Below are 56,803 nucleotides of genomic sequence, written 5' to 3' on the forward strand. Positions count from 1 at the left end.
GACGGCGGCCACCTGGACGCCGAAGGACAGGTCCATGATCTCGATCGGGTTCCCCTCACCGGCGGTGCAGTTGATGCAGCCGCCGTCGTCGAGCACGACGATCGAACGGCCGTTGGGCAGCGTGAAGCTCTCCAGCGCGTGGCCGATGCTCCGCCGGGTCGCGCCCGCGGCGAGCGCCGTGTCGATCGCGATCTCCTGCGCGACGCCGCCCGAGACGGCCACGGCCGCCCCCTCCGGCAGGGCGAGCAGGTGCTCCACGTCGATGGTGTGCGCGATGCCCGTCGCCGAGATCAGCAGGTCGGCGCTGCCGGCCGCCGACTCCAGCGCGTCGACGTCGTAGCCGGCGAAGACCGCCTCGAGCGCGCGGACCGGGTCGACCTCCGCGATCGTCACGCGGGCGCCGAGCGCGCGGGCGTGCTGGGCGACCCCGCGGCCGACCGGCCCGAAGCCGGCGACGACGACGTGCGCGCGGTCGAGCGGAGTCGCGAGCAGGTCGAGCATGGTCAGCAGCGTCGACTGCCCGGTACCGTGCCGGTTGTCGAAGAGCGTCTTGCAGCGCGCGTCGTTGACGGCGAGCACCGGGATCCGCAGCGCGCCCTCGCGCTCCATCACCCGGAGCGGGCGCAGGCCGCTCGTGGTCTCCTCCGTCGCGCCGCGCAAGGTCTCGAAGACCGCGGGCCGGTCGGTGTGCGCGAGCCGGGTGACCGACGAGCCGTCGTCGACCAGGATGTCCGGCCGCCGGTCGAGCAGTCCGAGCGCGAACGCGCGGTCGTCGGCGGCGCTCGCGTCCGAGCGGGCGAAGACCGCGATCCCCGCGTGCTGCAGGGCGGCCGCGGTGTCGTCGTGGGTGTTGGAGGCGCCGCACATCACGCTGACGTCGGCGCCGGCCGCCGCCAGCTCGAGCGCCAGGGTCGCCGTCTTGGGCTCGAGCACGAGCACCAGCCCGATCCGCAGGCCCCGCACGGTGCCGCTCTCGCGGAGCTGTCCGGCGATCCCGCGGGTCACCGGCATGAAGCGCGCGGCCCAGTCGATCTTGTCCTGCCCCTGCCGCCAGAGCGAGGCGTCCCGGATCGACGCGGTCATCGGAGCAGCTCCAGCGCGAGGGCACGGTCGGCGCGCTCGTGGAGATCGCCGGGCGACGGGTCCTGCTTCCGGGCGGCCTCGACCGCGGCCGCGAAGCGCGCGGACAGCTGCTCGCGCGTGCGGCGGGTCGAGCCGTCGGCGACGTCGCGCGCCACGAGGAGGAAGAGCTCGCGCTCGGCGTCCGCGATCCGGTCGATCCCGGGGCGGCCGGAGGAGGGGTCGGTGACCGCGGTCACGGCCGGCCGCTCCTCCCCCGCGTCGACCAGGAGCAGCGGACCGCCGGTGCCGAGCAGCGCCGCGGCGACCGGCGCGCGGAGCTCGCCCGTTGCGAACGCGATCGTCGCATCCCGCAGGTCCGCCGAGTCCGCCGTCTGCACCGTCAGCCCGAGCTGGGTGATCTCGACCAGCGCGACCGGGTCGTCGCCGACGACGATCACGCGAGCACCCGTCGCGGCGGTCCTGGTCGCCAGCTCGACGGCGAGCGGCCCGGTCCCGAGCACGGCGACCCGGGTGTGCGCGAACGAGAGGTTCGAGGCCGCGGCGACCGCGCGGAGCACGGCCTGCGCCCACGCGGTGCGGGTCAGCGCTCGGACGACCCGGGAGTCACCGGACGCGTCGGCCGCCGTAGCGGGCAGCGCGGCGCGGCGCAACGGGGTGAGGGTGGCGTGCATGACGCTCCAGGGGAGTCGACGGTTCTAAGCGGTTAGCGTGACCATAGTCGCGCCCTGTTTCCCCCACCCGCCCGTTTATTACGCCCGTGTGAAACATTCCAGGCCGCCCCGCCCGCTCCTCGCCATCGAGCACCCGCGCAGCGGGCGCCCCCACCGATTGAGCACCCGCGCAGCGGGCGCCCCTCCCCTGCCGATCGCGCCACCCGCCCAGCGGCCCCCTTCATGCTGATCGAGTAGCCCGCGCAGCGGGCGTATCGAGATCCCCCCACCCCCCTCCCTTAAGCTGACCGGATGTCAGCCCGCCCCCGGCGCCCCACCCTCGCCGATGTGGCCCGCTCGGCCGGCACCTCCGCCACCGTCGTCAGCTACGTCGTCAACAACGGCCCGCGCCCCGTCTCCCCCGAGCTCCGCGCCCGCGTCGAGACCGCCATCACCGAGCTCGGCTTCCGCCGCAACACCCTCGCCGAGGCGCTCAGCGTCGGCCGCTCGAATCTGGTCGGCCTGCTCGTCCCCGACTCCTCCAACGCCTTCTTCGGCGAGCTGGCGCGCGAGATCGAGCACGAGGCCCGCCGCCGCTCGCTGCTGACCCTCCTCGGCAACACCGAGTACGACCCGGAGGTGGAGCGCGGCTACGAGCGCACCTTCGCCGACCTGCGCACCGCCGGCATCCTCCTGATCACCATCGATCCCGCCAGCACCGCCGACACCGCCCCGCGCGTCTTCCTGCACTCCGCGGCTCCCACCGACACCGAGCCGAGCGTCGTCTTCGACGACGAGCAGGGCGTGCGAGCCGCGGTCGAGCACCTGCTCTCCCACGGCCACGCGGACGTGCACTGCGTCACCGGCCCCGACGACTTCGGCCCCTCGGGCCTCCGCGCCCGCTTCTGGGCAGAGGCGAGGGGAGGCGCCGCAGGCCGCCTGCACCGCGTGCCGATGGACCGCGTCTCGGCCGAGGCCGCCCTCCGCACGATCCTGCGCACCGAACGCCCGCGCGCCGTCTTCGCCACCACCGACGAGCACGCCCTCGCCCTCCTCCGAGCCGCGTCGCAGGAGGGGATCCGCGTCCCGGCCGAGCTCGCGATCGTCGGCTTCGACGGCATCCGCGAGGCACTGCTCGGCGGCGTCCGCGTCACCACCGTCGCCGTCCCCGTCCGCGAGATGGCCCGCATCGCCTTCGAGCTCCTCGACGAGACCCTGGCCGACGCCCCCGTGCGCCACGTCCTCCTGCCGACCACCCTCGTCCTCGGCGAGACCTGCGGCTGCACCCCCGCCCCCTGACGCCGGATCCACTGGGAAGAGTCGCCCGCAGACCTGCTGGTCGGGCAGCCGCACAGCGGCCCTCCATGCTGGTCGAGCAGCCGCGCAGCGGCCCCTTCATGCTGGTCGAGTAGCCGCGCAGCGGCGTATCGAGACCCACCGTCCAATGAAGGCCAGGTCTGCAGACTCGTCCTTCTGGCGCTGCCGGCTCTCGATACGCCCGCTCCACGGGCTACTCGATCAGCATGGGGCGCGCCCGACAGTTCGGACCTGCAGACCATGCACCCGATCCGGACGCAGAACATCAGCCGGGAGTAACTCTCAGCGCCCCTCGGCGACGACGCACGTCCTCGGCTGACGTTCTGCCGCCGCCGACGCGCACAACATCAGCTGAGACAGGGGTCCCTCCGCTGACAGCGGAGGCCGGGTGCTCTCAGCTGATGTTGTGCGAGCAGCTCCCCTCCCTGCCGGTCGACCAACCGCGCAGCGCCCCTTTCATGCCGGTCGACCAGCCGCGCGGCGCCCCTTCATGCTGGTCGAGTAGCCGCGCAGCGGCGTATCGAGACCGCGCCCTCAGCCGATCGCCGCCAGCCGCCCCACGACGCCCTCGCCCAGCCGCGCCACGTACGCCTCCGGGTCCGGCCCCTGCGGCGCGAGCTCGACTAGCGAGATCCCGAGCGCCGCGTACTCCTCCATCGCCCGCACGAACCCGTCCGGGTCGCCGACCGGGTCGCCGCCGCCGATGATCGTCTTCGTGATCGAGTCGTAGTTGCGCCCCAGCTCGTCGCAGTGGCGACGCAGCACGTCGAGCTTGTGCGCGATCCCCTCCGCCCCGATCGCGAACAGGTTGCAGGCGTCGCCGTACTCCGCGACCAGCCGCAGCGTCTTCTTCTCTCCGCTGCCCCCGATCAGGATCGGCGGCCCCGGCCGCTGGATCGGCTCCGGGTGGTTCAGCGTCTCGGCCAGCTGGAAGTGCTTCCCCGTGTACGGCCCGTCGTTCTCGCTCCACATCTGCTTGCAGATCTGCAGCGTCTCCTCGAGCCGCTCGAACCGCTCCTTCAGCGCCGGATACGGCACGCCCAGCCCGAGGTGCTCCCGCTCATACCAGGCCGCACCGATACCGAGCATCGCCCGCCCGCCCGACAGCACGTCGAGCGTCGTCACGATCTTCGCCAGCAGCCCCGGGTGCCGGTAGGTCACCCCGGTCACCAGCAGTCCCAGCCGCAGCCGCTCCGTCCGCCCCGCGACGAACCCGAGCGAGGTGTACCCCTCGAGCATCGGATCCTCGCTCGTCGCGAACTGCTCCATCTGGAAGTAGTGGTCCATCAGCGTGAACCACTCGCAGCCGACGTCCTCCGCCGTCCGCGCCGTGGCCCCGAGGATCGGCGCGATCCCGGCACTGCCCCCCGGCAGCGTGAAGTTCATGAAATGAACTCCCACCTTCATGCGAGCCCCTCCGTCCCGTCGCGAGGCGACCTTTGAACCGACTCGACGTGCGTTCCGACCTGCATGCGCGCGCTCCTGACTCCTCGGAGGCGGGTGGCGTCCGGCGGGACTCCGCCGTCTCCACGCCCGCTCCCCTGCTGATGACTCGATCCGAGCCTCCCACGCGCCGCCGCCGGTCCGGCCCGCACTCCGCGGACTCCCATCCACGCAGTGGCCGGAACGCGCCACCCGATGGTGACGGTCGCCCCGGCGGAGCACTGCGCGCCTACCGTGGTGAAACGTTCCACGGGACGGCCGCTCCGCACCCGCAGACGCAAGGCCCGGCCGCCGCCCGCCCGTCCGTTCCACGTCGACCACAGGAGTTCGCACCATGTCCGCAGAGCGCGCGCGAGTCGCAGAGCTGCTTCCCGAGACCGTCCGTCGGCAGACCCGCGTCGGACTCGTCGCCGGCGGGCTGGGGGCCTACTGGCCCCAGTTCCCCGCCCTCCTGCCTCAGCTGCAGGAGTCGGCCCGCTACGTCTCCGACCGCCTGGCGGAGCTCGACGTCGAGGTGACCGACGCCGGCTTCATCAGCGACGCCCACGGCGCGGCCTCGGCGGCGGAGGCGCTGCGCCGGGCCGATCCCGATCTCCTCGTGGTCTTCCTCACCACCTACCTCACCGCGTCGATGGTCCTGCCGATCGCGCAGCGGTCGGGCGCTCCCGTCCTGATCATCGACCTCCAGCCCACGGCGGCGATGGACCACGAGAGCTTCGGCACCAGGGAGTGGCTCGCCTACTGCGGGCAGTGCTCCGTACCCGAGATGGGCAACGTGTTCCGCCGCGCCGGCATCCCGTTCCGCTCCGTCTCCGGCCACCTGCGCGACGAGAGCGCGTGGGAGCGCATCGGCCGCTGGATCGGCGCCGCTCACGTGCGCGCCGCGCTGCGCCACGGCAGGCACGGCCTCATGGGGCACCTCTATCCCGGGATGCTCGACGTCTCGACCGACCTCACCACGGTCTCGACGACCTTCGGCTCGCACGTCGAGGTCCTCGAGTTCGACGACCTGCGCGTCCGTGTCGAAGCGGTGACCGACACCGAGGTGGAGGAGCGCCTGCAGCTGGCACAGCGCGTCTTCACGGTCGACGACACCGTCGACGAGGAGGACTTCTCCTGGGCCGCGAAGGTCTCAGTGGGCCTCGACCGGCTGATCGAGGACTTCCGGCTCGACTCGCTCGCCTACTATCACCGCGGCCTGAACGGCGAGCAGCACGAGCGACTCGGCGCCGGCATGATCCTGGGCGCATCGCTGCTCACGGCCCGCGGTGTCCCGGTCGCGGGCGAGTACGAGCTCCGCGCGTCGCTCGCGATGCTGATCGCCCAGCGCCTCGGAGCCGGCGGCTCCTTCACCGAGATCCAGGGCCTGAACTTCCTCGACGGCGTGGTCGAGATGGGCCACGACGGACCCGCGCACCTCGCGATCTCGTCCGGCGAACCGCTGCTGCGCGGCCTCGGCGTCTTCCACGGCAAGCGCGGCTGGGGCGTCTCGGTCGAGCTCGACGTCCGCCCCGGCCCGGTGACCGTCTTCGGCCTCGGTCAGGAGCGCGACGGCTCGTACGTCTTCGTCGCCTCCGAGGGCACCGTGGTGCCCGGCCCCCTGCTGCGGATCGGCAACACCACGTCCCGCGTCGACTTCGGCGGCGATCCGGGGCTCTGGGTCGACGAGTGGAGCGCTTCGGGCGTCGACCACCACTGGGCGCTGTGCATCGGCCACCGCGCACGCGACCTCCAGGCCGCCGCCGACATCCTCGGCGTGGCCTTCCGCCGGGTCCGGCTCTGACCTCGGAGTCCATCCACACCGCACGACCACCTCGTTCAAGGGAGAACAGTCCAATGGCACGTCTCGGAGCGACCTCCACCACCGGCTGGAAGGCCACCGTCTCGGTGGCGATGTCGAACTACATCGAGGCCGGCTCGATCATCGCGATCGCCACCAGCCTCGGTTTCTGGCAGGCGGAGTTCGGCATCGACGACACGGCCGTCGGCCTGCTCGCGGCCGTCAGCGCGAACGCGTTCGGAGCCGCGGTCGGCGCTCTGATCGGCGGACCGCTCTGCGACCGCTACGGTCGCAAGTTCATCTACACCTACGACCTGATCCTCTACATGGTCGGGATCCTGCTGGCGGCGTTCGCCTTCGACGTCTGGATGCTGGGGGCCGCCTTCGTCCTCACGGGGATCGCGGTCGGCGCCGGCGTCCCGGCGTCCTGGACGTACATCGCTGAGGAGGCACCGGCCGGCCGGCGCGCGAAGCACGTCGGCACGGCGCAGCTGGCCTGGTCGATGGGTCCGGTCGTCGGCTTCACGCTGGCGACCGTGCTCGCCCCCCTGGGCCTGCTGGGCAGTCGACTCGTCTTCGTCCACCTGTTCCTTGTCGCGTTCGTCGTCTGGTGGATCCGCCAGGGACTCCACGAGTCGGTCCTCTGGAAGGAGTCGAACAGCCGCGCACTGCGGACCCGCGCACCGCGTCGCGGCCTCCGGGAGCTTCTCTCGAGGCCGACGAACGTCAGGGCCCTGGTCTTCCTCTTCGGGATCTACGGTTTCTGGGGGGTGTGCGCGGGTCAGATGGGGATCTTCATGCCTCGGGTCTACGCCACGGCCGGAGTCGCCGACCCCGTCGCGCAGAATCTGCTCCAGGTGCTGCTCTGGAGCTGCACCGTTCTGGCGACCTGGCTGGGCTTCATGCGGTTCGGCGACCGGGTGAGCCGCAGGCTGCTGTACACCGCCGGTGCGGCACTGGGGATCGTCGCCTGGGTGCTGCTCGTGTTCGCCGAGGTCACGCTCCCGGTCCTCCTGCTGTTCGCGGTCTGCTGGGGAGTCTCCGCGGGCATCGGCGCGCAGGCGTTCTACAGCCTGTGGGCGAGCGAGCTGTTCGCCACCCCGTACCGCGCGAGCGCGCAGGGAGTCCTGTTCTTCGCCGCCCGCGTCGCAGTCGGGGTGCTCAGCTCCTACTTCCCGACGGTGCTCGCCGCCCGCGGCGTCCCGGTGGTCGGTCTCGTCATGATCGCGCTGCTGCTGATCGCCCTCGCCGTCGGTGCGATCTGGGCCCCGCAGACCCGGGGGAAGACCCTGCAGCAGATCGAGCTCGAGCGCTACGGAGAGCTGATCGACGCGGACCCCCGCGCCGGCGAGACCGCACGTCCGACCCTCGGCTAGACGCCGTGTCTTCCGACGGGCCATCGGCGCTGCGCTTCGACCCGTCTCCTCAGGGGATGTGGTCGTGCTGATCGTGAGTGGTCTGCGGCGCGCGGAGTCCCCGCCAGAAGGGCTCGTGTGGTGAGTGCTCGACGAAGAGCGACGGAAGGATGGCTACGGCGCCTGCACCTCGAAGGAGGATGTCATCAAGCGACGCGACGACGTCGAGCACGGATCTCGGATCGAACTGCCCGGCCAGACGCTTCGCCTTCGTCCGGACGTTGTTCGGCGTCGGTCCGGCGTCGATGATCGAGTGGTTCCACAGCCGACTGTGGTGAGCACACCTGTTGCGGAGATACACGAGCGCCCGCACTCGGTACGCGAATCCCGCCTGAGCGACGCCGAGGCTCGAGGCGACTGCGCCGGCCAACGACCCGGAATCACCGCGTTCGATGCATTTCGACAGCGTGCCGAACGACCAAGCGTCGACTGCGGACCAGATCGGCAGCGCATCGAAGCGTGCAGTCCCCACCTCGCGAGTGTTCGCTGTGAACCGCAGAATGTGCCTCTCCCGACTGCGTTCGATGTCTCGGAGGCACGCCTCCGCGGTCGGCTCCACAGAGGGAGCCTCCGAGTAGAAGGCGCCCGAGAGATACGACCTGTAGGGGCCGTGTCGATCGGCGATGACATGAGCGGTGTGGCTGCGGAGGAGGATCTCGGCGCGCGCGAGCTGCGCGCTGAGCGACTGCCTCAGCTCTTCGTCTGCGTCGTAGATCCTCCGGATCCCTTCGAAGGAGGTGTCCTGGACGAACATGTCGTCGCCGTCCTGTGGGGCGCGCTGAAAATACCTTGCATAGCCGGAGAACCGGTAGTAGTTCTGCGCCGCTAGGAATCTCTCGCAGGCCGCTGGGTCACCGATGGCGAGGTCGCGCTGGCGAAGCAACTGAACCTGCTGCGCCCACGAAAGGCTCGGCTTCAGAGCCACTGCAGTACCCCGATACCCATAAAAAAGGCCCCTCCCATTTGAGCTTCAAGGAGAGGCTTGGGAGGGGGTCGATTGGTTCGACTTTACCAGGTGCCCACGCGGCGCGGACTGTCGGACCGGTACCGGCGCGGAACGTCGAGTCCTTGGCGTCCGACGCAGCAAGATGCTGCCGCTGCCCGCTCACCGCGGCGCGTACCGCGTCAGCACCGCGCCCTCCGGCAGCGGCTCGCTGCCGAGGAAGCGCAGCTCCGGTCGGAACCCCGCAGCGAAGTACGGCGTCCCGCCGCCCAGCACGAACGGCTGCGTGTAGAGCCGGTACTCGTCGATCAGCCCGGCCGCCCCGAGCGACGCGGCCAGAGTCGGCCCGCTCACCTCGATCGCACCCTCGGTCTCGGACTTGATCCGCCGGAACGCGTCGACCGCATCGGACGCGATCAGCCTCACACCCTCGGGCACCTCGGTCACCGTCGACGAGAAGACGACCTTCGGAGTCTCGACCCACGCCTGCGCGAAGTCCTCGGCGACCTCGTCCCACTCGGGATCCGGCCGGCCCCAGTACGCCATCATCCGCCACATCCGGCTGCCGTAGACCGACAGCGCGGCGGCCCGCTGCCCCTCGTTGAACACCCGGTGCAGCGCGGGCCCGGGCGCGGGGAGACCGGAGATGTCGCCGTCCGCCGCCGCGACGAACCCGTCGATCGACACGAGCATCCCGTAGCTGACGAACCCCATCGGAGCCTCCTGACCGGTGCGACCCCGGCGTCGCACGCCCCGATGCTAGCCACGCACCCGCTGCGCCCGGAAGAGGAGACGTCCGAACGAGTCCTACGCCCCGACGCGGAACCGGCGCCCGCCGAACTCCACGACGTCGCCGACCGCCAGCTGCCGCCCGCGCCGCCGGTCCACCTCGCCGTTCACGCTGACGAAGCCGTCCGCGACGGCCTCCTTCACCTCGCCGCCGGAGTCGAGGATCCCCGCGAACTTCAGGAACTGCCCGAGCCGGATGCTCTCCCCGTCGAGCGCGACCTCCTCGACCGGATCCTGTGCAGCCACGAGCGTCAGACCGCCGGGATGTCCGCGAAGCGGGAGAAGTGGCCGTGGAAGCCCACGGTCACCGTCCGGGTCGGACCGTTGCGGTGCTTGGCGACGATGAGATCGGCCTCGCCCGCGCGCGGGTTGTCCTTCTCGTAGGCGCTCTCGCGGTGCAGCAGGATCACCATGTCGGCGTCCTGCTCGATCGAGCCGGACTCGCGGAGGTCGGAGATGGCGGGCAGCTTGTCGGCGCGCTGCTCCGGTCCACGGTTCAGCTGCGACAGCGCGATGACCGGCACCTGCAGCTCCTTCGCGAGCAGCTTCAGTGCACGCGAGAACTCGGAGACCTCCTGCTGGCGGCTCTCGACCTTCTTGCCCGAGGTCATCAGCTGGAGGTAGTCGATGACGACCATCTTCAGGCCGATGCGCTGCTTGAGCCGCCGGCACTTCGCGCGGATCTCGACGAGCGTGAGGTTCGGCGAGTCGTCGATGTAGAGCGGAGCGTCGTTGATGCGGCCACGGGTGGAGGCGATGGTCGTCCAATCGCGCTGGTCGACCGTGCCCTTGCGCATGTGCTGCAGCGGAACGGACGCCTCGGCCGAGAGCAGGCGCATCGCGATCTCGCTGCGCCCCATCTCGAGCGAGAAGAAGATGGTCGCCATGTTGTGCTTGATCGCGGCGGCGCGGGCGAAGTCGAGCGCGAGCGTCGACTTGCCCAGCGCCGGTCGCGCCGCGACGATGATCATCTGGCCGGGGTGGAAGCCGTTGGTGAGGTCGTCCAGGTCGGCGAAGCCGGTCGGCACACCGGTGAAGGCGCCGTCCTTGTGCGCCGCGGCCTCGATCTCGTCGATGGCGACGGTCACCGCGTCGGTCAGCGGGACGTAGTCCTCCGCCGTCTCGGACCCGGTGACGTTGTAGATCTCGGCCTGCGCCGTGTTGACGAGGTCGAGCACCTCGCCCTCGCCCTGGTAGCCCATCTGCGCGATGCGGGTGCCCGCCTCGACCAGGCGGCGCAGCAGCGCGCGCTCGGCCACGATCGACGCGTAGTAGCCCGCGTTCGCCGCGGTCGGCACCATCGCGGTGAGCGAGTGCAGGTAGTCGGCGCCGCCGGCGCGCTGCAGCTCGCCCTGCTTGGTCAGCTCGTCGGTGACGGCGATGACGTCGGTCGGCTCGCCGTGCGAGTAGAGCGCCAGGATCGCCTCGAAGACGATCTCGTGCTTGGGGATGTAGAAGTCGGTCGCCTTGACGCTCTCCACCACGTCGGCGACGGCGTCCTTCGAGAGCAGCATGCCGCCGAGCGCCGACTGCTCCGCGAGCAGGTCGTGCGGGGGCGTGCGCTCGTTGCTGCGCGGGGAGTCCCCTCGGGAGTCCCGCCCGTCTCGTCCGTCCGAGCCGGGAACCGCCAGGTGCGCGATCGTCATGCCTTCGCCTCCTCCTGTCGGGTGCCTCGCGGAACGGGTGGCGACACGGTCGAGCCGTCTGTCGCGAGTGCCGGGAACAGGTCTACGCCCGACCTCCGACAGCGGACGCTCGGCGCCCGCCCCGCTCCCCTCGCGGGGCGCTGCGCCACACTACGGACCGCCCGCCGCCGGGGTCAAACCACCCTGTGGAGAGAACTGTGGAGAACGAGCGGGAAACGCCGCGGCCGCTGTGGGCAACATGTGGAGAACCCTGTGGGAACTCGACTGTCGGACAAGTTTTTTCGGCGTCCTGACCAGGCTTTTCCTTCTTTCCACAGGTGTGTGGGGAAAAGAGTCTCCAGACCACATTGAAGGTTGCCCTCCCGCGAGGGTGTATGTGGATGGAGCTGTGGAGAACCGCAACGACGAAGGGCGGTGCGAGGGGACCGTGAAGTCCCGTCGCACCGCCCTCCGCGGCGTTCTCGCGGCCTTACTTGGCCGCGACCACCTGCAGCTTCACGGTGGCCTGGATGTCGTCGCGCAGACGCACCACGGCCTCGTGCTCGCCGACGTTCTTGATCGCGTTCGAGATCACGATCTTGCGCTTGTCGAGCTCGCCGTAGCCGGCCGCCGCCACCGCAGTCGCGATGTCGGAGGTCTTGACGGAGCCGAAGAGGCGCCCGTCCTTGCCGGCCTTGACGGTCAGCTTCACGCGGTTGGCCTCGAGGACCTGCTTCGTGTGCTGAGCCTCCTCGATGGTCTTGTGCTCACGAGCGGCTCGCGCCGACTTGATCTGCTCGACCTGCTTCTCGCCACCGCGGGTCCACGCGACGCCGAAGCCCTGCGGGATGAGGTAGTTGCGGGCGAACCCGTTCTTCACGTCGACGACGTCGCCGGCGGAGCCGAGCCCGTCGACCTCGTGGGTCAGGATGACCTTGGACATCTTCTACCTACCTTCCGCTGCCGGCGTAGGGCAGGAGCGCCATCTCGCGGGCGTTCTTGACGGCGCGGGCGATGAGGCGCTGCTCCTGGACGGAGACGCCGGTGATGCGACGGGCGCGGATCTTGCCGCGCTCGGAGATGAACTTGCGAAGGGTCGGGACGTCCTTGTAGTCGATGACGCCCACGCGGACCGACTTCGCGGGGGCCGCGTTCTTCGCGCCCTTGCCGCGGATCGGCTTGCGGCGGTCGCCGCTGCTCTTTCCAGCCATAGTGGTTTCCTTAGATTCTGGTTCGCGTCCGTCGGCACCCCTCTCGGGGCGGGGACGCGTGATTCAGGTGAGGGCGCGCTCGAGCCGGAGGCTCAGAACGGCGTCTCGTCGTTGTAGCTGCCCGGCGTGCTCCACACGTCGCCACCGGCCGGAGCGCTGGGCGCCCACGGCTCCTCGGCCTGGCCGCCACCGCGGTTGCCGCCGCCGTTGCCGCCGTTGCCGCCGCCGAAGCCGCCCTGGCTCGCGCCCTGGTTGCCACCGCCGCCGCCGCCGACCTGACCGCGTCCACCGCCGCCGCCGGCCGCGCGCGTGACCTGAGCGGTCGCGTAGCGCAGCGAGGGGCCGATCTCGTCGATCTCGAGCTCGATGCTGGTGCGCTTCTCGCCTTCCTTCGTCTCGTAGGAGCGCTGCTTCAGGCGGCCGGTCGCGACGACACGGCTTCCCTTGGTCAGCGTCCCCGCGACGTTCTCGGCGAACTCGCGCCAGACGGAGGCCCGGAGGAACAGCGCTTCGCCGTCCTTCCAGTCGTTCGCCTGACGGTCGAAGGTGCGCGGCGTGGAGGCGATGGTGAAGTTCGCGACCGCGAGCCCGCCCTGCGTGTAGCGCAGCTCGGGGTCGGCGGTGAGGTTCCCCACCACGGTGATGATCGTCTCGCCGGCCATCAGCGTTACGCCTTGGGAGCGGCCGGAGCCTTGGCAGCCTTGCGGGCGGCCTTCTCGTCGGCGAGCTTCTTGGCGGCGGCGACCTGGGCGATGCCCTCTTCGGCGCGGAGCACCTTGGTGCGCATGACGGCCTCCGACAGCTTCAGCTGACGGTCGAGCTCGTTCGCGGCGGCCGAGGTCGACGTGAAGTCGACGATGGCGTAGATGCCCTCGGACTTCTTGTTGATCTCGTACGCCAGACGACGGCGGCCCCAGACGTCGACCTTGTCGATGGATCCACCATCGGTGCGGATGACGTTGAGGAACTTGTCGAGACTCGGAGCGACGGTGCGCTCATCGATCTCGGGATCCAGGATGACCATGAGTTCGTACTGATGCGTCACTAACCCACCTCCTTCGGACTGAACGGCCACGGTATTTCCGTGACAGGAGGGTATGTAGCATCTGCCCACTCCCGCGGACGCGAGTGCGTCTGGTCATGGACAACCTGACGACCCTACCATCCGCGGGGCTCCGAGCCCAGGGCCGATCCGGCGGGATCCGCAGTCACCCGCCGGATCCCGCCGTCACCGGGACGCGCTACCGCTGGATGAACGCCAGCAGGTCCGGGTTGAGCACGTCGGCGTGGGTCGTCAGCATGCCGTGCGGGTAGCCCTCGTAGATCTTCAGCGTCGAGTCCTGCAGCAGCTCGTGCTGCTTCAGCGCCGCGTCCTGGTACGGCACGACCTGGTCGTCGTCGCCCTGCAGCACGAGGACCGGGACGGTGATCGCCTTCAGGTCCTCCGTCTGGTCCGTCTCCGAGAACGCCGTGATGCCCTCGTAGTGCGCGAGCGCACTGCCCGTCATCCCCTGGCGCCACCAGTTGTCGATCACCGGCTGCGAGACCTCCGCGCCGTCGCGGTTGAAGCCGTAGAACGGACCCGACGCGACGGCCTGGAAGAACTCGGCGCGGTTCGCGGCGAGCGCCTCGCGGAACCCGTCGAAGACGCTCATCGGCGTGCCCTCGGGGTTCGCCTCCGTCTGCACCATCAGCGGCGGCACGGAGGAGACGAGGACCGCCTTCGCCACGCGGCCCTGCGGCTGGCCGTACTGCGCGACGTAGCGCGCGACCTGGCCGCCGCCGGTGGAGTGGCCGATGTGGACCGCGTCGTGCAGGTCGAGGTGCCGCACCACGGCGTCGACGTCGCTGGCGTAGTGGTCCATGTCGTGTCCGGTGCCGACCTGGGCCGACCGCCCGTGGCCCCGGCGGTCGGTCGCGATCACGCGGTAGCCGTGCGCGTGGAAGAAGAGGAGCTGCGCGTCCCAGTCGTCCGAGGACAGCGGCCAGCCGTGGTGGAACACGATCGGCTGCGCGTCCGCGGATCCCCAGTCCTTGTAGTAGATCTCGACGTCATCGTCCGTGGTCACATACGGCATGGTCGTACCTCCGTGCTCGGGTCGGCCCGGGGCACGCCCGAGTCGACGTCAGCGTGCGCTCCTCCCCGAAGCAGGGGAGAAGTGGCTCCACGATAGGCCTGCCGCGTCGCGACACGGAGGGATCGCTCCGAAGTTCGAGAACCGTTCAGACGGTCGTCCGGAGGACGGGACGGATCTGGTGCCGGACGGCGCGGAGGGACAAGCTGAGCGCATGACGACGCAGCAGACGATCGACCCCTCCGTCCCGCCGAGCGGCCCCGGCTGCGTCGAGTGCGAGCAGTCCGGCTCGTGGTGGCTGCACCTGCGCCGCTGCGCGCTCTGCGGGCACATCGGCTGCTGCGACGACTCGCTGAACCGGCACGCGACCGCGCACTTCCACGAGACCGGCCACTCGGTCATCCGGAGCTTCGAGCCCGGCGAGGAGTGGTTCTGGGACTACCGGACGGACGACTACGCTGACGGTCCGCGTCTCGCCGACCCGCAGAGCCACCCCGCCGACCAGTCGACGCCCGGACCGGCGGACCGGGTGCCGCGCGACTGGCAGTCCGTTCTCACGGACCGGGACTGATCGGCTCCCGATCCCGCGCGACGACGCTCAGCGCGCCGCCCACCACTCCTTCAGCCGCCGGGCGGCCTCCTCCTCGCCGAGCGGTCCCTCCTCGAGTCGCAGCTCGAGCAGGAACTTGTACGCCAGCCCCACCTCGCGCCCCGGCGGCAGCTCCAGGATCGCCATGATCTGCGTGCCGTCGAGGTCGGGCCGCTTCGAGGCGAGCTCCTCCTTCTCGGCGAGCTCCGCGATCCGCTGCTCCAGGTCGTCGTAGGCGTGCGCGAGCCGGTCGGCCTTGCGGGTGTTGCGGGTCGTCACGTCGGCCCGGGTCAGGATGTGCAGCCGCTCGAGCAGCGGGCCGGCGTCGGTGACGTAGCGGCGGACGGCCGAGTCGGTCCAGGCGCCCTCGGTGTAGCCGAAGAAGCGCAGGTGCAGCTCGATCAACCGGGCGACGTCCGCGATGGTCTGCTTGTCGAACTTCAGCGAGCGCAGCCGCTTGATCGCCAGCTTCGAGCCGACGAGGTCGTGGTGGTAGAAGCTGACCGCTCCGCCCGGCTCCAGCCGCCGCGTCGCCGGCTTGCCGATGTCGTGCAGCAGCGCCGCGATGCGGAGGGTGACGTCCGGCGCCGCGCCGGGGTTCCGCTGCCCCTCCAGCGCGATCGCCTGCTCCAGCACCGTGAGGCTGTGCACGTAGACGTCCTTGTGGTGGTGGTGCTCGTCCTGCTCCAGGCGGAGGGCCGGCAGCTCGGGGAGGAAGTAACCGGCCAGACCGGTGTCGACGAGCAGCTCGAGTCCGGCCCGCGGCGAGGCGGTCGCGAGGAGCTTCCGCAGCTCCTCCTGCACCCGCTCCGCGGAGACGTCGTCGATGCGCGGGGCCAGCTCGGCCATCGCCCACTCGACCTCGTCGGTCGTCCGGAAGCCGAGCTGCGAGGTGAACCGCGCGCCGCGCAGCATCCGCAGCGGGTCGTCGCCGAAGGAGAGGTCGGCGGCGGCCGGAGTGCGCAGCCGGCCGGCGAGCAGGTCCTCCACTCCCCCGGCCGGGTCGACCAGCACGATCTCGGGCAGCCGCAGCGCCATCGCGTTGACGGTGAAGTCGCGGCGCACGAGGTCGCCCTCCAGGCTGTCGCCGAACTCGACCTCGGGCTTGCGGCTGACCCCGTCGTAGCTGTCGCTGCGGTAGGTGGTGATCTCCACCGTCTCGCCGGCGATCCGCGCGCCGATCGTGCCGAACGCCCGGCCGATGTCCCAGTGCGCCTCGGCGATCGGAGCGACGATCCGCACGATGTCGTCCGGCCGCGCCGAGGTCGTGAAGTCGAGGTCGTGCACGCCGTGGCCCAGGAAGGCGTCGCGGACGGGGCCGCCGACCAGCGCGAGCTCGTGGCCCTGCGCGGCGAACGCCTCCGCGAGCCGGGCCACCGTCGGTGTCGCCGCGAGAGCTCGGAGGGTCTCGAGGGCGGTCTGGACGCTGTGCATCCGGCAGATCCTACCGGGGAGGCGTGACCGGGCCGCGGTACGCGCCGGAGTGCAACCGCCTCGACCGGTTACGGCTCCTGAGCGACTCCGCAGCGCATCCCGCGGCCCGGCAGACGGCCGCCCGAGGGCCTGCCCGTAGAATCACCCGCATGGAGGCCGAGTGAGTTCGATGCGTCGGCGCGACCTCACCCCCTCCGATCGCCCCCGCCCCCGGCGAGCGGTCCCGCAGCTGCTCCGCTCCGCCGGTGCCGCTGCGCTGTCGATCGCGCTCCTCGGCGGCGCCCTCCCCGCGGCGGCGGACGCCGCTGAGCGCACGGCCCTCGAGTCCGGGCAGGCCACCGTCACGGCGACGGTCGGCGCGGCGAACGACGGCGTCCTCCTCCCCGGCGACGACCTCCAGCTCGCGATCTCCGTGCGCAACGGCACCACCGAGTCGATCGACGGCGCGCGCGTCGAGGTCGCGATCGACGAGGACACCCTCGACTCCCGGGCCGAGCTCGCCGAGTGGCTCGACGGCGAGTCCGAGGACGAGGGCACGAGCACCGGCGACGGCGCCGACGTGCGACTGCTCCCCTCCAGCTCCGCCCAGGTCGGCGTCACCGTCCCCGCGGCCTCGCTCCCCTTCTCCACGGACTCGATCCGCGACCCGGAGGCGTTCGGCACCCACGCGATCTCGGTGACCGTCACCAGCCCCGGTGGCACCGTCGCGACCGCCCGAGGCGTCGTCGAGCTCTCGACCGGCTTCCCCAGCGAGCAGGAGACCGGCGTCAGCGTCCTCGTGCCGCTCACGGTCCCCGACACCGCAGACGGCCTGCTCTCCGCCGAGACGCTGCAGGACTACACCCAGACCACCGGCACACTCTCGCGCCAGCTCGACACCGTCGACGGCCGCGCCGTGACCATCGGAGTGGATCCGCGCATCCTCGCGTCGATCCGGGTCCTCGGCGACACGGCACCGGAGTCGGCGACCGCCTGGCTGGACCGGCTCGAGTCGGTGCCGAACGAGGTCTTCGCCCTGCCCTACGCGGATGCGGACGTCGCCGCCCAGGCGCAGTCCGGCCTGTCCACGCTCCTGGCGCCGACCTCGTTCGAGTACGCGCTCGATCCCACCCTGTTCGCGCCGACGAGCACGGGGACGCCGACCCCGACGGCGGTTCCCGGCGACTCGACCGCCCAGGACCTCCCCGAGCGCCCGACGACCGAGTCGCTCCTCGCGTTCGACTGGTCGCCGACGGTCGGCCGCATCGCCTGGCCGGACGACGGCACCGTCCGCGCGGCGGATCTCGGCGTGTATGCCACCGGCGGCATGACCCGCACGGTCGTCTCCTCCGACAATCTCGAGCTGCCGGACGGCGTCACCACGACGACCCGAGCCGCCATCGACGACCACGACGTCATCGTCGCCGACAGTGCCCTCTCCACCGCCTTCGACCGTGCGGTCAGCGCGAGCACCGACTCGGAGTGGCGCGCGAGCACGGCCGACCTCACCGCCGACCTCGCGCAGGTGCAGCGGGAGGGCGAGTCCCCCGACGTGGTCCTCGCGCTCGACCGCGGCGCCGCGATCGACGGTGTCCGCCTCGCGCAGACCCTCGACGCCGTCGACGCCCTGCCCTGGGCCGAGGGCTCGTCCCTCGCCGCCGCCCTCACCGCGCCCGCCACCGAGGACGCGACGATCGTCGACAGCCCGGAGTCGGAGCAGCGCCTCGAGGGCGTGTCCGACCTGCTGACCGCGGCCGCCCGCGTCGAGTCGTTCTCGGCCGTGCTCACCGAGCCGGAGCTGCTCAGCGGCAAGCGCCGCAACGACCTCCTCGCCCTGCTCGCCGTGACCTGGCGCGAGGACACGGCGGGCTGGCAGGAGGCGGTCACCGCCAGCCGCGAGCAGGCCGACACCACGCTCTCCTCCGTCGCCATCGAGAGCTCCGACAGCGTCACCCAGCTCTCCCGCGACTCCAGCATCCCGGTCTACGTCCGCAACGACCTGCCCTGGCCCGTGACGGTCCGGATCCAGGCCTCGACCTCGAACGCCGTCCTCGACATCGACGAGTCCTCGGTCGAGCCGACGGCGATCGACGCCCGCTCGCAGGGCCGCGTCCTCATTCCCGTGAAGGCACGCGTTGGCAACGGCGAGACCGAGCTCCGGATGCAGCTGACGTCGCAGGACGGCACGCCCATCGGCGCTCCCACCGGCATCGTCACCAACGTCCGCGCCGACTGGGAGACCGTCGGCACCCTGGGCGTCGGCATCCTCCTCGTCCTCGTCTTCGGCGCAGGCATCCTCCGCAACATCCGCCGGCGCCGCCGCGGCGACACCCCCGAGGAGGACGAGGAGGACCCCAACGCCCCGCTCGCCATCCAGCCGGGCCTCGACGACGACCGAACGGATCCCCGTGGCTAGCTTCTCCCTCGGTCGCGCGAGCGCCGTCCTCGCCTCCGGCACGATGGTCTCGCGGGTCCTCGGCTTCGTGATGTCGATCGTCCTCGCGCAGACGATCGGCGCTGCGGTCGCACCCGGCGCGGACGCCTTCACCGTCGCGAACCTGCTGCCCAACACGATCTACACGATCATCGCGGGCGGTGCGCTCAACGCGGTCCTCGTCCCGCAGATCGTCCGGGCGGGCCTCCACGCCGACGGTGGCCGTGGGTACATCAACAGTCTCCTCACCCTGACACTCGGGCTCCTGGTGGTGACGACCGTCATCGGGACCCTCCTGGCCCCCGTGCTCATCCGCCTGTACGCACCTGCCTACGGCCCGGAGCAGTACGACCTGGCGGTGTCGTTCGCCTACTGGTGCGTCCCCCAGGTCTTCTTCTACGGGCTCTTCACGATCCTCGGCGAGGTCCTCAACGCGCGCGGATCGTTCGGCCCCTTCACCTGGGCACCGGTGCTCAACAACATCGTGGCTCTGGGCGGCCTGATCGCCTTCAACATCCTGTTCGGCTCGGATCCGAGCGGCGACCGCCCCGTCGACTCGTGGTCGCCCGGCATGGTCGCTCTCCTCGCAGGAAGTGCGACCCTGGGCATCGTCGCCCAATCGACCTTCCTCATCTTCTTCTGGCGCAGGGTCGGCCTCAGCTACCGACCAGCACTGAACCTCCGCGGTCTCGGACTCGGTACCGCGGGCCGGATGTCGCTGTGGTCCTTCGCGACGGTCCTGCTCACGATCGGAGCGGGGCTCGTGGAGAGCCGCGTGGCCTCCCCCGCGTCCGGTGAGGGCGCGTCCGCGGCAGCCCTGCAGAAGGGCTGGCTGATCTTCATGCTGCCGCACTCCGTCATCGCGATCTCGATCGCCGTGGCGTACTTCACCAAGATGAGCGGCCACTCCGCGCGGGGCGAGATGAAGGAGTTCCGCTCCGACATCTCGACATCCCTGCGGCTCGTGCTGATGATGCTGGTCTTCTCGAGCGCGGCGATCGTCGTCGTGTCCGTCCCCTTCGGTTCGGTCTTCACCGACACCTTCGCCGACGCCCAGGCCATCGGCGCTATCGCCGTCGCCTACGTCGTCGCGCTCCCGCTCTTCTCCTCGATCGCGATCATGCAGCGGGCGTTCTACGCCCTGAGCGACGGAGCCCGTCCGTTCCTCTTCACCCTGGTCCAGGTCGTCGTCGCCGTCATCGGCTACCAGCTGGTCCGCCAGCTGCCGCCGGAGCAGACGGCGATCGGCATCGCGGCCTCCACCTCCGCCGGCATCATCGTCCAGGCCCTCGTGGCGGCCTTCCTGCTGCGCCGCAAGCTCGGGGGCACCGGCGGTGCCAGGATCGTCCGCCGTCTCAGTCAGTACGCCCTCGCGGCCGTCCCTTCGGCCGCCGCGGGGTTCGGAGTGCTCGTCCTGCTCGGAGGGACACGTCCCGGCGGATTCGCCGTCACGAACTACGTCGAGCCGCTCGTCTCCATGGCGGCCATCGGAACCGTCATGGCCCTCGTCTACTTCGGTGTGCTCTGGGTCCTCCGCGTCCCGGAGCTGCGCGCGATGGCCGCGCCGCTCCTCCGCCGCCTCGGGCGCTGACGCGGCACGGGACGCCCGAGCGTTCCTGAGAGCCCCCATCGCGACACTGGGACGTCACCGGACCGGTGGTGCGCCCCCGGGCGCGACGTGGAAGGGTGGGGGCGTCCTCCGGCAGAGCCGCCTCCCCCCTCCTCCCTCCCGCCGATCCGGAAGGCGCGATGCGCTCCACCTTCGTCCTCCTCCGCGTGCTCGTCGCGGCCGCCGTCCTCACCGCGACCACGGTGAGCTTCCTCGACTCCCACGCCTTCTGGATCGAGGCCCGGTTCCGCGACCGCGCGACCCTCGCCGCCAACTTCTTCAGCTACATCACCGTCGAGGTCTGCCTGCTCGCGGTGGTCGTCCTGCTGATCGGCGCCGTCGTCCTCGCTCGCGGCGCCCTGCCGGAACCGCGCTGGTTCGCCTGGCTGCGGGCCGGAGTCGTCACCTACATGGTCGTGATCGGAGTGGTCTACAACCTCCTCCTGCGCGGCACGGTGGTCACCGGCGCCGGTGCCGGCCAGGACTGGACCAACGAGGTCATGCACGTCGTGGCGCCGCTCGCGCTGATCCTCGACTGGCTCTTCGCGCCCGGCCGGCGCCGCCTCTCCTGGGCCGTGGTCCCCGCGCTGCTCGCCTTCCCGGTCGCCTGGTTCGTCTACACGATCATCCGGGCGCCCCTCGTCTACGACCAGATGAAGCACGAGCAGGTCTGGTACCCGTACCCCTTCCTCGATCCGCGCCTGGCGGACCCGCCGATCGTCCCCGGTGGGATGATCGCGGTGGTGTTCTACGTCGTCGCGATGACGGCGGTCTTCGCCTCGGCCGGCTGGCTGACGGTCCTGATCTCGCGCCGGTCGATCGGGCAGCGCGGCACTCCCGCAGGCTCGGCGGAGAAAGAGCCGGTCAACGCGGCTTTCTGAGCCGCACCGCGGAGACTCGATCGGCGACCCTGACCGCGGGCCGAGTGCCCCGGACGCCACGGAATAGCCCCCGCCTAGGATGTGTTGTAGCCCCTGGAGCCCGGGAACGACAGAGCGAGCGGGACCGGCTCCGCGGATCCGCTCCCAGCACCGGATCCGGGCAGACCACCCCCTCCGGCGGACCGCCGGTCCAGCCCCGCTCAGCACAGACCTCGAGGAGTTGCCGTGCGCGACATCGTCATCATCGGATCCGGCCCCGCAGGCTGGACGGCCGCCATCTACGCGGCGCGCGCCGATCTGCACCCGGTGGTCGTCGCCTCGTCCGTCGAGATCGGCGGCGACCTGATGAACACCACCGACGTCGAGAACTTCCCCGGCTTCCCGGACGGAGTCCTCGGCCCGGAGCTGATGACGGCCATGCAGAAGCAGGCCGAGAAGTTCGGCGCGGACACCTTCTACGACGACGTCGTCTCCCTCGACCTCGAGGGAGAGACCAAGACGATCCACCTCGGCTCCGGCGAGAGCATCGAGGCGAAGACCGTCGTCGTCGCGACCGGCTCCGCGTACCGCAAGCTCGGCCTCCACGACGAGGACCGCCTCTCGGGACACGGTGTCTCATGGTGCGCCACCTGCGACGGCTTCTTCTTCAAGGGCAAGACCATCGCCGTCGTCGGCGGCGGCGACTCCGCGATGGAGGAGGCGACCTTCCTCACCAAGTTCGCCGAGAAGGTCTACGTCATCCACCGCAAGGACTCGCTCCGCGCCTCCAAGGTCATGCAGAAGCGCGCCCGCGACAACGAGAAGATCGAGTTCGTCTGGAACACCGAGGTCACCGGCATCACCGGTGAGAACCACGTCAACGGCGTCAAGCTGCGCAACACGGTCGACGGCACCGAGTCGAAGCTCGAGCTCGACGGCCTCTTCATCGCGATCGGCAACGACCCGCGCACCCACATCGTCCACGGCAAGCTCGACCTGACGACCGACGGCACCATCGCCGTCACCGGCCGCTCGTCGCAGACCTCCGTGGCGGGCGTCTTCGCCGCCGGCGACGTGATCGACCCGACCTACCGTCAGGCCGTCACCGCCGCCGCCTCGGGCACCGTCGCCGCCCTCGACGCCGAGCACTACCTCGCCGCTCTCACCGATGGCATCGCCAGCACCGAGGGCACCCCGGCCGCCGAGCTCCTCACCCTCTAGCCCTCCCACCACCCGCACTCGAGTCGGCGCCGCCGGCTCACGAAGGAGAAAATCGTCATGTCCACCGCGAAGAGCGTCACCGACGCATCGTTCCAGGCCGATGTCCTCGACTCCGAGAAGACCGTCCTGGTCGACTTCTGGGCCGAGTGGTGCGGCCCCTGCCGCATGGTCGCCCCGATCCTCGATCAGATCTCGGCCGAGCACGGCGACAAGATCGAGATCGTCAAACTGAACGTCGACGAGAACCCGCAGATCGCCGCGAAGTACCAGATCACCTCGATCCCGGCGATGAAGGTCTACCAGAAGGGCGAGGTCGTCAAGACCGTCATCGGCGCCAAGCCGAAGCCCGCCCTCGAGGCCGACCTGGCCGCGTTCCTCTGAGTTCGACTCCCGACGGTTCGACCGTCTGACGAAGCCCCTGCGCCCCTGTGGCGCGGGGGCTTCGTCGTTACTAGCCGCTCCTCATGTTTCACGTGAAACGGCCGCAGAAGGCAGGCCACGGGCCGCGCAGTGGCGTCCCGCTCCCCCGGTCCTCCCGGACCCCGCCGAGTAGTCTGGATCGATCCGGCTGACGGTCGGAGACCCTGTCCATCGAGCGGAGCGACATCACCGTGATCAACGCCGGCACCAACCTCGACCCCTGGTACGACTCTTACGCGGAGCGCACGGCCGGCCTCGCGGCCAGCGAGGTCCGAGCATTGTTCGCTGTCGCCTCCCGCCCCGAGGTGGTCTCGCTCGCCGGCGGCATGCCGTTCGTCTCCGCCCTCCCCCAGGACCTCGTCACCGACGCGATGGCGACCGTGATGCGCGAGCAGGGACCCGTCGCGCTGCAGTACGGCTCCGGTCAGGGCGTCCCGGTGCTGCGCGAGCAGATCCTCGAGGTGATGGCGCTCGAGGGCATCTCGGCCAGCGCGGACGACGTCGTGGTGACCACCGGCTCGCAGCACGCCCTCGAGCTCGTCTCGAAGCTGTTCCTCGACCCGGGCGACGTCGTCCTCTCCGAGGGCCCGAGCTATGTCACCGCCATGGTGATCTTCCGCTCGTACCAGGCCGAGATCGAGCACGTGGCGATGGACGAGCAAGGACTGATCCCCGAGGCGCTGCGCGAGCACATCGCCCACGTGCGCGCCGCCGGCAAGCGGATCAAGTTCCTCTACACGATCCCCACCTTCCACAACCCGGCGGGAGTCACGCTGAGCTGGGACCGCCGCGTCGAGATCCTCGAGATCTGCAAGAGCGAGGGCATCCTCGTGCTCGAGGACAACCCGTACGGCCTGCTCTACTTCGAGGACGTGCCGCCGAAGGCGATGCGCTCCCTCGAGGAGGACGGCGTGATCTACCTCGGCACCTTCTCGAAGACCCTGGCGCCCGGCTTCCGCATCGGCTGGGCGCTGGCGCCGCACGCCATCCGCGAGCGGCTGATCCTCGCGAACGAGGCAGCAGTGCTGAGCCCGTCGTCCTTCAGTCAGCTCGTGATCTCGCAGTATCTGGCGACGGCGGACTGGCGCGCGCAGATCGACACTTTCCGCGGGGTCTACCGCGAGCGCAAGGAGGCGATGATCCGCGGGCTCGAGACGCACCTCCCCGGTCTCACCTGGACGAATCCGAACGGCGGGTTCTACGTCTGGGTCACCCTCCCCGAGGAGCTCGACTCGAAGGCGATGCTCCCCCGCGCGGTGAAGGAGCTGGTCGCCTACACGCCCGGCACGGCCTTCTTCGGCAACGGCGACGGCCGGCAGAACATCCGGTTGTCCTTCTGCTACCCGACTCCCGAGCGCATCGGCGACGGCATCCGCCGCCTCGCGACGGTCATCAACGGCGAACTCGACCTGCTGTCCACCTTCGCCGACGCCCGAGTGCGGAGAAGCTCCGGCGTCGATCAGCGCGACGCCGTCCTCCCGCCCCAGATCTCCTGACTCCGCGATCCACGAACGACAGAAGGCCCGGTCATGACCGATTTCTCCACCCTCGACCGCACCCTCGACATCGTCGTGATCAGCGGCGGCATCAGCCACGAGCGCGACGTCTCACTGCGCTCCGGTCGTCGCGTCGCCGACCGCCTCTCGGCCATGGGGCACCGCGTCACCCACCGCGAACCGGATGCCGGTCTCCTGGCGGCGCTGCTCGACCAGCGTCCCGACGTGATCTGGCCCGCGGTCCACGGAGCGAGCGGCGAGGACGGCGCGCTGCTCGGCCTGCTCGAGGCGGCCGGCTTCCCCTACGTGGGCTCGCGCACGGACGCCGCCCGCCTCGCGTGGTTCAAGCCGACCGCGAAGACGCTCGTCGCGCGGGCCGGCATCGCCACTCCTCGCTCGATCACCCTCCCCCGCGAGACGTTCCGCGAGCTCGGCGCCGCAGGCATCCTCGATCAGGTTTGCGCGCACCTTCCCGGCCCGCTCGTCGTCAAGCCGGCGCAGGGCGGTTCCGCCCAGGGCGTGAGCATCGTGACGGAGACCGACGAGCTTCCGCGTGCGATGGTCGACGCCTACACCTACGGCGAGGTCGCGCTCATCGAGCAGCAGATCATCGGCACCGAGGTCTCCGTCGGTGTCCTCGACCTCGGTGACGGCCCCTTCGCCCTCCCCCCGGTCGAGATCGCCCCAGTAGCGGGTCGATACACCTTCGAGGCCCGCTACAACGCGGGCGAGACCCGCTTCTACACCCCGGCCCGCCTCCTGGACGAGGCTCTCGCCAACGTCTCCCGTGTCGCGGTCGCCGTCCACGAGCTGCTCGGCCTGCGCCACCTCTCCCGCATCGACTTCATCGTCGATCCCGATGGCCTCCCCTGGTTCTTCGACGCCAACGTCCTCCCCGGCATGACCGAGACCTCCCTCGTCCCCCAGGCCATCGAGGCCTCCGGCCGCTACCTCGGCGACGTCTACTCCACCCTCGCCCGCCGGGCCCTCACCCACTGATCCCCGCGTTTCACGTGAAACATCCGGGCCCGCCGCCCTGGGCATGCGGAACGTGGGCCACAGCGCCGTTTCACGTGAAACGCTGCATGCTGGTCGAGTAGCCGCCTCCGGCGGCGTATCGAGACCCGGGTTCAGGGTGCATTGACCACCAGCATCGGAGGGCGTGGTCTCGATACGGCGCTCCGCGCCTAGTCGGCCACCATGCTGCCGCCTGCCGAGTGCCGCACCAAGCCAAGCGCTTCCTAGGGCCTCGGTCCTGCCGAACATGCTGGTCAAGTAGCCGCCCACGGCGGCGTATCGAGACCCCGTTCATGAGTCCGAGGTTCGCCAGCATAGGCGGGCTCGGTCTCGATACGGCGCTGCGCCTACTCGACCAACATGTCGCTGACCGCGGTGATCCGCCAGCAGACAGGCTCGCCCGGACTTCCGCCGACCGAGCGTCCTGATCACCCGAGCACGGGCGGCAACAACATGCTGGTCGAGTAGCCGCCACCGGCGGCCTATCGAGACCCACCCGCCGAGCAGCAACATCCGCTGCGACTGACAGCTCGGTCTCGATACGTCGCTACGCGCCCACTCGACCAGCAAGTGCATGCTCTCGGACGGCCAATCGGGGCAGACGTCAGCATGCTCCTCGCACGTGCGTCCGAGCACCATGCTGGTCGAGTAGCCGCCAACGGCGGCGTATCGAGACCCGACCCCGTACTCACACCGTTTCACGTGAAACGGCCGCGCACCTCACGGCGCCAGTGACACCTCGGTCGGCTCACCGATCTCGGCCAGAATGCGGTTCAGATCATGGATGGTCGCGAAGTCGATGACCACCTGCCCCTTGCGGGCTCCCAGCGTCACCTTCACCCGGGTGTTCAACCGGTCGCCGAGGTGGTCCGCCACCGTGCTGAGGTGCCCGGCATGACCGCCCTGCTCCTCTTCCGGCTCGCGCGCGGTGGTCTTCGGAGCCTTCATCTGCGCGGCAGCTGCCTCAGCGGCACGCACCGACAGGTCCTCGTTGACGATCTTGTCCGCCAGCCGGCGCATGAGCTCCGGCGTCTCCACGGACAGCACCGCACGCGCGTGCCCCGCACTGAGCACGCCGGCCGCCACTCGAGCCTGCACATCGGCGGGAAGCCGCAGCAGCCGCAGCGTGTTCGAGATCTGCGGACGTGATCGCCCGAGGCGCGTCGCCAGTGCCTCCTGGGTGATGCCGAAGTCGCTCAGCAGCTGCTGGTACGCCGACGCCTCCTCGAGCGGGTTCAGCTCGGCCCGGTGCAGGTTCTCCAGGAGCGCGTCCCGGAGCATGTTCTCGTCCGCCGTGTCCTTGACCACCGCGGGGATGGTCTTCAGCCCGGCGGCCTTGGAGGCTCGGAAGCGCCGTTCCCCCATCACCAGCTCGTACCTCGCGCCCTTGCGCCCGGTGACCGGCCGCACCACGATCGGCTGCAGCACCCCGAACTCGCGGATGCTGTGCACCAGCTCGGCCAGCTCGTCCTGGTCGAAGACCGACCGGGGCTGCGCCGCGTTCGGGACGATCTCCGACAGCGACAGCTGCGCCAGCCGTGCGCCGGGTACCTGCAGCAGCTCGTCCTCGGCGTTCGCCGCACCGACCTGATCCGGGAAGAAGACGTCGACGGGCCGCGAGCGGGTGTCGTCGCTGACCGGGATCAGGGCGCCGATGCCCCGGCCGAGTCCTGTGCGCTTGGTCGCCATCAGCGGTCCTCTCCATCGGGCGTCGCCGCCGGGGTCTTGGGTACGCCGCGGCGCGCGATCTCCGCCGCCGCCTCGAGATACGCGAGGGAGCCGGACGACTGCGGGTCGTAGCTGATCACGCTCTGCCCGTAGGACGGCGCCTCTGAGATCCGCACGTTGCGAGGGATCACGGCGCGCAGCACCTCCTTCGGGAAGTGCTCGCGCACATCCGCGGCGACCTGGTTGGACAGGTTCGTCCGCCCGTCGAACATCGTCAGCAGGATCGTCGAGACCGCCAGGTTCGGGTTGAGGTGCCGCTCGATCAGGTCGATGTTCTTCAGAAGCTGGCTGAGACCCTCGAGCGCGTAGTACTCGCACTGGATCGGAATCAGCACCTCGCGCGCGGCGACGAAGGCGTTGATCGTCAGCAGCCCGAGCGACGGCGGACAGTCGATGAAGACGTAGTCGAACGGCTCGTCCATCCCCTTGAGCATCCGGTCCAGCGCCCTGCGGAGCCGCTGCTCGCGCGCGACGAGGGAGACCAGCTCGATCTCGGCGCCGGCCAGGTGAATCGTTGCCGGAACCCCGTAGAGCGAGGCGAACTCCGGGCTCTTCTGCACGACGTCCGCGAGGGGCGTGTCGTTCACGATCACGTCGTAGACGCTCGCCGTCTCGGCCCGGTGCTCGATCCCGAGCGCCGTCGAGGCATTGCCCTGCGGGTCCAGGTCGATGACCAGGACCTTCGCGTCGCCCCGAGCGAGCCCCGCGGCCAGATTGACGGTGGTCGTGGTCTTGCCGACGCCGCCCTTCTGGTTGGAGATCGTGATCACGCGGGTCGTCTCCGGCTTCGGCAGCGGCTGCGCGTTGAGCAGCGCGCGCCGACGCGTCATGTCCGCGATCTCGCGGGCGAGCGGGGTCGAGGCGTCGAAACCTCCGGTCAGTCCGGCGGGGTCGGATCGTTTCACGTGAAACCTTCGCTCAGCGGGTGGAAGTGGGGCAGCACCGAGGAACCGACAGTCGAGGATTCAGGGGATCGCGTGCGACGTCGTGGCGATCATCCCACTGTAGCTCGGACGACCCTCGTCACCTCGGAGAGCACGCCGTCGCCGAGCACGACGACCTCGGGCGGGGAGAGCTTGAAGCGACGGATCTGCTTGGCCGCGGCCTCGATCTCCTTCTCGGCGTTGATGCCCTTCAGCAGGACGAGCTCGCCGCCCGGTCGCAGCAGCGGTGCCGTCAGCGGAATCAGCTTCGAGAGAGCACTGACCGCGCGCGCCGTGACCTGATCCAGCGGCTCCGCCAGCCGGACCTCCTCGGCGCGGGCCCGCAGAACCGAGACATTCTCGAGTTCGAGCGCGTCGACCTGCTCCTGCAGCCACAGCACCCGGCGCTCCATCGGCTCGATCAGCACGAAGCGGACGTCCGGCCGCACGATGCCCAGCACGACGCCGGGGAGGCCGGCACCACTGCCGACATCACCCACGAGCCCCGGACGCAGGAGAGGGGCCACCAGGGCGCTGTTGAGCACGTGCCGCGTCCACAGGCGCGGGAGCTCCAGCGGACCGATGAGGCCCCGCTCCTCCCCCTCGCGGGCGAGCGCCTCCGTGAAGCACCGCAGGACGGGCAGTCGCTCACCGGCGATCGCGGCTGCGGCAGCGGGCTCCGGCTCGAGGGTCGGCTCCACGGCGCTCAGCCGCGGGTGATGACGGTGTGGCGCTCGCGGGCCTCGCCGCGCGACTCCGACACGAAACCGCGCTCGCCGACCATGTCGTGGACGAGCTTGCGCTCGTAGGACGACATCGGGGGCAGCGACGCCGATGTCGCGCCCTCCTCGATGCGCTCGATCGCCCGGTCCACCAGCTGGGCCAGCTCGGCCTCGCGGGCGTCCCGGGAACCGCCGATGTCGAGGATGAGCCGCGAGAAGCCGCCCGTCCTCGTCTGCACCGCGAGGCGCGTGAGCTCCTGCAGCGCCTGGACCGCGTCCGGGCGGGAGAGCACGCGCAGGTTGGTGTCGCCGGAGGCCGTGACCGACAGGTAGGCGCGGCCGTTGCGGACCTCGATGTCGATGTCGCCGTCGAGGTCGCAGATGTCGAGGAACTCCTCGATGTAGTCCGCGGCGACGTCGCCCTCCTCCTCGAGCTGCGACAGCGTCGGCGCGGCACCGCCGTCGGTGGAGGACGCCCGCGGAGCGAGCTCCTCGTCGGCCGGAGCCTGCGCGTCCGGGGCCGCCGGAGCACCGGTGAACATCTGCGTCGAATCGGTCATTCTGGGGGCCTACTTCTTTCCGGCTTGCTTCTTGGAGCGGTTCTTGCTGACGGGCTGCGCGCGCTGCACGACCTTCTTCTCGACGAGCGTGACGGTGCCGGCGTCGGTCGTCTCCTCGACGAGCTTGCCCTTGCGGCGCAGGCGCTCCTCGCGGGCCTTCGCGGCCTCGCTGCCGGGGGTCGGCATGTTCCGGATGACGATGAACTGCTGGACCATCGTCCAGATGTTCGAGGTCAGCCAGTAGAACATGACGCCGAGGGGGAAGGCGAAGCCCGAGAAGGCGAAGACGAGCGGGAGGATGTAGAGCAGGATCCGCTGCTGCTTGAACGTCGGCGAGGCCTTGGCCTCGGGCGACATGTTCTTCGAGACGATCTGCAGCTGGGTGATGAACTGCGAGGCGGTCATCAGGACCACCATGACGACGGCGATGACGACGACGAGCTCCTGGCCGCCCTCCGCGAGCGCACCCTGGATCGACTGGTGCAGCGGGGCGATGCCGAAGAGGTTGGCCTCACCGAACTGCTTCGCGAGCGTCTCGTCGAGCGGGCCGACTCCCTGCTGGCTGTGCTGGGCCGCGTTCAGCACCGAGAACAGGCTGAAGAAGATCGGCATCTGGATCAGCAGCGGGAGGCACGAGGCGAGCGGGTTGGTGCCCGTCTTCTTGTAGAGCTCCATCGTCTCGCGGGACATCGCCTCGCGGGACAGCTGGTCGCGCTTGCCCTTGTACTTGTCCTGGATCTTCTTGAGCTGCGGCGCCACCTCCATCATGCGGCGCTGGCTCTTGATCTGCTTGACGAAGATCGGGATGAGCGCGGCGCGGATGACGAGGACCAGCCCCACGATCGACAGCACCCAGGTGATGCCGGCCGCCGCATCGAGGCCGGTGAAGGTCAGCAGCTGGTGGAAGGCGACGAGGAGCAGCTCGACCACCCACTTGAGGGGCCAGAGAATCGTGCCGAGGAGGTCCATGGGAGGGGGTCAGTCCTTTCGAGGGCCCGCGACGAACCCGAGACGCGTCACGGCGAAGCGGGTCCGGCCGGGAGCCGGTCGGTGCAGGGGGATCGAGGTCGGCACGTCGTCGACCCCGCCGGCCGCCCACGGGTGGCAGCGGAGGAGTCGGCGGGCGCCGAGGACGGACCCGAGGACGAGCCCGTGGAGCTGGACCGCCTGGAGTGCGTAGGAGGAGCACGACGGGTAGTAGCGGCAGACGTCGCCGTACAGCGGCGAGATCACCGCCCGGTACACGACGAGCAGCAGGATGCCGATGTTGCGCGGCAGCAGGAGGAGGAACCAGCCCAGACGGGCGGTCCAGGAGGCCGCGGGCGGCGATCCGGGAGCAGTGACGACCGGCGCGGTCGTCGACGGAGCGGCCGTCACCGGAGCGCCTCGCCCGTGCGGACGGCGCGCGCACGGGTGACGGCGGCGACCACGTCCTGCCGCAGCGCGGACCAGGGAGCGTCGGCGCTGCCGGGCAGTGCCCGCACGACCACGTCGGTCCCGGACTCCAGCTGCGGCACGAGCTCGAAGGCGACGGCCTTGAGCCGGCGCCGCACGGTGTTCCGCTTCACGGCCGTCCCGACCGTCTTGGCCACGATGAAGCCGAACCGCACCGGTGCGTCGCCGGAGGACCTCCGGACATACGTGACGGTGTGCGGTCCCGTGGACCGCACACCGCGACGGACGACTGCCCGGTACTCGCCACCGAGGACGATGCGATGGGCTCTGGCCAGCACCGCTGGACGGAATCGCTAGGCGCTACGCCGAGAGCTCGGTGCGGCCCTTGGCGCGGCGAGCGCTCAGGATGCCGCGACCGGCACGCGTGCGCATGCGCAGACGGAAGCCGTGCACCTTGGCGCGACGACGGTTGTTCGGCTGGAAGGTTCGCTTGCTCATAGTCAGATCTCCACGTACGGGTTCCGCGGTGCGAGCGGGGCTCCACGCCGATGGCGGGGGCTCCGGTTCGTCCGGGAAGAGGGGGTGCCCGGGTGCCGATCGGCTCGATCCGCGAGGACCGTGCTCCCGACGCCGGGCAGGCGTCAACTGACTTAAACTACGTCCTCCGCCGCCACCGGTCAAATGTGCGCCGGGCGAAACCTCGATTCTGCACACGGGACGCGGTGTTCCGCGCATTGACACGCGGGTGTCGCTGTGGTGGATTTGTCTCCCGTCGGCTCCGTTGGCTACGGTGTTGAGCCGCAGTTATCCACAGGCGCGAACCGCCCCCTCCCGCGTGATCGCGGGGATCGGGCGAGGCCTGTGGAAGCGCCTGTGCAGGGATCGGGCCCCGGATCTCCGCTGGAACCGAGGGCCCGCCGTGACGGACGACAGCCCGAGGCGGCGGCCAGGATTTCGAGAGCGACCGAGGACCGGAGACAGATGCCTGACGACACGTCGATGATCGACGCGTGGAACGTGATCCGCGGCGAGCTGTCGCGGGACGAGCGCATCACCGCGCCGATGTACGGCTTCGTCTCGCTGGTGGAGCCCAAGGGCATCATGGCGGGCACCTTCTACCTCGAGGTCCCGAACGAGTTCACCCGCGGGATGCTCGAGCACCGGGTCCGCGTGCCGCTGCTCAGCGCGATCGGCGCCCTCGACGACTCCTTCGGCGTCTCGACCTTCGCCTTCGTGGTGAACCCCGACATCGAGCACGAGCCGATGAGCTCCCCGTCGTCCGACTCGCTGAACCCCTTCGAGCCGGTGACCGGCTCCTCCGCCACGGTCGCCCCGCCGGTGCGCGTCGTCGAGGAGCTGCGCACCGTGCCGGCGACCGACACCCGGCTGAACCCGAAGTACAGCTTCGACAACTTCGTCATCGGCGGCTCCAACCGCTTCGCGCACGCCGCCGCGGTCGCCGTGGCCGAGGCGCCGGCGAAGGCGTACAACCCGCTCTTCGTCTACGGCGACTCGGGCCTCGGCAAGACCCACCTCCTGCACGCCATCGGCCACTACGCGATGAGCCTCTACCCGGGCATCCGCGTGCGGTACGTGTCGAGCGAGGAGTTCACCAACGACTTCATCAACTCGATCGCGAACAACCGCGGCAACGCGTTCCACGGCCGGTACCGCAACGTCGACATCCTCCTCATCGACGACATCCAGTTCCTGCAGGGGAAGGCGGAGACGCAGGAGGCGTTCTTCCACACCTTCAACCAGCTGCACGACCACAACAAGCAGGTCGTGATCACCTCCGATCTGCCGCCGAAGGCGCTGACCGGCTTCGAGGACCGCATGCGCTCGCGGTTCGAGTGGGGCCTGATCACCGACGTGCAGGCGCCCGACCTCGAGACCCGCATCGCGATCCTCCGCAAGAAGGCCGTCAGCGAGAAGCTGCTCGTCCCGGACGACATCCTCGAGTTCATGGCGTCGAAGGTGTCCAGCAACATCCGCGAGCTGGAGGGGACGCTGATCCGCGTCACCGCGTTCGCGAGCCTCAACCGCACCCCGGTGGACATGGCGCTGGTGCAGACGGTCCTGAAGGACCTGATCACGCTCGACGAGGACAACGTCATCTCGCCGGTCGACATCATCAATCACACCGCGGACTACTTCAAGCTCACGGTCGACGACCTCTACGGCTCGTCGCGCTCGCAGGCTGTGGCCACCGCCCGTCAGATCGCGATGTACCTCTGCCGCGAGCTGACCAACCTCTCGCTGCCCAAGATCGGCCAGCTGTTCGGCAACCGCGACCACACCACGGTCATGTACGCCAACAAGAAGATCTCGGAGCTCATGAAGGAGCGCCGCAGCATCTACAACCAGGTCACCGAGCTGACCACCCGCATCAAGACCAACCGCTGACCGCCGGCCGCCGGCTGCTCCCTCTCCCTCTGGTCGAGCAGCCGCGCAGCGGCCCCTGCATGCTGGTCGAGTAGCCGCGCAGCGGCGTATCGAAACCCACCCTCCCGGTGACGCCGTCTCCCGCTACGCCACCCTCGCCACCCCGCCACGCCCGCCGTCGTTCGCCACATCGAACGATTCCGGTCGATTTCCACACGTGTGAGCAACCTGTGGATAACTGTGGACAACCGCCCTCGATCTGTGCGCTCCGAGCACCAGCCTGTGCACTCCGGACGACCCGGTCGGATCCCTCCACAGGCCGTCCACGACCGCGCTCACACTCCGTCCACAGCTCGACCCCCTCCGCATCGCAGTCGTGAGTAGGGGTCCCGGACGTTTTCCACAGTTTCCACACGTGTTAACAGTGTTAACGCAGTTCTCTCTTTAATCAGGGGCGGACCGGCAACCTCTCCACAGGGCTCGGCTGCACCGGGAGGGCGCCGTGCTTCCGGGCACGTCGAAGCTGACGAGTACGATGGGCGTCGGTCTTCGTCCACGACTCGTCAGGGGTGTTCTCGTGAGGTTCCAAGCCAACCGCGATGTCTTCAGCGAGGCGGTGTCGTTCGCGGTCAAGCTGCTGCCGCAGCGCACGACCCTGCCGATCCTCTCGGGCATCCTCATCGAGGCGACCGCCGAGGGCCTCACGCTCTCCTCGTTCGACTACGAGGTCTCCGCGCAGACGCAGATCGCCGCCGACGTCGAGGAGACCGGCACGGTCCTCGTCTCCGGCCGGCTGCTCGCCGACATCGCCAACCGCCTCCCCAACGCCCCGGTGCGCGTCGCGACGGAGGAGTCGCGCGTCTCGGTCTCGGCCGGCTCCGCGCACTTCACGCTCCTGCAGATGCCCGTGGAGGAGTACCCGAGCATCCCCGAGATCGACGCCTCCACCGGCCTCGTCCCCGCGGACGCCTTCTCCGCCGCGATCTCGCAGGTCGCCGTCGCCGCCTCCCGCGACGACGTCACCCCCGTGATCACCGGCGTGCAGCTCGAGATCACCGAGAACACCATCGGACTCGTCGCCACCGACCGCTACCGCGTCGCCGTCCGCGAGATCGACTGGGACAACGGCGACAACGCCGCCCCCAGCCAGCCGCTGACCGCCCTGGTCCCCGCGCGCACCCTGCAGGAGGTCGGCAAGACCTTCAGCCACTCCGGCACCGTCTCGGTCGCGATCACCCAGCGCGACGAGCGCGAGCTGATCGCCTTCACCGCCGACCGCAAGACGGTCACGTCGCTCCTGATCAAGGGCAACTTCCCGCCCGTGAAGCGCCTCTTCCCCGCCTCCGTCGAGAACTACGCGGTGATGGCGACGAGCGACCTCATCGAGGCCACCCGCCGCGTCTCGCTCGTCCTCGAGCGCGAGGCCGCCCTGCGCTTCAGCTTCAGCAGCGACGGACTCACCCTCGAGGCCATCGGCTCCGAGCAGGCTCAGGCGTCCGAGAGCATCGACGCCATCGTCACCGGCGTCGACGTCGTCGTATCGCTGAAGCCGCAGTTCCTGCTCGACGGCCTCGCCGCCGTGCACTCGGAGTTCGTGCGCATCGCGTTCACGAAGACCGAGAACCCCAACAAGCCCGGACCGGTCCTGATCACGGCGCAGACCTCGCGCGAGCAGCCCGGGAGCGACAGCTACCGCTACCTGCTCCAGCCGAACCTGCTCCTGCGCTGACCGCTCCTCCCCGATCGCAGCGCCGCGACCGCCCTGCTCCCGACGAGCACCCGCCCGCCGGACATCGAATCCCAGGAAGGTTCACCATGCACATCGGACTCGTCGGACTCGGCAAGATGGGCGACAACATGCGCTCCCGCCTGCGGGAGAAGGGCGTCGAGGTCACCGGCTACGACCGCAACCCGGACGTCTCGGACGCCGCCTCGCTCGACGAGATGATCGCCGCCCTCCCCGCGCCGCGCATCGTCTGGGTCATGGTCCCGGCCGGCGCCATCACGGACGCCGTCGTCACCGACCTGTCCGAGAAGCTCAGCGAGGGCGACCTGGTCATCGACGGCGGCAACTCCCGCTTCACCGAGGACTTCAAGCACGACGCGCTGCTCAAGCCCAAGGGCGTCCACTACATCGACGCCGGTGTCTCCGGCGGCGTCTGGGGCCTCGAGAACGGCTACGGCCTGATGGTCGGCGGCCCGAAGGAGCTCGTCGAGTACGCGATGCCCGTCTTCGACGCGCTGCGCCCCGAGGGCCCCCGCGAGGAGGGCTTCGTCCACGTCGGCGAGGTCGGCGCGGGCCACTACGCGAAGATGGTGCACAACGGCATCGAGTACGCGCTGATGCAGGCGTTCGCCGAGGGCTACGAGCTCCTCGACACCCGCAAGGACATCATCAAGGACGTCACCGGCACCTTCAAGGCGTGGCAGCGCGGCACGGTCGTCCGCTCCTGGCTCCTCGAGCTTCTCGTCCGAGCGCTCGAGCAGGACCCGGAGTTCGAGCACATCGAGGGCTACGTCCAGGACTCCGGCGAGGGCCGCTGGACCATCGAGGAGGCCATCAACAACGCCGTCCCCGTCCCCACGATCAGCGCCTCGATCTTCGCGCGGTTCGTCTCCCGCCAGGAGGACTCCCCCGCCATGAAGGCGGTCGCGGCGCTCCGCAACCAGTTCGGCGGGCACAGTGTCAAGGCGGTCGACTGAGCGCAGCTCAGTCGACCGGTGAGGCCGGTCCCTGCCCGGCCTCACGGCGGTCGGCTTCTCGAAGCTGTGGCGTCATGCAGAGCCGGTCGCGGACGGCGACCTGCGGCCCGCCGCCACCGTGAGGCAGGGATGCTCTCACGGCGGCGGCGGGCCTCCGGCCGCCTGCACCCTGCGCGGGGGAGTTCGTCGACTCCTGGTGTGCTCGGTGGGGGACGCGCGTCCTTCGGACGACGCGGTGGCTTGCTCGGTCGCGTCCTGTGGACGGCGGAATTCCATGCTGTGCTGCGTCCTGCGGACGGCGGGGTTTCATGCTGGTCGAGTAGCCGCAGAGCGGCGTATCGAGACCCACCTTCGCAAAGACGGCTGGCCGCCCGAGTCGTCGTTCTCGGGGCTGCGGTCATCGGCCGCACCATGCTGGTCGAGTAGCCGCGCAGCGGCGTATCGAGACCCCGCGACCGGCGCAGGAGCATCGGGCAGAGTGGACACGGAGGAGGTGAGCGCGTGCAGGTGACGCAGCTGGCGTTGAGCGACTTCCGCAACTACGCCTCCGTGGACGTCGCGCTCGCGCCGGGCCCGAACCTCTTCGTCGGGCGCAACGGCCAGGGCAAGACGAACCTGGTCGAGTCGCTCGGCTACCTCTCCACGCTCGGCTCGCACCGGGTGTCCACCGATCAGGCGCTGATCCGCGCGGGTCGGGACAGTGCGGTGATCCGCGCACGGCTGCGCAACGGCGACCGCGACCTGCTCGCCGAGGTGCAGATCAACCGCTCCTCCGCCAACCGCGCGCAGATCAACCGCGGCGGCATCAAGCCGCGCGAGCTGCCCCGCTTCTTCTCGAGCGTCCTCTTCGCGCCGGAGGACCTCCTCCTCATCCGCGGCGACCCGTCCGCGCGCCGCCGCTTCCTCGATCAGCTGGTCGTCCTCCGCTCCCCGCGGATGAGCGCCGTGCAGGCGGACTACGAGCGGGTGCTCCGCCAGCGCAACTCGCTCCTCAAGTCCGCGCGGGCGAGCGGCGTCCGCGATCCCGCGAAGCTCGGGACGCTCGACATCTGGGACGAGCGCCTCGTCGCCCTCGGCACCGAGATCATCCAGTCGCGGCTGACCCTGGTCGACGAGCTGAGCGGCCCGGTGCGCGCCGCCTACGAGGCGGTCGCCGGAGCGGACCAGCGCCCGGTCCTGCGCTCGCGCCTGAGCATCGAGGGAGCGGTCGACGACGACGAGGAGCCCCTCGCGACGGCCGAGGCCTCCGCGGCGCCGGCGGAGCTGGCCGCGGCCTTCTCCGCGGCCCTGCTCTCCGTGCGCCGACGCGAGCTCGACCGCGGGATCTCGCTGGTCGGGCCGCACCGCGACGACGTCCAGTTCGAGCTCAACGACCTCCCGGCGAAGGGCTACGCCAGCCACGGCGAGAGCTGGTCGTTCGCTCTGGCGCTCAAGCTCGGCGCGGCCGAGCTGCTCCGGCGCGACTCCCCCATGGGCGACCCCGTGCTGATGCTCGACGACGTCTTCGCCGAGCTCGACGCCCGCCGCCGCGAGCGGCTCGCCGCCGTGGTCGCCGACTACGAGCAGGTGCTGATCACGGCCGCGGTCTTCGACGACGTGCCCGCGGCGCTGGCGGCGCACACGGTCCGGATCGAGGCGGGCCGCATCGTCGAGTCCGACGCGGTCGTGGTCCCGGAGACGCCTCTGACCGCGCCCGAGACGGCCGCGCTCGAGTCGGCCGCCGCCGAGTCCGCGGCCGAGCCGGACCCCGAGCCCGCGCCGACGCAGGAGCAGGATTCGGAGCCCGAGCCCGATTCGGAGCCCGCGCCCGAGCCGGCGCCCTTCTCCGAGCCCGCCCCGGAGCCCGACCGTGGCTGACTCCCCCCGCCGCGGCGCGCCCTCCCCCGCGCCCGACTCCGAGGCCGCCCGCGTCTACCAGCACCTCAAGGAGGTCTTCGGCGGCGACGCCCCCCACCGGGTGCGCAAGACCGTCGACCGGGCCGAGCCCAAGGGCGACGCCGCTCCGTTCGGCGGGGGCCGCGACCCGCACGACCTCGGCGACGTGCTCTCCTCTCTCACGGTGAAGCTCGGCTGGACCGCTCCCCTCGCCCAGGGCGACCTGATGTCGTCCTGGACGGCCATCGCCGGCGAGGAGACGGCGAAGCACTCCACTCCGGTCGGCGTGGTGGACGGCGTGCTCACGGTGGCGTGCGAGTCGACGGCCTGGTCGACGCAGCTGCGGCTGATGCGGATCGAGATCATGAACCACATCGCGGTGAACCACCCGGACGCGGGCATCACCGCGATCCGTTTCCAGGGCCCCGACGTCCCGAACTGGAAAAAGGGCCCCAGGTCGATTCCAGGGCGTGGTCCGCGCGATACCTACGGCTGAGGACGCATTTTCGGTCGACCCTCCAGAAATCGTTCGTCAGATCGCCACTGAGCGCCGCGCGACCGGCCGCCGCGCGATAGAATGGAGGGCCGCCGAACCGCAGCGTCGACCCCGTGCGCGAGATCTCCAGATCCGCCTGCGCGCCGCGACGGACCGTCAGAGGAGAACTCCACAGCTATGACACCCGAGCCGACCGACTCCACGTCAGCCCCCGCAGCGAACGACCTGGACGCGAACGGCTCCACCGGCCCCTCCGCTCCGGCCGCGGCCGCTCCCGCCGAGGCGGCACGGGGCGAGGGGATGTCGACGAAGTCCTCCGGCGACTACGGCGCGAACCAGATCCAGGTCCTCGAGGGCCTCGAGGCGGTCCGCAAGCGCCCCGGCATGTACATCGGCTCGACGGGCCCGCGCGGTCTGCACCACCTGGTCTACGAGATCGTCGACAACGCCGTCGACGAGGCGCTCGCGGGCTACTGCGACAACATCGAGGTCGTCATGCGCGCCGACGGCGGCCTGACCGTCGTCGACAACGGCCGCGGCATCCCGGTGGACATGCACCCCACCGAGGGCATCTCCACCGTCGAGCTCGTCCTGACCGTCCTGCACGCCGGCGGCAAGTTCGGCGGCGGCGGCTACGCCGTCTCCGGTGGTCTGCACGGCGTCGGCTCGTCCGTCGTCAACGCGCTCTCCACCCGCCTCGGGGTCGAGGTGAAGCGCCAGGGCGCCTCCTACAGCATGACCTTCGCGGACGGAGTGCCCGAGGCGCCGCTCGCGAAGGGCGGGCCGAGCGACGAGACCGGCACCACCATCACCTTCTGGCCGAACGCCGAGATCTTCGAGACCGTCGAGTTCGACTACGAGACCCTCCGCGCCCGGTTCCAGCAGATGGCGTTCCTCAACAAGGGCCTCCGCATCGCGCTGACCGACGAGAAGGAGATCGAGTTCGACGGCGAGGGGGAGAACGAGACCTCCGGCCCGCGCAGCGACGTCTTCCTCTACGAGAAGGGCCTCGTCGACTACGTCGAGTACATCAACTCGCTGAAGAAGTCCGATCTCGTGCACTCCGAGATCATCGACTTCGAGTCCGAGGACACCGAGCGCCGCATCTCGCTCGAGGTCGCGATGCAGTGGACGACGGCGTACACCGAGAGCGTGCACACCTACGCGAACACGATCAACACGCACGAGGGCGGCACGCACGAGGAGGGGTTCCGGGCGGCGCTGACGACGCTCGTCAACAAGTACGCGCGCGCGAACAACCTGCTCAAGGACAAGGACGAGAACCTCTCGGGCGACGACATCCGCGAGGGCCTCACCGCCGTCGTGTCGATCAAGCTCGGCGAGCCGCAGTTCGAGGGCCAGACCAAGACCAAGCTCGGCAACACCGAGGCCAAGGCGTTCGTGCAGCGGGTCGCCGGCGAGCAGCTCGCGGACTGGTTCGACCGCAACCCCAACCAGGCCAAGGACATCATCCGGAAGGCGATCCAAGCGGCCTCCGCGCGGATGGCAGCCCGTAAGGCGCGGGAGACCGCGCGTCGCAAGGGCCTGCTCGAGGGCGGCGGCATGCCGGGCAAGCTCAAGGACTGCCAGTCGAAGGACCCGTCGATCTCCGAGATCTTCATCGTCGAGGGCGACTCGGCCGGCGGCTCCGCCGTCCAGGGCCGCAACCCCGAGACCCAGGCGATCCTCCCCCTCCGCGGCAAGATCCTCAACGTCGAGAAGGCCCGCCTCGACCGCGCCCTCGGCAACAACGAGGTCCAGGCGATGATCACGGCCTTCGGAGCCGGCATCGGCGAGGACTTCAACCCCGACAAGGCGCGGTACCACAAGATCATCCTGATGGCCGACGCCGATGTCGACGGCCAGCACATCACGACGCTGCTGCTGACCCTGCTGTTCCGCTACATGCGCCCACTGATCGACCTCGGCTACGTCTACCTCGCGCAGCCGCCGCTCTACCGCCTCAAGTGGTCGAACTCGCCGCACGAGTACGTCTACAGCGACCGGGAGCGCGACGCGCTGCTCGCGCACGGCGCCGCGTCGAACAAGCGCATGCCCAAGGAGAACGGGATCCAGCGCTACAAGGGTCTCGGCGAGATGGACTACAAGGAGCTGTGGGAGACCACGATGGACCCCGCCACGCGGACCCTCCTCCAGGTCACCCTCGACGACGCGGCCGCCGCCGACGAGATCTTCTCGACCCTGATGGGCGAGGACGTCGAATCCCGCCGCTCCTTCATTCAAAAAAACGCGAAGGACGTCCGGTTCCTCGACATCTAGCGATGTCGAGGAATCGGACGTCCTTCGAAAGGCGGCAGCCCGGCGGTCCTGTGGACCGCCGCCGCGACCACCTCGAAGACGTGACGGCGACCCTCAATGGGTCGCATTCCCGACAAGCACCACACAGCGGCCTCAGCGGCCGGCGACGACAACACTGACACCCAGCGCGACCCGCCCCCGTCACGACCCGGGGCCCGGACCCACCTGAGAAGACAGAGATCATGGCAGACGAATCAGACACCCCCACCGGACCGGACGACGGCGAGGACATCGTCACCGAGACCGGTGTCGTGATCCACGGGCACGACAAGATCGAGCCGGTCGACCTCCAGCTCGAGATGCAGCGCTCCTACCTCGACTACGCGATGAGCGTCATCGTGGGCCGCGCGCTGCCCGAGGTGCGCGACGGCCTGAAGCCCGTGCACCGCCGCGTGATCTATGCGATGTACGACGGCGGCTACCGCCCCGACAAGGCGTTCTCCAAGTGCTCCCGCGTCGTCGGCGACGTGATGGGCCAGTTCCACCCCCACGGCGACTCGGCGATCTACGACGCCCTCGTGCGCCTCGTCCAGCCGTGGAGCCTCCGCTACCCGCTGGCGCTCGGCCAGGGCAACTTCGGTTCCCCCGGCAACGACGGCGCCGCGGCCCCCCGCTACACCGAGACCAAGATGGCCCCGCTGGCCCTCGAGATGGTCCGGGACATCGACAAGAACACCGTCGACTTCCAGGACAACTACGACGGCCGCACCCGCGAGCCGGCGATCCTGCCCGCGCGCTTCCCCAATCTGCTGGTCAACGGCTCGGTCGGCATCGCGGTGGGCATGGCCACCAACATCCCGCCGCACAACCTCCGCGAGGTCGCCGCCGGCGCGAAGTGGGCGCTGGAGAACCCGGAGGCGTCGCGCGAGGAGCTGCTCGAGGCGCTGCTGCAGCGCATCAAGGGCCCCGACTTCCCCACCGGGGCGCAGATCCTCGGCGTCCGCGGCATCCAGGACGCGTACCGCACGGGCCGCGGCTCGATCACGATGCGCGCCGTCGTCTCGATCGAGGAGATCCAGGGCCGCACCTGCCTCGTGGTCACCGAGCTGCCGTACCAGGTGAACCCGGACAACCTCGCGATCAAGATCGCCGAGCTGGTCAAGGACGGCCGAGTCTCCGGCATCGCCGACATCCGCGACGAGACCTCGGGCCGCACCGGCCAGCGCCTCGTCGTCGTGCTCAAGCGCGATGCGGTCGCGAAGGTCGTGCTGAACAACCTCTACAAGCACACCCCGCTGCAGGAGAACTTCGGCGCGAACATGCTCGCGATCGTCGACGGCATCCCGCGCACGCTCTCGCTCGACGGCTTCATCCGCGCGTGGGTCGACCACCAAGTCGAGGTCGTCGTCCGCCGCACCCAGTACCTGCTCGACGAGGCCGAGGCGCGGATCCACATCCTGCGCGGCTACCTCAAGGCGCTCGACGCGCTCGACGAGGTCATCGCCCTCATCCGCCGCTCCCCCACCGTGGAGGAGGCCCGCGACGGCCTGATGGAGCTCCTCGACATCGACGAGGTGCAGTCGCGCGCGATCCTCGACATGCAGCTGCGCCGGCTCGCCGCCCTCGAGCGCCAGAAGATCATCGACGAGCACGACAGGATCCAGGCCGAGATCGAGGACTACAAGTCGATCCTCGCGAGCCCGGAGCGCCAGCGGACGATCATCTCGGACGAGCTCGACGAGATCGTCGACCGCTTCGGCGACGACCGCCGCACCGAGATCCTCTTCGGCTTCGACGGCGACATGAGCGTCGAGGACCTGATCCCCGAGGAGGAGATGGTCGTCACCGTCACCCGCGGCGGCTACCTCAAGCGCACCCGGAGCGACTCGTACCGCGCCCAGCACCGCGGCGGCCGCGGCGTGCGCGGCGCCCAGCTCAAGGCCGACGACATCGTCGAGCACTTCTTCGTCACCACGACGCACCACTGGCTGCTGTTCTTCACGAACACCGGCCGCGTGTACCGCGCCAAGACGTACGAGCTGCAGGAGGTGAGCCGCGACGCGAAGGGCCAGCACATCGCGAACCTCCTCGCGCTGGAGCCCGGCGAGCAGATCGCGCAGATCCTCGACATCCGCGACTACGAGGCGGCCCGCTACCTCGTCCTCGCCACCCGCGACGGCCTCGTCAAGAAGACGGCGCTGATGGAGTACGACACCAACCGCTCCGGCGGCATCATCGCGATCAAGCTCCGCGAGGGCGACGAGCTCGTCTCCGCGCTCCTGGTCGACGAGGACAGCGACGTGCTGCTCGTCTCCCGCAAGGGCATGTCGATCCGCTTCACCGCCTCGGACCAGGCGCTGCGCCCGATGGGCCGCTCCACCTCCGGAGTGATGGGCATGTCGTTCCGCGGCGACGACCGACTGCTGGACGCCAACGTCGTCAGCGACGAGGGCTACGTCTTCGTCGTGACCGAGGGCGGCTACGCGAAGCGCACCGCGGTCGACCAGTACCGGCTCCAGGGCCGCGGTGGTCTGGGCATCAAGGTGGCCAAGCTCGAGGAGAAGCGCGGCGACCTGGTGGGCGCCATCATCACCGGGGAGGACGACGAGGTGCTCGTCGTCCTCGCCAGTGGCAAGGTGGTACGCTCTGCCGTGGCCGAGGTACCGGCCAAGGGTCGCGACACGATGGGAGTCGTCTTCGCACGATTCGCAGACGACGACCGCATCATCGCACTCGCCAAGAACACCGAACGCAATCTCGACGCCCAGGACGAGGATCCCGACGCCGCGGCGTCGGCCGAGTCCGAAGCGGTGTCGGAGGAGGATGAGTCCGTCGATGAGTAGCACGGTCGCCGAGAAGCTCGCCAAGAAGTCCGCGAAGAGCCCGGCGGCGAAGCAGGTCAGACTCAAGCTGGTGTACGTCGACTTCTGGTCGGCCGTCAAGCTGTCGTTCCTGCTCGGTCTGACGTTGGCGATCATCACGATCGTCGTCGTCTACCTCGTCTACACGGTGCTCGCGCAGACCGGCGTCTTCGACGAGGTCAACGGCCTCGTCCAGGACATCGCCGGCGCGGAGGCGTTCGACCTCAACACGATCATCTCGCTGCCCCAGATCATGGGCTTCGCGGTCGTCGTCGCGGTGCTGAACACCATCGTCACCACCGCCCTCGGGGCGATCGTGGCGCTGCTGTACAACCTCAGCGTCAAGATCACCGGCGGCCTGCTGGTCGGCTTCACCAACCAGTAGGGCGGAGCGGCCGATTGGGATTCTGACCCGGTGTCGGGTAGAGTCACATCTGGCCATTTCGGGGGTATAGCTCAGGCGGTTAGAGCGCTTCACTGATAATGAAGAGGTCCCAGGTTCAAGTCCTGGTACCCCCACGTGCCGAACGGCCCGACATCGCGAGGTGTCGGGCCGTTCCACTCTCGCCGGCGTTCCGCCGCCGGTCCGGGGCCTTAGCTCAGTTGGTAGAGCGCCTGCTTTGCAAGCAGGATGTCAGGAGTTCGAATCTCCTAGGCTCCACACTCGAACCCGTCCGCGGGTCCTCCTCACCCGCTGTGCGTGCCGTGCCGCGGTCGGCGCGCTCTGGCGGCGAAGTCGTCGAGGGCCGCCAGGACCTCCACGGCCTCGAACGATCGGTTCCTGCGTCCCGCTCGCGACTGCGTGAGGACTCCGGCCTCGACGAGCTTCTGCACGGAGGCCTCCGCTGTCGGGAAGCTCACCCCGAGCTCGGCGGTGACGAGCGCGATCGTGACCACGGGCTGACGGAGCAGCAGCTGCCGCAGTGCATGCACCGAGGAGTCGCTCCGCGCGCGGATGCCGGCGTCCCACCGCGCTCCGATCGCCGCGATGTCCGCGGCGAGTCGCCGTCCGTTCTGCACGGCGGCGAAGGCGGCGTCGGCGAGTGTCTCGATGATCGGGCGGACATGCCCGGAGCGGTAGGCGGTCAGCGCGTCGAAGTAGCGCTTCATGTCGCCGAGCAGCCCGGCTGAGACGGGGACGGTGACGTTCTCCGTGACGCCGGCAGCGCGGAGCATGCCCTGGACGAGCGCGCGACCTGTCCTGCCGTTGCCGTCCGGGAAGGGATGGACGGTCTCGAACTGCGCATGCGCGATCGCCACCTGCGCGAGGACGGGGACGTCGACCCGGCGCGCGAACTCCATGACATCGAGCATCAGCGCCGGGACGCGCTCGCGATGCGGAGGAACGAAGACGGCTCCGTGCGGAGACACCCCGCCTCCGCCGATCCACACCTGCTGGTCGCGCCAGTGCCCGGCGATGTCGGGGGCCGTGCTCTCCAGCAGGACGCGATGCATGGTGAGCACGGCATCGGTGTCCAGCTCGTCGGACAGCGCGATCGCCGCTTCCATCGCGGCGACGTTGCGGACGACCAGCTGAGCGTTCGTCGACGAGGAATCGCCGAGCTCGGCGAGCGCGACCTGCTTGGCACTCGCGGTGAGCTGCTCGACCTCGGAGCTCGATGCGCTCTCGGTCCGCAGCAGGATGGAGGCGAAGGGCGCGGTGAGGGTGCCGACCTGAGCATCGAACCGCGTCAGCTCCCGGCTCGCATCCTCGCTGACGGCGAGCAGATCGGAGGGCAGCGAGACGTCGAGGTCCGCGACGAAGGGCGGGACCGCTGCTCGATACGGGCCGGGCGCGGCGCGGAGGAGTCGGCGCGACGCCACCTCGTCCCCGCTCCGCCGCCACGGTCGTTGCTCGAAGCCGACCGCAGGCCAGGATCCGTGGCTCTGAGGGCTCTCATCCTCGGTCATCCTCGGAGTGTACTCAAGGAAAAATGGATAAACCTTAATAAGGGCTCTCCGGACTGCGAGCAACTCGTCCTCTGGCGGGCGGCGGCGGGGTCAGCGGGGCTGACAGGCCAGGCCGAGGAAGTTCTCGACGGAGAGGGTCTCGGAGGTGCCGTCGCGGATGTCGCCGACGATGATCTCGCCGACGGACAGGGTGTCGAACTGCTCGGCGGTGAAGACCACGGGGCGGCCGATGACCGATCCGCCGACGGCGTAGGCGCCGAGAGTGAGGTCGACGCCCAGGGGGAAGCGCTCGATCTCCCGGTCGGCGGGCCAGACGGTGCGGCCGGCGAGGTCGGTCGCGCCGATGTCGTCGACGGGCTCCGGGGCGACCCAGCGGGTGATCCGCCGCGAGCGATCACCGATCAGCAGGGGAGCGGTGTCCTCGACGGCGAGGTCGAGGCCGTCGACGGCTCCCGAGCAGACGACGACGACGCCGAGCACCTCGGCGCGCTGCCCGCCGCGGCCGATGCCGACGGTCGCCTCCGAGACGGGCTCCGTGGCGCAGCCGGACAGCGTCAGCGAGGCCGTGGCCGCCAGCACGACCGCGACGCTGGCGACTCGACGACGATGCGGCACGAGGTCACCCTACGGCGAGGGCGAGCGCGGAGAGCGCCTGGGGGAGCGATGGCGCTCCCTCCGCACGGAACACCGCGCGGCCGTCGGCGTCGCGGACCACGACCGTCGGGGTGGAGCGGATGTCCGCGGCTTCCGCTGCCTCGGGCGCGAAGGCGACGTCGAACTCGCGGATCTCCGCTGCGGGGACGAGCTCCGCCGCGCGCTCGAGCACGGAGCGGGCCGCGTTGCAGGCGCCGCAGAACGCGGACGTGTAGAGCTCGACGATCACAGGGGAGACAACGCCGGCGGGCATCAGACGATTCCTCGGGAGGCGGATCTCGATACGCCCGCTGCGCGGGCTGCTCGATCAGCATGGAGCGGCCGGACCGCGGCGGACCGAGGCTGACGCGGAGGAGCATCGCAGTCCGTCGGCGATGCAGCACGGCCGGCCGGCGCTGCATGCTGGTCGAGTAGCCCCGCAGGGGCGTATCGAGACCCGTCGTCAGCGCAGCGACCAGGCCTCGTTCATCGTCAGGGCGACGTCGATCAGCTCGACGCGCTCGAGGCCCTCGACCTCGGCCAGGGGGAACCACGCGGCGGCGTCGGTCGACCCGTCGACCTCGTGGGTCAGCTCGCCGCCGGTCACGCGAGCGCGGTAGACGACGCGGATCGCGTGCAGCGGGCCGGCGTCGGGGTCGCTGCGGCGATGCGCGGGGATCACGTGCGAGTCGACGCCGATCAGCCCCTCGAGCTCGGCGTGGTAGCCGGTCTCCTCGAAGATCTCCCTCACGGCAGCGTCCGCGGGCGACTCGCCCTCGTCGATCCCGCCACCGGGAAGCGTCCACGCCTCCCAGGGCCCCTGACTCCAGTGCGCGAGGAGCATGCGCTCGCCGTCGATGATCACGCCGTACGCGGCGACCCGGATGTCCACCTCAGCAGCCTAACCGCGGACCGCGCACCACCGGACACGCGTGAGGCCCGGACCCGCAGTGCGGTGTCCGGGCCTCACGCGGCGACTCAGGAAGCGGTCGACGCCGGCGACTGCGCGGCGCTGGCCGGCTCGTCCTCGGCGACCCACAGCTCGTCGTCGGCGCGGAACGTCTGCCAGACGGCGTAGCCGATGCCTCCGACGGCGACGAGGGCGGCGCCGATCGCGAAGACCGTGCCGACCTTGTTCTTCTTCTTCGGGGGAGTGGTGAGCTCCTCCCAGCGCGCCTTCGAGATCTCGGCGAGCTTCGCGCGGTTCTTCGAGTCCTTGGCGGCCTCGAACGCGGCCGCGGCGGTGCCGCCGACAGCGGCGAAGGTCGGGAGGACCTTGTGCTTGTAGGCGTCGCGTGCGGAGGAGTACGTGCCCTCGACGGCGGAGACCCCGTTGTCGTAGACGGGCTTCACCCGGCTCGAGTAGGCGTCCTTGACGGCCGGCACGACCTCCTTCTTCGCGTACTTGGTCGCGTGGCGGCGGCTCTTCTCGAGAACGGAGGCGGCGTGCGCCAGCACCTCCTGCTGCTCACTCCAGACCGCCTCGGCGTTCTTGCGGAGGCGCTTGAGATCCTTCTTGTGCTTACGTGACAGACCCACTTGGTCCTCCATCGGCTACGAGCGGCGAACAACGGCTCAATACTGCCACTCATCCCGCGACCCGCGCATCGCGCACCCAGCGCATTGACACCCGGCGTTGCGGAGCCCTACAGAGCCGCTGTGCGAGAATCCACCCATGCCTTTGCACACCGCAGTCGCGACGTTCCACACGACCAAGGGCGACATCGTCGTCAACCTCTACGGCAACCACGCGCCGAAGACGGTCCGCAACTTCGTCGGTCTCGCGACCGGCGACATCGAATGGACCCACCCGGCGACGGGCGCGAAGACGAAGGAGCCGCTCTACAACGGCACCGTCTTCCACCGCATCATCCCCGACTTCATGCTCCAGGGCGGCGACCCGCTCGGCCAGGGCATCGGCGGCCCGGGCTACCAGTTCGACGACGAGATCAACTCGGAGCTCGACTTCACCCAGCCCTACATCCTCGCGATGGCGAACGCCGGCAAGCAGGCGGGGCGCGGCACCAACGGCTCGCAGTTCTTCATCACCGTCGCGCCGACCACCTGGCTCCAGGGCAAGCACACCATCTTCGGCGCCGTCGCCGACGACGAGTCCAAGAAGGTCGTCGACGCGCTGTCGGCCGTGGCGACCGACGGTCGCGACAAGCCCCTCGAGGACGTCGTCATCGAGAGCGTCGAGATCACCGAGGTCTGAGCGCCTCTCCACCACTCATCGAGGGTCGGGTCCGTCTGGGCCCGGCCCTCGTTCTCTCTCTCCCGGAGGAACGTCCGTGACCCAGGTCCCGCCGAGCAGCAGCACCTACACCTGCTACCGCCACCCCGATCGCCAGAGCTTCGTGCGCTGCCAGCGGTGCGGTCGCACGATCTGCGGCGAGTGCCAGACCCCCGCCCCGGTCGGCGTCATCTGCCCGGACGACATGGCGCAGCAGCGCAGCGAGGCCCCGCGCGTCCGCGGACCGCTCGTGTCACGGGTCCGGGCGATGACTCGGGCCGACCAGCCGACCGTCACCTACGCGATCATCGCGCTCTGCGTCCTGGTCTGGATCCTCGAGGTGCTCCCCTTCATCGGGAACACCGTGCTCAACGCGATCGCCTACTTCCCGGCGTACACGCTGCCCGGCTTCGGCGCGGGCTTCGAGCCGTGGCGGATGATCACGTCGATCTTCGCGCACAGCACATCCCTCTTCTTCGTGGTGCCCTTCCACCTCCTGCTGAACATGTACACGCTGTGGGTCTTCGGCATGGCGCTCGAGCGGATGCTCGGCCGCGGGCGCTACCTGACGCTGTTCCTCCTCAGCGGCTTCGCCGGCTCGGTCGGCGTCCTGCTCCTCTCCAGCCCGCTGACGCCGGTGATCGGCGCCTCGGGCGCCATCTTCGGGCTGATGGGCGCATACCTCGTGATCCTCCGCCACCTCGGCGGGCAGGCCTCGCAGCTGTTGGTGCTGGTCGGGCTCAACCTCGTGATCGGCTTCCTGCCCGGGATGAACGTCGCCTGGCAGGCGCACGTCGGCGGCCTGGTGGCCGGTGCTCTCATCGGGCTGGTCTTCACGCGGACGCGGCAGCGCTCGCAGCGGCGCACTCAGAACCTTCTCGTCGGGCTGATCGGCGTCGGCCTCGTGGCGATCACCGTCGGGGCGTACGTCCTGGCCTGAGCCGCCTCGGCGCCGCCCCACGAGCTCGTCCACAGGGCGTCCAAGACTGTCCACAGCATCCGTCCACAGCTGGGGACGAAGTTATCCACAGAGTTGTTAACACTGGGGAGAACTACGCCGCTGTCATTCGGAGCAGCCGGTGGGACGGCCTCCTGATCGGCGATCCTGCCCTGTCACGCCGCCGATGCGTGCCCGATCAGGCTCCGCATCCGCGGACTGGCGCGAGGTCCGGAGTTGTCCACAGGAGTTTCAACACCTGGGGATAATTACACGCGTGTAGTTCGCCGTCGCGGGGCGGAGACGACCGTGGCGTCGAGGTCCTCGTCGAGGAGGATCGACGGGTCGAATCCCACGTCCGCGAAGAGTGCCGCCGTCCGCTCCGCCTGCTCTCGACTGGTCTCGATGACGACCGCGCCGTCGTCGCTCAGCCAGGGCAGGACCTCCGCCGCGATCCGGCGGTGCAGCGCGAGGCCGTCACCTCCGCCGTCGAGGGTCGACGCCGGCTCGTGCAGGCGGGCCTCCGGCGGCATCAGGGCGATCGCCGCGGTCGGCACGTAGGGCGCATTGACCACGACGAGGTCGATCCGGCCTCGGAGATCCTCGGGGAGGGCAGCGAACAGGTCGCCCCGGTGGACGGAGGCGAGTCCCGCCAGGGTCCGCCGGGCGCAGGCGACCGCGGCGGGGGAGAGGTCGGCCGCGTGGACGGTGAGGCCGTCGCGCTCCTCGAGAAGGGCCCGCCCGATCGCTCCGACACCGCAGCAGAGGTCGAGGACGGTCGCGGGCCCTCTCCCGTCCAGCAGTTCGAGCGCCGCGTCGACGACGGCCTCGGTGCGCCGTCGGGGCACGAAGACGCCGGGGGAGACCGGAACGCGCAGCCCGCGGAAGGCGACCCAGCCGAGGATCTGCTCGAGCGGCTCCCCGGCCTCACGGCGCCGCAGGAGCGCGTCGAGGCGGTCCGAGTCGGCCGCCGCCTCGTGCAGGAGCTCCGCCTCCTCCTCCGCGAAGACGCAGCCCGCCGCACGCAGGCGCGCGACGGACGATGCGAGGGCCGGCGGGAGACCCGATCCCGGGGACGACGAACGCCCCGTCGGCGGACCGGACGGGGCGTCGTTCATGCTGGTGTGATCAGCGCCAGCGGGTCGTCATGAGGAAGCCGATGAAGGCGATCCCGAAGCCGATGAGGATGTTCGCGTTGCCGAGATCCGGCACGGGGAGCGTGCCCTGGCTCACGTAGAAGACGATGATCCACGCGAGACCCAGCAGCATGAACCCGAACATGACGGGCTTGAACCACACCGGATTGGGTGCGTCCTCACCGGTCCGGGCCTCGTCGCGCTCGGGCTTCGGGCTCTTCGTCGCTCGTGCCATGCCTTCCACTGTACCGGGCGACGGCCGTCGACCGGGAGCGCGAGGCCGGGGGGATGCCGTGCAGGCGCGCAGGAGCGGCTGTGCGGAACGCGCCAGGGGCCGCGGAGCCCGTCGGACGCGCGCGCCCCGCGCCTAGACTCGTCGCATGACCGCCCCGTCGCCCGCTGCCGCACCGCTGCGACCGCGCGACCGACGAGAGCGCACAGGGCGACCGCGCCGCCGCCTGACATTCTTCGGCGTCCTCGGCGAGCTGCTCATGACGGCCGGAGCGCTCGTCCTGCTCTATCTGGGCTGGCAGCTCTGGTGGAACGACGCGGTGATCGCCGGCCAGCAGACCTCCGAGGCCGCGGAGCTCCGGCAGAGCTGGGGTGATGCCGCTCCCGCACCGGAGCCCTCGACGGTGCCGAGCGAGACCCCCGCCGGCTTCGGTGATCCGGTGATCGCTCCGGTGGCGGCACTCGACACCTCCTTCGGCAACCTCTACATCCCGCGCTACGGCGAGGGCTGGGTCCGCACCATCGCGGAGGGCGTGGACGCCGAGAACGTCCTCGACGAAGGCAGCATCGGCCACTACCCGGGCACGCAGATGCCGGGCGAGGTGGGGAACTTCGCCCTCGCGGCGCACCGCAGCGCCTACGGCGGCGGCATGCACCTGATCGACGAGCTCCAGCTCGGCGACGCGATCTACATCGAGACGGCGGACGGCTGGTACACCTACCGGTTCCGGAACCTCGAGTACGTGCAGCCCTCGGAGATCCAGGTCATCGATCCCGTCCCGTGGACGACGGGCGCCGTCGCGACCGACCGGCTGATCACCCTCACGAGTTGCAATCCGCTCTACTCCACCGCCGAGCGGATCATCGCCTACGGCGTCTTCGAGTCCTGGCAGCCGCGCTCCGCGGGTGCGCCGGCCGAGATCGCCGCGTCTCTCGCGCAGGAGGGCTGACCGTGTACTCGGCACTCTGGCGGGTCCTGCCCGGACCCTGGTGGCTCCGGCTGCTCTTCGTGATCGTGCTGGTGGTGGCGGTGCTCGCCGCACTCGCCGAGTGGGTCTTCCCCTGGGTGCAGTCGCTCGTGCTCGATCAGAACGTCACCGTCGGGACGTGAGCCGGCCCCCGAGGCGGTCGCCGCGATGACGCGGATCCTGGTCGTCGACAACTACGACAGCTTCGTCTTCACGCTCGTCGCCTACCTGCGCGAGGCCGGGGCGGAGGTCGACGTCGTCGAGGGAGCGGAGCTGGCTCCGCGCGACGCGATCGAGCGCGCAGCGGGGAGCGACGGGATCGTGCTGTCGCCCGGGCCGGGCCGACCGGAGGTCGTCCCCACGTCGGTGGCGCTCGCCCGGCACGCCCTGGCCGAGGCGCAGCCGCTCCTCGGGGTCTGCCTCGGGCACCAGGTTCTCGCTCACGCCCTCGGTGCCCGCGTCCGCGAGGCCCCGGAGCTGATGCACGGCCGGACCTCGGCGGTCGTGCACGACGGCGATCCGCTGTTCTCCGGGATCCCGTCAGGGTTCACGGCGATGCGCTACCACTCGCTGGCCGTCCAGCGCTCGACACTGCCTGCGGAGCTCGCCGTCATCGCGGGGACCGCCGAGGGGGTCGTGATGGCGCTGCGCCATCGGTCCGCGCCCGCGGTCGGCGTCCAGTTCCACCCCGAATCCGTTCTCACCGAGGGCGGTCGTCGGCTGATCTCGAACTGGCTCGTCGAGACGGAGCTGCCCCGTCCGACCCGATAGGCGCGGAGCGGAATGCGGAGCCCAGTCGTTGCGAACGCTCGGGCACCGCTTATCGAACCGGCCGAGCAGGCTCATTCACCGCTTATCGACGCACCATTCGCAGCTTGCTGTCCGAGAAATCACCCGTACTTGTGTCCCCCTGATGGGGGTCCCACATGAGCGTCAGAAGGGGTGCGATCCGCGCCACCGACGCGCTATGAGAGCGCGCACTCGTTCCGGGATCCGCGCCACGACAGGGAAGTCCCACTCGCGTGCTTCCGCGATCCCCCCGAGCGGGTGGCGTGATTTGACGGAGCCCTGGCGGATGATGCGGGGGGCTCGACGGGCATAATCGGAGGGCGCCGGTTAGGGGACCGGTGCCGTCGAGAAGAGAATTCCGAGGCATCACATGGTGGAATCGATTTCTTGGGCTTATTCCGGAATTCGCGAGCTCGAGACACTGGGCCCGCGCATCGTCGTCAAGCCGGGCACTGTTCCGCGCATGGCGGGCTCCGGTTTCACCGCGGCCGGCATCAGCGTCGTCCTCTTGACGACCTCGCCGCTGCGGGTCCTCCGGGGGACCTGGGGCGCCGACGACACGTCGATGCTGAGCTTCAGCTTCCTGATCGAGGGCGCAGTCCGGCTCGTCGGGCCGGATCGGACGGTGCTCCTGCGGCCGGGCTCGATCGCCTACCAGCCGGGGACCACCACCTTCACCACAGAGTCGACGATGCCCGTCACCTCCCTCCAGATCACGATCCGCGCGGACGAGATGCGCCGCTACGGCTTCGATCTCGGCTCGAACGTGTACGCGCTCGATCCGGACGCCCGGTCCACCCGTGCGGCTTTCGCCTTCACGACGGCGTTCGCGCTCGCGGCGGAGTCGGGCACGGGACTCCCGTCCGACCACGAGGTCGACGGCTTCGGGCACGTGGTCAAGCAGCTGCTCGTGAGCGCCTTCCTCGCCTCGGCCGGCTCTCAGCCCGGGACGACGAGCGTGCGCGCGGCGACCCTCGGCCGAGCGCGGACCGTGATCGACCGGACTCACCGGACCCCGCGGTGCACCCCGGAGGCGGTCGCGGACGCGGTCAACGTGTCCACGCGGTCGCTGCAGCGGCTCTTCGAGGACGCGGGGACGACGGTGGCGAGCGAGATCGAGCGCGCGCGGGTCGCCAGCGCCGTCGAGCTGCTCCGGCGCCGACCGCGCGAGGTGCCGCTCGAGGCCATCGCTGCGGCGTCGGGCTTCTCGTCCGCCGATCACCTCCGCCGGGCGTTGAAGCGCCGCGAGGGTCTCACTCCGAGCGACATCCGCGGAAGGGTGGGGACGTCGATGGAGGCCGGCTCGCCGGACGACGGGGTGCTGCGGCTCGCGCCGCCGCTCGCGGACGCTGCCCGGCGCGCGTAGAGCAGCGGGTGTCGTCCATGCTGATCGAGTAGCCCGCGCAGCGGGCGTATCGAGCGGAGAGGGCGCCTTCGGCGCCAGCGCAGGGCGGGGAGGAGACCGACGTCCTCGGGGTGGGCGGGTCTCGATACGCCCCTCCGGGACTACTCGACCAGCATGTTCTGCAGGCGTCTCTTCCACGGCGGGTCTCCCGCGAGAGATCACCTTGTCGGCGTGGGGATCCTCATGCTGATCGAGGAGCCCGCGCCGCGGGCGTCTCGAGATCCACCAGCGCCGGGAGGACGAGTCGGCAGACCATTTCTGCTGGCGACGGTGGGTCTCGATACGCCCCTCAGGGCGCGAGGGTCAACCGGCGCAGAAGCCGAGCTCGACGGTCGAGCCCTGGGGGACGTCGCCCGGGGCGATCGACTGGGTGGTGATCGGGGGGTTGGCCCGGACGGAGTCGCAGGTCTCGTCGGGAGCCTCCTCGCCGATCAGCTGGAGCTGCTCGGACGCCAGGGTGGCGAGGGCGGTGCTCAGCGTCTGGCCGACGAGGTCGGGCAGGGTCACCTGGCCCGAGGAGACGACGAGGTCGACCGGCGTTCCCGGGGCGAGCTGCTGGCCGCCGGCAGGAGTGCTGGAGAGCACCACGTCGCCCGGCACGGTGGGCGAGTTCTGGCGGGTCTGCGATCCCTCCGAGAAGCCGGCCCCGGTGAGGGCGGCGATCGCCTCCTCGAGGGTCGACCCCGCCGTCTCGGGAACGGCCACCGGCTGGGCGCCCTGAGAGACGTAGACACGGATGACCGTCTCGGGCGCGACGATGGTGCCGGAGCCGGGATCGGTGCGGATCACCTCGCCGGCCGGGACCGTGTCGCTGAACTCGGCGAGCTGACTCGCCACCAGGTCGAGCTCGGTGAGGGTCGACTGCGCGCTGTCGTAGCTGGTGCCCGTCAGCACGGGGACCTCGCGCGACTGCGAGGGCAGCGTGGTCGTCGGCTGGAGCGTGAGCACCCAGATCACCAGCGCCGCAACGATGACGGCGAGCACGACGATCGACGACCAGATCCAGAGCACCGGCGGGCGGCGCTGGGTGCGGACGATCGAGTTGTCCTCCGCGAGCTGGCGCAGCGCGAGCTCGGAGTCGTTCATGCCGCCGCCGCTGCGTGCGGCGAAGAGAGACGTGGTCAGCTCGTCGATCGGGCGGTGGTCGGGGAGGCGGCCGGCCGCGGCGTCGCGCAGGTCGTCGCGGAACTCGGCCGCTCCCTGGAAGCGCTCGTAGCGGTCCTTCGACAGCGCTCGGGCGACGACGCCGTCGAGGGCGGGCGAGACGGCGGGATTGATCGAGCTGGGCGCCGGGGGCGTCTCGCTGACGTGCTGGTAGGCGACGGCCACCGGGGTGTCCCCGCGGAAGGGAGCGCGGCCGGTGAGCAGCTCGAAGAGGACGATGCCGGCGGAGTAGAGGTCGCTGCGCGCGTCGACCTGCTCGCCCTTCGCCTGCTCCGGCGAGAAGTAGGCGGCGGTGCCGAGGATGGCGGTGGTCTGCGCCACGGTCGCGGCGGAGTCGGAGACGGCGCGGGCGATCCCGAAGTCCATCACCTTCACCTGGCCCGAGGGGGTCAGCATGATGTTGCCGGGCTTGATGTCGCGGTGGACGACCCCCGCGCGGTGCGAGTACTCGAGCGCGGTGAGGATGCCCTCGGTGATGCGGACGGCCTCGTCGACCTCGACCGGTCCCTCCGCGATGACGTCCTTCAGCAGGCGCCCCTCGATGTGCTCCATCACGATGAACGGACGGCGCGACTCCGCACCGGTGTCGTCGAGCGAGACCTCCTCGCCGGCGTCGAACACGCGGACGATGGTCGGGTGCGACATGCGGGACGCGGACTGCGCCTCCTGCCGGAAGCGCAGGCGGAACGCGGAGTCGGAGGACAGCGAGAGCTTGAGCTCCTTGATCGCGACCGTGCGCCCCAGGCGGGTGTCGGTGCCGAGGTAGACCTCGGACATCCCACCGCGACCGAGCCGGGGCCCGACCTGGTACCGTCCTGCGATCAGGCGTCCCTCATCCGTCACGCGCACGCTCCCGCCCTGTACTTCCGTGTGGCACGGCCCCCGGGGAGCCACGGCAAGTGTACCCGGGCGCCTCCTGGCAGCCCGGCGCGCGACGCCGGGTCCTCGACGCGCCGACCGGAAGGCCGCTGAAAGCGAGGAGCCCGCCCTCCGGTTCCGCGGTCGCGGTCGGAGGGCGGGCTCGTTCGAGCGGGGAGGGTCAGCGCTCGTCGGGGGCGTTCGATGCCGGCGCCGACGAGGTCGGGGTGGCCGTCGACGTCGGGGTCTGCGTCGGGGTCGGGGCCACGACGGGGACCGAGAGGGTCGGCGAGGCGGGGGACTCGGGCTCGCCGCAGAGCACCGTGTAGGTGATGTCGATCGTGCCCGCGGACTCGCCGGCCTGGATCGTCGCGGTGGTCGACGTCGACGGGTTGGTGCTCGTCACGGTCGCGCCTTCGCCGGCCACGGTCACGCGGTAACCGGTCACGGAGGTTCCGCTCGGGCACTGGTTGTAGTTGCTCCAGGTGACGTTGAACGTGTCGCCGGGCTCGACGCTCGACGCGGCGGGGGTGACGGTCGGGACGGCGGTCGGGGCACCGGGGACGGCGACCTCGGTGTAGGTCGTGACGACGATCGTGGTGCCCTTGATCACGTTGGCGGTCGGGTTGACCTCCTCGACCGCGCCGACCTGGTCCGAGCTGGGGGCGCTGGACCCCTCCTCGCGCTGGACGCCCATCCCGAGCTCGGTGAGCTCGGCCTCGACCTCGTCGAAGGGGCGGCCGACGTAGTCGGAGGAGTTGATGACGACGATGTTCGAGCTCGGCGTCGCCGACGGGGTCTGCGAGGGGGACGGCGCCTGCGACGGGGTCTGGCTGACCGTCTGGCTCGGCGTCGGCTCGGCCTCGGTGCCGCCGTTGCTGGTCAGCGCGAAGATCGTGCCGCCGATCACCACGGCGAGGATCACGATCAGGGCGACGAGCGGCCAGGTCCAGGGGCTGCGCTTGCGCGGCTCCTCGGCCTCGATCGTCTCGTCCAGGGCGCCCGTCGGCGGGTTCGCCGCGAAGGCGGTGGTCGCTCCGGCGCCGAGAATCGTCGTCGCCTGGGTCGCGTTTCCCGCGGCGGAGGGCAGGACGGTCGTGGCCTGGGTGTTGGGCAGGTCGGCGGCGACGGCCGGCACCGCGAGGGCGGCACCGCGGACGTCGCCCGAGCGCAGGGCCTGCGCGGCGCGGGCGAGGTGCGCGGCGGTCGCCGGCCGGTCGACCGGCTTCTTCGCGATGCAG

The 56,803-nt window shown here is 70.3% G+C and carries 55 protein-coding genes and 2 tRNA genes (2 of these 57 only partly in view); 27 read left to right on the forward strand and 30 right to left on the reverse strand.

The window, feature by feature from the left end; translation table 11 throughout:
* Together EDF43_RS13195 and EDF43_RS13200 are read right to left on the reverse strand one after the other, a co-directional pair.
* A protein-coding gene (locus tag EDF43_RS13195) for an adenosylhomocysteinase (protein WP_132437301.1) crosses the window boundary here: on the reverse strand, positions 1-1,083 show its 5' portion. Its footprint begins 204 nt before the window's first position; the window shows 1,083 of its 1,287 coding nt (coding positions 1-1,083); its start codon is at positions 1,081-1,083; its stop codon lies beyond the left edge, outside the window.
* Entirely contained in the window at positions 1,080-1,754 is a 675-nt protein-coding gene (locus EDF43_RS13200) for a hypothetical protein (RefSeq protein ID WP_132437302.1), read from the reverse strand. The genes EDF43_RS13195 and EDF43_RS13200 overlap by 4 nt, the downstream gene beginning before the upstream one ends.
* Positions 1,755-2,045: 291 nt before the next feature.
* On the opposite strand from EDF43_RS13200, the gene EDF43_RS13205 reads away from it, so the two are divergent.
* Positions 2,046-3,032, forward strand: a complete 987-nt coding sequence (locus EDF43_RS13205) for a LacI family DNA-binding transcriptional regulator (RefSeq protein ID WP_132437303.1) — start codon at positions 2,046-2,048, stop codon at positions 3,030-3,032.
* 552 nt (positions 3,033-3,584) lie between these two features.
* Here EDF43_RS13205 and EDF43_RS13210 read toward each other — a convergent pair.
* A complete protein-coding gene (locus tag EDF43_RS13210; protein WP_132437304.1) occupies positions 3,585-4,457 on the reverse strand; it encodes an LLM class F420-dependent oxidoreductase in 873 nt (290 codons plus the stop codon).
* 370 nt (positions 4,458-4,827) lie between these two features.
* Between EDF43_RS13210 and EDF43_RS13215 the strand changes: the two genes are divergently transcribed.
* Positions 4,828-6,276, forward strand: coding sequence for an L-fucose/L-arabinose isomerase family protein (locus EDF43_RS13215; RefSeq protein ID WP_132437305.1), 1,449 nt, complete (start codon positions 4,828-4,830; stop codon positions 6,274-6,276).
* Positions 6,277-6,329: 53 nt separating this feature from the next.
* Complete coding sequence (locus EDF43_RS13220; RefSeq protein WP_132437306.1) at positions 6,330-7,649, forward strand: MFS transporter; 1,320 nt, start codon at positions 6,330-6,332, stop codon at positions 7,647-7,649.
* Positions 7,650-7,698: 49 nt separating this feature from the next.
* On the opposite strand, the gene EDF43_RS13225 is transcribed toward EDF43_RS13220, so the two are convergent.
* The 9 genes from EDF43_RS13225 to EDF43_RS13265 form a co-directional block, all read right to left on the reverse strand.
* Positions 7,699-8,613, reverse strand: coding sequence for an Abi family protein (locus tag EDF43_RS13225; RefSeq protein WP_243582960.1), 915 nt, complete (start codon positions 8,611-8,613; stop codon positions 7,699-7,701).
* Positions 8,614-8,793: 180 nt separating this feature from the next.
* Complete coding sequence (locus EDF43_RS13230) at positions 8,794-9,345, reverse strand: dihydrofolate reductase family protein (protein ID WP_132437307.1); 552 nt, start codon at positions 9,343-9,345, stop codon at positions 8,794-8,796.
* A 93-nt stretch (positions 9,346-9,438) separates the two neighbouring features.
* Positions 9,439-9,666, reverse strand: a complete 228-nt coding sequence (locus EDF43_RS13235) for an RNA-binding S4 domain-containing protein (protein ID WP_123706127.1) — start codon at positions 9,664-9,666, stop codon at positions 9,439-9,441.
* A gap of 5 nt (positions 9,667-9,671) precedes the next feature.
* The gene (gene dnaB, locus EDF43_RS13240) at positions 9,672-11,066 is read right to left on the reverse strand and encodes a replicative DNA helicase (protein ID WP_123447283.1); all 1,395 of its coding nucleotides are present in this window, start codon (positions 11,064-11,066) and stop codon (positions 9,672-9,674) included.
* A gap of 469 nt (positions 11,067-11,535) precedes the next feature.
* On the reverse strand, positions 11,536-11,988 hold the full coding sequence (gene rplI, locus EDF43_RS13245) for a 50S ribosomal protein L9 (protein ID WP_123447282.1): 453 nt from the start codon (positions 11,986-11,988) through the stop codon (positions 11,536-11,538).
* 7 nt (positions 11,989-11,995) lie between these two features.
* Complete coding sequence (gene rpsR / locus EDF43_RS13250) at positions 11,996-12,256, reverse strand: 30S ribosomal protein S18 (RefSeq protein WP_056039813.1); 261 nt, start codon at positions 12,254-12,256, stop codon at positions 11,996-11,998.
* 92 nt (positions 12,257-12,348) lie between these two features.
* Positions 12,349-12,918, reverse strand: a complete 570-nt coding sequence (locus EDF43_RS13255) for a single-stranded DNA-binding protein (RefSeq protein ID WP_132437308.1) — start codon at positions 12,916-12,918, stop codon at positions 12,349-12,351.
* Positions 12,919-12,923: 5 nt separating this feature from the next.
* Entirely contained in the window at positions 12,924-13,301 is a 378-nt protein-coding gene (rpsF, locus tag EDF43_RS13260; protein WP_123447279.1) for a 30S ribosomal protein S6, read from the reverse strand.
* Between the two features lie 196 nt (positions 13,302-13,497).
* Entirely contained in the window at positions 13,498-14,334 is an 837-nt protein-coding gene (locus EDF43_RS13265) for an alpha/beta hydrolase (RefSeq protein ID WP_123736138.1), read from the reverse strand.
* A 211-nt stretch (positions 14,335-14,545) separates the two neighbouring features.
* Here EDF43_RS13265 and EDF43_RS13270 point away from each other — a divergent pair, with 211 nt between their 5' ends.
* Entirely contained in the window at positions 14,546-14,902 is a 357-nt protein-coding gene (locus EDF43_RS13270) for a UBP-type zinc finger domain-containing protein (RefSeq protein WP_123706124.1), read from the forward strand.
* A 27-nt stretch (positions 14,903-14,929) separates the two neighbouring features.
* On the opposite strand, the gene EDF43_RS13275 is transcribed toward EDF43_RS13270, so the two are convergent.
* Positions 14,930-16,354, reverse strand: coding sequence for a CCA tRNA nucleotidyltransferase (locus tag EDF43_RS13275; RefSeq protein WP_132437309.1), 1,425 nt, complete (start codon positions 16,352-16,354; stop codon positions 14,930-14,932).
* Between the two features lie 169 nt (positions 16,355-16,523).
* Between EDF43_RS13275 and EDF43_RS21880 the strand changes: the two genes are divergently transcribed.
* The 7 genes from EDF43_RS21880 (at position 16,524) to EDF43_RS13305 (ending at position 25,372) form a co-directional block, all read left to right on the forward strand.
* Entirely contained in the window at positions 16,524-18,749 is a 2,226-nt protein-coding gene (locus EDF43_RS21880) for a DUF6049 family protein (RefSeq protein WP_243646323.1), read from the forward strand.
* Positions 18,742-20,358 (forward strand): murein biosynthesis integral membrane protein MurJ, encoded by a 1,617-nt coding sequence (gene murJ / locus EDF43_RS13280; protein WP_243646312.1) that lies wholly within the window; start codon positions 18,742-18,744, stop codon positions 20,356-20,358. The genes EDF43_RS21880 and murJ overlap by 8 nt, the downstream gene beginning before the upstream one ends.
* A gap of 158 nt (positions 20,359-20,516) precedes the next feature.
* Positions 20,517-21,257 (forward strand): Pr6Pr family membrane protein, encoded by a 741-nt coding sequence (locus tag EDF43_RS13285; RefSeq protein WP_132437310.1) that lies wholly within the window; start codon positions 20,517-20,519, stop codon positions 21,255-21,257.
* A 225-nt stretch (positions 21,258-21,482) separates the two neighbouring features.
* Positions 21,483-22,457, forward strand: a complete 975-nt coding sequence (gene trxB, locus EDF43_RS13290; protein WP_123736143.1) for a thioredoxin-disulfide reductase — start codon at positions 21,483-21,485, stop codon at positions 22,455-22,457.
* Positions 22,458-22,514: 57 nt separating this feature from the next.
* Complete coding sequence (trxA, locus tag EDF43_RS13295) at positions 22,515-22,838, forward strand: thioredoxin (protein WP_123447267.1); 324 nt, start codon at positions 22,515-22,517, stop codon at positions 22,836-22,838.
* A gap of 233 nt (positions 22,839-23,071) precedes the next feature.
* On the forward strand, positions 23,072-24,373 hold the full coding sequence (locus EDF43_RS13300) for a PLP-dependent aminotransferase family protein (RefSeq protein ID WP_207901763.1): 1,302 nt from the start codon (positions 23,072-23,074) through the stop codon (positions 24,371-24,373).
* 33 nt (positions 24,374-24,406) lie between these two features.
* Positions 24,407-25,372, forward strand: coding sequence for a D-alanine--D-alanine ligase (locus tag EDF43_RS13305; protein WP_132437312.1), 966 nt, complete (start codon positions 24,407-24,409; stop codon positions 25,370-25,372).
* 738 nt (positions 25,373-26,110) lie between these two features.
* Here EDF43_RS13305 and EDF43_RS13310 read toward each other — a convergent pair.
* From EDF43_RS13310 to rpmH, 8 genes are all read right to left on the reverse strand, one after another.
* Entirely contained in the window at positions 26,111-27,079 is a 969-nt protein-coding gene (locus tag EDF43_RS13310) for a ParB/RepB/Spo0J family partition protein (protein ID WP_132437313.1), read from the reverse strand.
* Positions 27,079-27,948 (reverse strand): ParA family protein, encoded by an 870-nt coding sequence (locus tag EDF43_RS13315; RefSeq protein ID WP_123706250.1) that lies wholly within the window; start codon positions 27,946-27,948, stop codon positions 27,079-27,081. Before EDF43_RS13315 ends, EDF43_RS13310 begins: the two co-directional genes overlap by 1 nt.
* Positions 27,949-28,112: 164 nt before the next feature.
* Positions 28,113-28,742 carry a 16S rRNA (guanine(527)-N(7))-methyltransferase RsmG gene (gene rsmG / locus EDF43_RS13320; protein WP_132437314.1) on the reverse strand — a complete coding sequence of 210 codons (630 nt, stop codon included), beginning with the start codon at positions 28,740-28,742 and terminating at the stop codon, positions 28,113-28,115.
* A 5-nt stretch (positions 28,743-28,747) separates the two neighbouring features.
* Positions 28,748-29,323 carry a R3H domain-containing nucleic acid-binding protein gene (locus tag EDF43_RS13325; protein ID WP_243615825.1) on the reverse strand — a complete coding sequence of 192 codons (576 nt, stop codon included), beginning with the start codon at positions 29,321-29,323 and terminating at the stop codon, positions 28,748-28,750.
* A gap of 9 nt (positions 29,324-29,332) precedes the next feature.
* On the reverse strand, positions 29,333-30,292 hold the full coding sequence (yidC, locus tag EDF43_RS13330; RefSeq protein WP_123736149.1) for a membrane protein insertase YidC: 960 nt from the start codon (positions 30,290-30,292) through the stop codon (positions 29,333-29,335).
* A 9-nt stretch (positions 30,293-30,301) separates the two neighbouring features.
* Positions 30,302-30,622 carry a membrane protein insertion efficiency factor YidD gene (gene yidD, locus EDF43_RS13335; RefSeq protein WP_132437452.1) on the reverse strand — a complete coding sequence of 107 codons (321 nt, stop codon included), beginning with the start codon at positions 30,620-30,622 and terminating at the stop codon, positions 30,302-30,304.
* Between the two features lie 74 nt (positions 30,623-30,696).
* A complete protein-coding gene (gene rnpA, locus EDF43_RS13340) occupies positions 30,697-31,056 on the reverse strand; it encodes a ribonuclease P protein component (RefSeq protein WP_123447262.1) in 360 nt (119 codons plus the stop codon).
* A 22-nt stretch (positions 31,057-31,078) separates the two neighbouring features.
* Entirely contained in the window at positions 31,079-31,216 is a 138-nt protein-coding gene (gene rpmH / locus EDF43_RS13345) for a 50S ribosomal protein L34 (protein WP_055784512.1), read from the reverse strand.
* 483 nt (positions 31,217-31,699) lie between these two features.
* On the opposite strand from rpmH, the gene dnaA reads away from it, so the two are divergent.
* The 10 genes from dnaA (at position 31,700) to EDF43_RS13395 (ending at position 43,958) form a co-directional block, all read left to right on the forward strand.
* Positions 31,700-33,124, forward strand: coding sequence for a chromosomal replication initiator protein DnaA (gene dnaA, locus EDF43_RS13350; protein ID WP_123447261.1), 1,425 nt, complete (start codon positions 31,700-31,702; stop codon positions 33,122-33,124).
* A gap of 556 nt (positions 33,125-33,680) precedes the next feature.
* Complete coding sequence (dnaN, locus tag EDF43_RS13355) at positions 33,681-34,832, forward strand: DNA polymerase III subunit beta (RefSeq protein ID WP_123447260.1); 1,152 nt, start codon at positions 33,681-33,683, stop codon at positions 34,830-34,832.
* Positions 34,833-34,918: 86 nt separating this feature from the next.
* Entirely contained in the window at positions 34,919-35,806 is an 888-nt protein-coding gene (gene gnd, locus EDF43_RS13360; protein WP_123736150.1) for a phosphogluconate dehydrogenase (NAD(+)-dependent, decarboxylating), read from the forward strand.
* A 501-nt stretch (positions 35,807-36,307) separates the two neighbouring features.
* Positions 36,308-37,663, forward strand: coding sequence for a DNA replication/repair protein RecF (gene recF, locus EDF43_RS13365; RefSeq protein ID WP_132437315.1), 1,356 nt, complete (start codon positions 36,308-36,310; stop codon positions 37,661-37,663).
* Complete coding sequence (locus EDF43_RS13370; protein ID WP_132437316.1) at positions 37,656-38,177, forward strand: DciA family protein; 522 nt, start codon at positions 37,656-37,658, stop codon at positions 38,175-38,177. The genes recF and EDF43_RS13370 overlap by 8 nt, the downstream gene beginning before the upstream one ends.
* A 300-nt stretch (positions 38,178-38,477) precedes the next feature.
* The gene (gyrB, locus tag EDF43_RS13375) at positions 38,478-40,457 is read left to right on the forward strand and encodes a DNA topoisomerase (ATP-hydrolyzing) subunit B (protein WP_132437453.1); all 1,980 of its coding nucleotides are present in this window, start codon (positions 38,478-38,480) and stop codon (positions 40,455-40,457) included.
* Positions 40,458-40,678: 221 nt separating this feature from the next.
* On the forward strand, positions 40,679-43,279 hold the full coding sequence (gyrA, locus tag EDF43_RS13380) for a DNA gyrase subunit A (protein ID WP_123447256.1): 2,601 nt from the start codon (positions 40,679-40,681) through the stop codon (positions 43,277-43,279).
* Positions 43,272-43,682 carry a DUF3566 domain-containing protein gene (locus EDF43_RS13385; protein WP_123447255.1) on the forward strand — a complete coding sequence of 137 codons (411 nt, stop codon included), beginning with the start codon at positions 43,272-43,274 and terminating at the stop codon, positions 43,680-43,682. Before gyrA ends, EDF43_RS13385 begins: the two co-directional genes overlap by 8 nt.
* A 60-nt stretch (positions 43,683-43,742) precedes the next feature.
* A tRNA-Ile gene (locus EDF43_RS13390) sits at positions 43,743-43,816 on the forward strand.
* Between the two features lie 69 nt (positions 43,817-43,885).
* A tRNA-Ala gene (locus tag EDF43_RS13395) sits at positions 43,886-43,958 on the forward strand.
* A gap of 26 nt (positions 43,959-43,984) precedes the next feature.
* Here the strand turns inward: EDF43_RS13395 and EDF43_RS13400 are convergent.
* From EDF43_RS13400 to EDF43_RS13420, 5 genes are all read right to left on the reverse strand, one after another.
* Positions 43,985-45,121: a Fic family protein gene (locus EDF43_RS13400; RefSeq protein WP_243582951.1), complete on the reverse strand. Its 1,137-nt coding sequence runs from the start codon at positions 45,119-45,121 to the stop codon at positions 43,985-43,987.
* 177 nt (positions 45,122-45,298) lie between these two features.
* Positions 45,299-45,823: a hypothetical protein gene (locus tag EDF43_RS13405; RefSeq protein ID WP_132437318.1), complete on the reverse strand. Its 525-nt coding sequence runs from the start codon at positions 45,821-45,823 to the stop codon at positions 45,299-45,301.
* A gap of 4 nt (positions 45,824-45,827) precedes the next feature.
* Positions 45,828-46,115, reverse strand: a complete 288-nt coding sequence (locus tag EDF43_RS13410; RefSeq protein WP_132437319.1) for a thioredoxin family protein — start codon at positions 46,113-46,115, stop codon at positions 45,828-45,830.
* Positions 46,116-46,304: 189 nt separating this feature from the next.
* A complete protein-coding gene (locus EDF43_RS13415; RefSeq protein ID WP_123736156.1) occupies positions 46,305-46,733 on the reverse strand; it encodes an NUDIX hydrolase in 429 nt (142 codons plus the stop codon).
* 86 nt (positions 46,734-46,819) lie between these two features.
* Positions 46,820-47,380 (reverse strand): hypothetical protein, encoded by a 561-nt coding sequence (locus EDF43_RS13420; RefSeq protein ID WP_123706109.1) that lies wholly within the window; start codon positions 47,378-47,380, stop codon positions 46,820-46,822.
* A gap of 136 nt (positions 47,381-47,516) precedes the next feature.
* Between EDF43_RS13420 and EDF43_RS13425 the strand changes: the two genes are divergently transcribed.
* Together EDF43_RS13425 and EDF43_RS13430 are read left to right on the forward strand one after the other, a co-directional pair.
* Entirely contained in the window at positions 47,517-48,056 is a 540-nt protein-coding gene (locus tag EDF43_RS13425) for a peptidylprolyl isomerase (RefSeq protein ID WP_123447250.1), read from the forward strand.
* Positions 48,057-48,132: 76 nt separating this feature from the next.
* Positions 48,133-49,014 (forward strand): rhomboid family intramembrane serine protease, encoded by an 882-nt coding sequence (locus EDF43_RS13430; protein ID WP_123447249.1) that lies wholly within the window; start codon positions 48,133-48,135, stop codon positions 49,012-49,014.
* 266 nt (positions 49,015-49,280) lie between these two features.
* On the opposite strand, the gene EDF43_RS13435 is transcribed toward EDF43_RS13430, so the two are convergent.
* Together EDF43_RS13435 and EDF43_RS13440 are read right to left on the reverse strand one after the other, a co-directional pair.
* Positions 49,281-50,129 carry a putative protein N(5)-glutamine methyltransferase gene (locus EDF43_RS13435; protein ID WP_132437320.1) on the reverse strand — a complete coding sequence of 283 codons (849 nt, stop codon included), beginning with the start codon at positions 50,127-50,129 and terminating at the stop codon, positions 49,281-49,283.
* A 10-nt stretch (positions 50,130-50,139) separates the two neighbouring features.
* A complete protein-coding gene (locus EDF43_RS13440; protein WP_123447247.1) occupies positions 50,140-50,382 on the reverse strand; it encodes a cell division protein CrgA in 243 nt (80 codons plus the stop codon).
* A 145-nt stretch (positions 50,383-50,527) separates the two neighbouring features.
* Between EDF43_RS13440 and EDF43_RS13445 the strand changes: the two genes are divergently transcribed.
* From EDF43_RS13445 to EDF43_RS13455, 4 genes are all read left to right on the forward strand, one after another.
* The gene (locus EDF43_RS13445; protein ID WP_132437321.1) at positions 50,528-51,328 is read left to right on the forward strand and encodes a class E sortase; all 801 of its coding nucleotides are present in this window, start codon (positions 50,528-50,530) and stop codon (positions 51,326-51,328) included.
* A 2-nt stretch (positions 51,329-51,330) separates the two neighbouring features.
* The gene (locus EDF43_RS21885; RefSeq protein WP_165909114.1) at positions 51,331-51,489 is read left to right on the forward strand and encodes a hypothetical protein; all 159 of its coding nucleotides are present in this window, start codon (positions 51,331-51,333) and stop codon (positions 51,487-51,489) included.
* Between the two features lie 25 nt (positions 51,490-51,514).
* Complete coding sequence (locus EDF43_RS13450; protein ID WP_132437322.1) at positions 51,515-52,117, forward strand: aminodeoxychorismate/anthranilate synthase component II; 603 nt, start codon at positions 51,515-51,517, stop codon at positions 52,115-52,117.
* Between the two features lie 481 nt (positions 52,118-52,598).
* Positions 52,599-53,501, forward strand: coding sequence for a helix-turn-helix domain-containing protein (locus EDF43_RS13455; protein ID WP_165909115.1), 903 nt, complete (start codon positions 52,599-52,601; stop codon positions 53,499-53,501).
* A gap of 342 nt (positions 53,502-53,843) precedes the next feature.
* Here the strand turns inward: EDF43_RS13455 and pknB are convergent, their stop codons facing one another.
* Together pknB and EDF43_RS13465 are read right to left on the reverse strand one after the other, a co-directional pair.
* Positions 53,844-55,547, reverse strand: a complete 1,704-nt coding sequence (gene pknB / locus EDF43_RS13460) for a Stk1 family PASTA domain-containing Ser/Thr kinase (protein ID WP_123736306.1) — start codon at positions 55,545-55,547, stop codon at positions 53,844-53,846.
* A gap of 196 nt (positions 55,548-55,743) precedes the next feature.
* Positions 55,744-56,803 carry the 3' portion of a protein kinase gene (locus tag EDF43_RS13465; protein WP_132437323.1) on the reverse strand. 737 nt of this gene lie beyond the right edge of the window, so 1,060 of the gene's 1,797 nt are visible here — the last part of the coding sequence; its start codon lies off the right edge, out of view; it ends in the stop codon at positions 55,744-55,746.

Origin of the sequence: Rathayibacter sp. PhB179 (genome assembly GCF_004345345.1) — a bacterium.
Taxonomy (GTDB): Bacteria; Actinomycetota; Actinomycetes; order Actinomycetales; family Microbacteriaceae; genus Rathayibacter; species Rathayibacter festucae.

Bases quoted from the DNA above. Each gene is read 5' to 3' on its own strand.
- EDF43_RS13220 (WP_132437306.1), top strand. From the start codon at position 6,330: ATGGCACGTCTCGGAGCGACCTCCACCACCGGCTGGAAGGCCACCGTC.
- EDF43_RS13425 (WP_123447250.1), top strand. From the start codon at position 47,517: ATGCCTTTGCACACCGCAGTCGCGACGTTCCACACGACCAAGGGCGAC.
- EDF43_RS13440 (WP_123447247.1), bottom strand. From the start codon at position 50,382: ATGGCACGAGCGACGAAGAGCCCGAAGCCCGAGCGCGACGAGGCCCGG.
- gyrA (WP_123447256.1), top strand. From the start codon at position 40,679: ATGGCAGACGAATCAGACACCCCCACCGGACCGGACGACGGCGAGGAC.
- EDF43_RS13275 (WP_132437309.1), bottom strand. From the start codon at position 16,354: ATGCACAGCGTCCAGACCGCCCTCGAGACCCTCCGAGCTCTCGCGGCG.
- EDF43_RS13450 (WP_132437322.1), top strand. From the start codon at position 51,515: ATGACGCGGATCCTGGTCGTCGACAACTACGACAGCTTCGTCTTCACG.
- yidC (WP_123736149.1), bottom strand. From the start codon at position 30,292: ATGGACCTCCTCGGCACGATTCTCTGGCCCCTCAAGTGGGTGGTCGAG.
- gyrB (WP_132437453.1), top strand. From the start codon at position 38,478: ATGTCGACGAAGTCCTCCGGCGACTACGGCGCGAACCAGATCCAGGTC.
- EDF43_RS13205 (WP_132437303.1), top strand. From the start codon at position 2,046: ATGTCAGCCCGCCCCCGGCGCCCCACCCTCGCCGATGTGGCCCGCTCG.
- rpsR (WP_056039813.1), bottom strand. From the start codon at position 12,256: ATGGCTGGAAAGAGCAGCGGCGACCGCCGCAAGCCGATCCGCGGCAAG.
- EDF43_RS13310 (WP_132437313.1), bottom strand. From the start codon at position 27,079: ATGGCGACCAAGCGCACAGGACTCGGCCGGGGCATCGGCGCCCTGATC.
- EDF43_RS13265 (WP_123736138.1), bottom strand. From the start codon at position 14,334: ATGCCGTATGTGACCACGGACGATGACGTCGAGATCTACTACAAGGAC.
- dnaA (WP_123447261.1), top strand. From the start codon at position 31,700: ATGCCTGACGACACGTCGATGATCGACGCGTGGAACGTGATCCGCGGC.
- EDF43_RS13315 (WP_123706250.1), bottom strand. From the start codon at position 27,948: ATGACGCGTCGGCGCGCGCTGCTCAACGCGCAGCCGCTGCCGAAGCCG.
- EDF43_RS13410 (WP_132437319.1), bottom strand. From the start codon at position 46,115: ATGCCCGCCGGCGTTGTCTCCCCTGTGATCGTCGAGCTCTACACGTCC.
- EDF43_RS13305 (WP_132437312.1), top strand. From the start codon at position 24,407: ATGACCGATTTCTCCACCCTCGACCGCACCCTCGACATCGTCGTGATC.
- rplI (WP_123447282.1), bottom strand. From the start codon at position 11,988: ATGTCCAAGGTCATCCTGACCCACGAGGTCGACGGGCTCGGCTCCGCC.
- EDF43_RS13325 (WP_243615825.1), bottom strand. From the start codon at position 29,323: ATGACCGATTCGACGCAGATGTTCACCGGTGCTCCGGCGGCCCCGGAC.
- EDF43_RS21880 (WP_243646323.1), top strand. From the start codon at position 16,524: ATGCGTCGGCGCGACCTCACCCCCTCCGATCGCCCCCGCCCCCGGCGA.
- EDF43_RS13200 (WP_132437302.1), bottom strand. From the start codon at position 1,754: ATGCACGCCACCCTCACCCCGTTGCGCCGCGCCGCGCTGCCCGCTACG.
- trxA (WP_123447267.1), top strand. From the start codon at position 22,515: ATGTCCACCGCGAAGAGCGTCACCGACGCATCGTTCCAGGCCGATGTC.
- EDF43_RS13230 (WP_132437307.1), bottom strand. From the start codon at position 9,345: ATGGGGTTCGTCAGCTACGGGATGCTCGTGTCGATCGACGGGTTCGTC.
- gnd (WP_123736150.1), top strand. From the start codon at position 34,919: ATGCACATCGGACTCGTCGGACTCGGCAAGATGGGCGACAACATGCGC.
- EDF43_RS13215 (WP_132437305.1), top strand. From the start codon at position 4,828: ATGTCCGCAGAGCGCGCGCGAGTCGCAGAGCTGCTTCCCGAGACCGTC.
- rpmH (WP_055784512.1), bottom strand. From the start codon at position 31,216: ATGAGCAAGCGAACCTTCCAGCCGAACAACCGTCGTCGCGCCAAGGTG.
- EDF43_RS13435 (WP_132437320.1), bottom strand. From the start codon at position 50,129: ATGAACGACGCCCCGTCCGGTCCGCCGACGGGGCGTTCGTCGTCCCCG.
- EDF43_RS13385 (WP_123447255.1), top strand. From the start codon at position 43,272: ATGAGTAGCACGGTCGCCGAGAAGCTCGCCAAGAAGTCCGCGAAGAGC.
- EDF43_RS13455 (WP_165909115.1), top strand. From the start codon at position 52,599: ATGGCGGGCTCCGGTTTCACCGCGGCCGGCATCAGCGTCGTCCTCTTG.
- EDF43_RS13210 (WP_132437304.1), bottom strand. From the start codon at position 4,457: ATGAAGGTGGGAGTTCATTTCATGAACTTCACGCTGCCGGGGGGCAGT.
- EDF43_RS13270 (WP_123706124.1), top strand. From the start codon at position 14,546: ATGACGACGCAGCAGACGATCGACCCCTCCGTCCCGCCGAGCGGCCCC.
- dnaB (WP_123447283.1), bottom strand. From the start codon at position 11,066: ATGACGATCGCGCACCTGGCGGTTCCCGGCTCGGACGGACGAGACGGG.
- EDF43_RS13255 (WP_132437308.1), bottom strand. From the start codon at position 12,918: ATGGCCGGCGAGACGATCATCACCGTGGTGGGGAACCTCACCGCCGAC.
- EDF43_RS13285 (WP_132437310.1), top strand. From the start codon at position 20,517: ATGCGCTCCACCTTCGTCCTCCTCCGCGTGCTCGTCGCGGCCGCCGTC.
- EDF43_RS13445 (WP_132437321.1), top strand. From the start codon at position 50,528: ATGACCGCCCCGTCGCCCGCTGCCGCACCGCTGCGACCGCGCGACCGA.